The sequence below is a fragment of the Clostridium algoriphilum genome (assembly GCF_020443705.1).
GTDB lineage: Bacteria > Bacillota > Clostridia > Clostridiales > Clostridiaceae > Clostridium_AD > Clostridium_AD algoriphilum.
Map to the genome: position 1 here is coordinate 288,358 of NZ_JAIZZK010000001.1, position 57,671 is coordinate 346,028.

Below are 57,671 nucleotides of genomic sequence, written 5' to 3' on the forward strand. Positions count from 1 at the left end.
ATTAAAACTAAAGAAAATTCAGTTATAAGATTAGAAGTTTTAGCCGTCGGTTGTGGTGAGCCTGCATTAGCACTTTGTTTAGATAAACAAAGAGATGATGATTTTTTAGTAGAAGTTGATGGTATCTCTTTTGTCACAGAGGAAAAATTTAAAATTCATTTCGAAAATACTGAAATATTGTATAATCTTGAAGCATTTAATGGAGGGTTTTATGTCCATAGGTTACATATTTAATATCTAATTTACGAAAATAAAAGTAAGACCATACTTTTGGTCTTACTTTTATACTTATCGACTTAGTTTAATATATATTTAATCTACATCCCTACAGTTCCATTCACTAAAGAAATGTTTCAAATACTCCTGCATAAACTCGTGTCTCTCTTTTGCAATAGAGTAACCTGATTCAGTATTCATTAAATCTTTTAGCAATAAAAGTTTTTCATAAAAATGATTAACAGTTGTACCTATATTTTTTTTTATATTGATTAAAATCCATGTACTTTTGTGGTTTAATATTAGGATTATATAGTGCTCTCTCCTTATAGCCACCATAAGCGAAAGCTCTAGCTATCCCTATGGCTCCTATTGCATCTAATCTATCTGCATCTTGAACAACCTTACCTTCTATGGTCTCCTGCTTAGCATTCGTTGTACCACCTTTAAATGACATAGTCCCTATTATATTTGTAATTTTATTAATAGTGGAACTATCCACCCCGAGGCTCCCTAACCATTCTCTTGAAAGTTTAAGTCCAATTTCACTACTACCTCCGTTAAATTTCCAATCTGCAATATCATGCAGTAAGGCAGTTAATTCAACTATGAACATATTAGCATTTTCTTTTTCACCTATAAAAATAGAAGTTTTGTAAACTCTTAATATATGCCACCAATCATGACCTGTTCCTTCTCCATCTAGTTTGTCTTTTACATATTCCTTTGTTTTATTTATAATTTGATTATTATCCATAAAATGCCCTCCAATGTTAAAAATATTAATTAGAACTTAACTTCTCAAAAGTCTATGAATATAATATCACGTATTATATTAACTAGTTTATACAATTCAACCCTCATTCTTACCATTAAATACAAACGCTAAAAGTAATAGTATTATGTTAGTTATGGACATTAGCGCAAAATTCTTTATTGATAGAATGAAAGTTTTACTTTTAACGGGGTTTTGATAAAAAGAATTAATATTTTTACTTATTGGTATTATTGTTAAAATTACTAACAAAGTAACAAAAGGTGTAATTTTTAATATAACTAAAATTATAATATCTAGGTATGCAATATAATATAATGTTCTAAATAAATTAAAAGAAGTTTTTTTCCCTAAAAAGTAGGGTAAGGTATATCTATTATTTATTATATCCTCTTTAAGATCACATATGTTATTAGCAAGCATTATGTTTGCTATACAACTAATTGTAGGAATAGAAATTAAGAAAATATATAATACTTCCACTAGATTAATACTTATGTTTAAAATATTGTTATTATAGATTATAGAAATTATATTTTTATCAAATATATGAATGTAGCAAGATAAAAATAAAATTATAAAGCCCATAAATAATCCGGAAAATATTTCACCCAAAGGCATACGCGAAATTGGAATTGGTCCATATGTATAGAGAATACCTGCTAGGAATGAAATAATACCAATTAAAAGTACAACTAAATTAGTGTTTAAAGTTAATAAAACTCCAAAAAAAATTGCTATTAAAAGCAAAGTAAAAATTATAGCTATAGCTGTTGATTCCTTAATGCCGTATTTAACAATTCTATTTTTGCTTTTACAATTGTCATTATTTAGCGCTTTCTTGTAATCAATATAATTATTTATCGCTGTAGTTGCCATGTCAAATGCTAATAATGATATGCCCATAATAATAAAATTCTTTACAATAAAGGATTTGTATCTATATAAGGAAAAGAGAGTTCCAAGTATAAAGGGTATTATGCTGGCCAATTTAGTTTGTATTTCAACGAATTTAAAAAAACTAGTTAAAGACATTTGAACCCTCCTAATAATTATATTTCTGTTATTTTATTTTGACTTTGAATATAATTCATGGTAACATAATTGTAAACTTATAAATAAATAAAGTTTACAATTATATATATATTACATGCATTAGGTTATAAAACAGTGAAATGCAATTTTCTATATACTAGGGAGGTGTTAATTTTGAAATTATCTACACGGGATCTAATAATTACAGCATTATTTACAGCACTAACAGCAGTAGGTGGAATTATTTCTATACCACTCGGACCAGTACCTATAACGCTGCAATCCTTATTTGTCATTTTGTCTGGACTTATCTTAGGAGCCAAACTTGGTGCTTTATCTCAAATTACATATGTTATTTTAGGCTTAATAGGATTACCTGTCCTTGCTGGTGGAAGTGGAGGATTGGGCTCAGTAGTAAGCCCTACTTTTGGATTTTTAATGGGTTATATTGTTGCAGCTTATGTTATTGGAAAACTCACAGAAAAAAACAAGTCACTTTCTAAAATAATATATTCTGTTATTTTAGGAAGTTTAGGAATCTACGTTATTGGGGTGCCGTACTTTTATTTTATTTTTACAAATTATTTAGGTAAGAGTATAAATTTTTATGCAGCGCTTAAATTTGCGTGTTTACCATTTATACCAGGCGATGTTATAAAAGCAATAATAGCTATAATTTTAGCTAAAAAATTAATTCCTAGGCTATCAAAATATTTAAATTAATAGTAATATACATTAGCTCCTATATACTATTCCCAGGTTGTCCATATCTCTGGTACATATCCAACTGTGGCCTGTTTTCCGTTACGTACTATAGGAGTCTTGAAAAGTTGTGGATTATTTAATAAAATCTCCTCTTTTGTCTCTTCTCCTCTAATCTGATCTAAATTTAATTTTTTATAATCTTTTGCTTTTGTATTAATTAAGTTGTTTAATCCTACAGAATTTTTTACACTATGTAGTTCACCTTTACTTAGACCTTTAATAGTTAAATCTATGAACTGATATTTTATGTTTCTTTCCTTAAAATATCGTTCAGTTTTTTTTGTATCAAAACATTTTTTTGTTCCAAAGAATTGAATATTCATCTGATCAAGCGCTCCTTAAAATGAATTAGTATATCCTTAATGTTACCATCAATTAACGAATTGGTCACTATTTATTAGAAAACTAAAATATTATTATGGCAATTATTACTGTAGCGACAATACCACAGGTGACAGGAATGATATTTTTTCTAGCTACGTCGAATGGTTCAACCTTACAAATTCCCGCAGCGGCAACTACGCTCCAAGGAATTATAGTTCCTCCACCAATCCATATGGTGATAATTTGACCAAATGCTGCAATTTTTACTTTGTCTATGTTAATAGCAGTTGAAAATGTGTTAGCTAATGTGCCAACTAGTGGAAGACCAGCAAAACCTGAACCGCTGAGGCCAAGAAGAGTGCTAACTGCTGTTTGTATACCTATAACAGAGTATTTATTTAATGGTATATTATTAGAAGCATATACACCTATATCACTTAAAATACCTCTAACTCCGTTACCTAATATATCAGTTGCTGTAACATCGCTTCCTAAGAAAAAGAAAGCACCTATAATTATAATTGGTGCAAATATACTTATACCAAAAGTAAAACCATTTTTAATATATATAGTAACATCTCCTAATGCTGTTTTTATATCAGTATGTATTATAGATGAAATTATCATTATTATTGCTGCTGTCCCACCTATTAAAGCTGTAGATTCTGAGCCTATAAATCTCAATTTCTTAATGAATATAATATCTATTATAAATACTAAAGGGGTAGCTATAGCCATTATCTTTGTTCCTATTAACTGCTTTTGCGTGGATTTTTGTTTTCCATTTATGTTTGAATCAACATTGATTTCGATTGTTTTATCTTTTTTCATAAGTATAAATGCTGTAGTTATAGTTACAATACTCATTACGCCCCAAAATGGAAGGCATGCTTTAACAATTCCTAACGCATTAGGCAAGTTAGCAGTCTTAGCAGTTATAGATGGTGCGGCTTGAAGAACAAAATCGCTTGATAAGGCAATTCCATTACCAAATAAACATAAATCTACCGCAGCCCATACAGGAGGTAATCCAGATTGTATTGCTGCGGGCACCATTAAAGCACCTATAAAAACAACAGCAGGCGTTGGCCAAACAAACCATGAAGTTAAAGTAACAGTTATACCAAGAACAAAAAAAGACATGGTTTTATTTATCATTAATTTTTTTATAGGTTTTATAATTAGTTGATCTGCACCTATGTCATTTAATGCACTAGACATTGCATTTACTAATGCAATTACTACAACTATTTCAATAAATTCTTTTCCGGATACCACTACTGCCTTATAAATAATTTGCACAGACTTTAAAATATCACCTGTAAAAATGTAACCTATTACTCCAATGCCTAAAATACATGGAAGAATTACATCTTTTTTAAATGCAATTATTACAATAATTATTAGAATAATGATGATATATGCATAATGAATTACACCTAAATTTACCATGTATTTTTACTCCTCCCATGTATTAATCTTAGTACATATAACTATTTTTGTATTAAATGAATTATATATTTTCTAAACTATAGCCTTATAACAAGTTATTTAAATAATACATTGAATTGAGTATATGCAATATTCAAAGGAAATAATCAACTTTTACTCTTTTAAAAAATCACTAAAATGGAATTCATTATACAACAAAGAGACAAAAAAATATAAACCAGCCTATTGACTGGTTAATTTTTTTTATATTTCATGACTTTAACTAGCATTTATGATAGAATTATGACTAATAAAAAATATTAGAACAAATTATGTCATGTAAATTAAGAAGATATGTAAGGAGGCAAAGATGCTACAAATTTGGGGTAAATTAATTAAAGACAATAGAATAATTAGCGATGAAGTATCAATGTCCGAAATGAAAGATAGTTACCAGGAAAACTTAAAAATGTGTATAACAGAGTTATGTTATAAATTTGATATTGCAACACCCTACTGGTTAAAATCTAATATTAATGAGTATAATAAAAGACGTAAAACTAATTTTGATGAAAACAATTTTATAGAAGAAATTTATTTTGATAAATTTATGATAGAAGAATTAAAAGAAGAACTAAAATCGAACAAAAAATAGTGCATATAAGCACTATTTTTTGTTTGATTTCAAGGGAAATTTTTACTATCAATTTTCATCATAGAAGTCTAGAAAGGAATAATTTTTTTCGTTTTTTTGCCAACCTAATATTAAATCCATATTTACATTATGGGCTGCTCTAAAAATAGATTTGTCAACACCATTAAAAGTTTTCTTTAACTCTTTAACTAAATCTTTAATTTCCTGTCGCTTGTTTCCTATCTTTTTAGCAGCAACCATACATGCACAATTTAAAGGCCATATACCACTATTTTGAATAAAATTTTCTATATGTTCTTCTTCTATATAATAAAGTGGACGAATTAATTCCATTTCTTCGAAATTCTTTGATTTTAATTTTGGTAGCATAGTCTTAAAATTTCCTGAATAAAGTACATTTAACATAGTTGTTTCAATTACATCATTAAAATGATGTCCTAGAGCTAGCTTATTGCATCCTAACGCTTGTGCCTTAGCATATAAGGCTCCTCGACGCATCTTTGCACACATATAACAAGGATAATCTTTAGCTATGCTATCTATTATATCAAATACACTTGATTCAAATATTTTAACGGGTATATTTAAATATTTACAATTATCAATCAAAAGTTGCTTGATATTTTCATGATAACCAGGATCCATAGCAATAAATTCTAATTCAAAATTAACGTTGCCATGACGTTGTAACTCTTGAAATAATTTAGCCATGATTATACTATCCTTACCTCCTGAGATAGCTACAGCAATTTTGTCCCCTGCTTCAACTAAATTATAGTCCTTTATTGCTTTAACAAATTTTGACCATATAGGTTTTCTATAGTCTGTTATAAGGCTACGTTCTATTTCAGTTAGTAATTTTCTTTCATTAAATGGAGCTAAGATTTCACAACCTTCTCCCGCAATATTACCCATAAAATCACCCCTCTTTTACATTAAAGTATTATATCATATTCAAAAGCTTTGTCTTTCAAAAGTAATATATACTATATAATATGCTATTTAAAAGGTTGAATTATATCATTTGGAAAAATGGAGCCATTAAAGGCCGCGAATTCTTCAAAGTTTCCGCTTTCTTTATCATTGATTTGTTTTAAGTTATTAAGATTTATCTCATCGTCACCTATTATCTTTAACACCATAAGAGATGTGACACCAAAGCTAATACCATTATTAATGATGTTTGGAGTACGAGTAAGTTTAGTAGTTGTTTTAATATTAAGTTTAAATTCTTTTAAATCACGTTCTTTTGGAATATCTAAAAAAGTATCTATAGGCTTTTCAAAAAATCCATTAGTTTTGTGATTTTTATTATTCTCACGATAATCAATTATATAGTTAACTCTTATAATGAAGTTGATACTTGAAAATTCAGACCCTAAAGATAGGCGACTCCTGAATTCCGAATGTTGAACAATAATACCCGGTTCAAATTTTATTTTTTCAAACATATAAGAAGAGTTAATATTTTTAGGTAAATTTATATTTATTTTAGTAAAATTAATATTTTCTTTGTATAATGCAAATACTTTTTTTGCCATTATAGTTATTGACTGATTGCTACCTTGTAGATTAGTTATTGCAACTGGCGGTGCATATGTATAGGGAAGGCTCAGTGAAATAACATCATAAGGTTGGCTATTGAGTGTATCCATAAGAATAGAGCCAATTAAAGTATTTGATTCTAAATCAATTATATCAATGCTACCATAACTTTCATTACTTCGGTTAGAAACTAAAAGTTTAGTATTGTCATCAGTTATAAAAAGTCTTGTAGGTTCTGGTTTTGAGGTAAGAATAAAATTATATACTTTGTAATTTTCAGTATTAATTAACTCTATTCTGTTTAATCCTTGGTTTGCTGCATATAAAGTATTGCCTTTTAATACCATTCCAGCTATTAATGATCCTTTGGATAGATTTAAATTGGTAAAAATTTTTAAATCAATATCTATTTTTAATATATTATGTTGCATTGAAATATAAGCCGTTTTATCATCTTTAGATATTAAAAGATAAGCTGGATTAATGCCTAAATTTTCAAATGAATTTATAAGCTTATAACTATCTGTACTATAAATTTTTAATTCCTTCTGTAAAGTATCTAATACATATAATTTAGAACCCTCTTTATTAAGTCTTAAATCAATAATTGCCGAGAATCCTTTAATACTACCTAATAACTTTTCTAGATTAATATCATAGATATTGACTTCAGAAGTATTTGAAACATATATTTTTTTGTTTATGGTATCAATTTGAAAATTACCATTGTTAGGTAAGGATTTTTTTTCGATTTCACCACTAATGCAATTGACAAGTGAAATAGTATTACTCATATCACAAGCAACAGCAATGGTATTGTTATCTTTTAAGGCTAACTTAAATGGCCTTTTTCCAATAGGAATTTCTTTTAATATAGTATTACAAAGACTATCAATTATAGTTAAGGTTCCTTTTTTAACATTAGAAACATAATAAAAACTTTTTTTTATAAGTTCATCTATTTTAATCACACCCTTTACCCTTCTTAATAGAAAATATGATTTAACAATAGATAATATGCTTAAAAACAATAAAGGATTTGGAAATTCCAAATCCTAAAAACTTATGTGGATATTAACTAAACCTTTTCGTAGTTATCAAATTTCCCATTCTTAACAATTTTATACATACCTTTTGGTTTTATACTAATCTTTAGAATTTCATTATTAACAATATCCATATAGACTTCTTTAAATTTAATGGATAGACTGCAACCATATGATATTTTTATTGGGGTTGATACTAATTCAATACTGCAACATTTCTTTATAAGTCGTTGGTACAAAAGTGTTGCAGTATTATGACCTGGGTAAACAACTAAATATTCATTTTCGTCTACTTTCATAGCTATATACATCTCCCTTAAGGCTAATCAAGTTCATAAATCAATTTATATAATAGATAGATTAGTGGACTATTATATAATATGAAAATGTGCTATTAATGTGATATCTACCTTTCAGGCCTCTTTTTTAAAATTCTATCTACAATACCTATGTTTTTTTCGTATTTTAAATCTTGCCTCAATCCCTCTTTTTCGCTAGTTAGTTGCTGTAGTTTATTTTTTAATTGAATTACAACATTATTTTTGAATATTTTCTGTTCCTTTAATCCTTCGCATTCATTAATAAGTTGTTGTGAGGTATTCTTTAATTCATTTATTACTACATCCTTAGATATTTTTTCGCTTTCCATTACTTTTAATTTTTTTAAAGAAGTTTGTTGTATTTCAGCTATTATATTTAATTTCTCTTCGGCTTTTTTCTTTGCATTTGTAATTTTGAAGAAGTTATTATCTGACTCATCTATAATTCTTAGTTTTTGTTGATACTTCATTTGTAAATCTATTAATTCTTTTTCTAAATTTCTATTAGTCTTTTGTAATATTAAAAGTTCCGCTTGAATATCTATTTTGTTTATTTCAATATCATAATCTAATTCAGCTTTTGGTTCTACCCTATTGGTTTCTGGAAGGTAACCTCTATAGTCATCATTCTTGTAGTTAGGTAATAATAAATTTATTTCAGGAGGATTAGTCCCTAGTACATATTTACATTTTATATTATTATTTTTATCACTTAAAGATAAGTATTTATATGTTGAAATTTCATTATTTAATTCGGTATGATGTTTATTAGGTACACTCCATTGTTGTTTATATGAAGATGTGAACACATTTTTACCTTCAGCCCATATTGCCCAAAGGACTCCACTAATTTCAACTAGTAAAAAATTAGTTGGCTTATTGGAGCTTTCATGAATTTTATGGTTTTTCATTTTTCCATCAAGTTCAATCACAACATGTTCTATAAAATACAAAGATCCTTCTTTAGACAAATTCATTATATTTATTTTATCTAAATGTACTAATGTGCAAACATTAATGCTGTTACCGATAATACCATATAATCTTTTTGGAATACTCCATTTATTATTTTTGTATTCTGTGTAATTTATTACGACTTCATTTTCTTCACTCTTAATAAATATTAAGGATAAATTATCATTTTCTAAATACTGCAGCTGATAATGACAAAAGGCCTCTTTTATAAATGGCATAGTATCGATCGTATTAAATGAATTTCCTTCTTTATTTAAGCAAAAATGCATTAAAGAACATTGGGTTTCATTTGTATTATTTTTTCCAATAAAAAATATATGCATTAGTTTACCAATTGTAATTACATTTAATTCAGTCATTTTATACTCTTCATTTCCAAAACTATAAATTGTTTTTCCAAACCATTTATTCTCTTCCCAGACGCAATACTTAAGATTGCTGGTTTTAACACTATATATAATGTAAATTTTGTTATCACTATCAAAATCAACCGTAAAATCTAAAACTTCATTGTCAATTTTGTTTTCTTTAGTCCATTTATCTTCATCATACATAATACTGTACATTAGTTCACTATTATCATTTACATAGAACCTCCATATATGATCTTCGCCATCGTAGAATAAACATGGACTACATATTCTCATATTACTCATCTCCTTATAGAAATTATATTTTATTACAAAGTAATATATAACCTAATAGTTAATATTAGAAGCCATATATAAAGTACATGCATAATATAGTATTGGAAAATTTGAAATTAACACTAATGAACTATTTGTTTTAACAAACAAGTATACCACTCACAACTTATAGTCAAGTGCATACAGTAATATAGAGAACACAATTAGAAGTGTATCACTTGAGATAAAAGGAGGATAATATATGTCTATTACTCGTGATGAGTTTATTGCAAGACCTGGTATTGTTAACAAACAAGGACAACTTCCTGATCCATCTGAACTAGTTTGCGTTGAACTTCCAAAAGTTTTTGATCAGTGCCTAATTAAAAGATGTTTAGTTTATGCTTGTGGACCAGATACTTTAGATACAGACACTGATTTAAGGAGTGACACCCTTAAGGATCCAAAGATATTTACAGGATGCAGGGATTTTCAACTAAAGCTTATTTCAGTAGAAAAAATTCCACTAAAGAAAAATCGTAATTATAAGAAATTAATAATTTGTTTTGTAATTTCATTTTATGCAGATTATGTAGATTGTAATGGAGATACAAAATGTGAGTTTTATGAAATTAATCGTACAGAAGTTATATCGAAATTATATTGCCCAGATTCAATAGCACAAATCTCTGCTAGCTTTGCGTCTGGTGAATCAGAGGATCTTGATTCTGGAATTGTAAAACTTGAATTGGTAGCAGAATGTTTAGATGGATTTTTTTGTAAAGACGATTGTGGTGAAAGCTTTTTAGATATAACTTTAGGATTCCATCTTATTGTAAAATGTGAACTAGTTGTTCAATTATTAATTCCTGCATTCGGTTATTGCCCAGTCCCTTGTGAATGCGAAGAGGAGGATGAAGAAGATCCTTGTGAAAAATTTGATCGGGCTCCAGTTCCAAAATTCTTTCCAGATCAAAAGCTTAAACCTTTGTTTGATAATGACAGTGAAGATAATGACAGTGAAGATAATGAATGTGAGTTTGATTAGTAAGTGACTTATACAAAAACACGAAATAACCATTTATAGGGTTACCTCATAAATAGTAGTATACAAATTCTAATATGCCCTACTTATGTAAGTAGTTCTTATATAATACTTTCAGCTATAGTAGTAAATAATGACCGTCATTGCTGCAATTACTAAAGGAGATAAAAAAGGCTCTATAAAAAAAGGGCCTTTTTCTAATATAAATTGTATCGTTTCAAGATTAACTACATTAGGAATACAAAGCACAAATTTAAATAAGTTCTAATATTTAATATTAGAGTCCATATATATAATATTTGCATAATATAGTATTAGACAATATTTAAAATTAACATTTAGTAATTATTTATATTAATTAACAAAAATATCAATCACAACTTTTAGAGACCAGCATACTATAAAATAGAGAACACGATTAAAAGTGTATCACTTAACATAAAAGGAGGATAATATATGTCTATTACTCGTAATGAGTTTATTGCAAGACCTGGTGTTGTTAACAAACAGGGACACCTTCCTGATCCAGCAGAACTAGTTTGCGTCGAAATTCCAAAAGTTTTTGACCAGTGCCTAATTAAAAGATGCTTAGTTTATGGGTGCGGCCCAGATACGGTAGATACAGATGAAGAATTAAGAAGTGATCCCCTTAATGATCCAAGAATATTCACAGGATGCAGGAATTTTCAACTAAAGCTTATTTCGGTAGAGAAAATTCCACTAAAGAAAAATCCTAGTTATAAGAAAGTAATAGTTTGTTTTCAAATTTCATTTTATGCAGATTATATAGATTGTAATGGAGAGACAAAATGCGAGTTTTATGAAATTAATCGTACAGAGGTTATATCAAAATTGTATTGTCCAGATTCATTAGCACAAATATCTGCTACCTCTGTGGCAACTGGTAAATCCAGTGATCTTGATTCTGAAATTATAAAACTTGAATTGGTAGCAGAATGTTTAGATGGAAATTTATGCAAAAATGATTGTGATGAAAGTGTTTTAGATATAACTTTAGGATTCCATCTTATTGTAAAATGCGAATTAATTGTTCAATTATTAATTCCTGCATATGGTTATTGCCCAATCCCTTGTGAATGCGAAGAAGATATTGAAGTAGATCCTTGTGAAAAGTTTGATAGGTCTCCAGTTCCAAAATTCTTCCCAGATCAAAAACTTAAACCACTATTTGATGATGAATGTGAGGATGATGAATAAAAAACTCTAGAAAAATTTCTAATAATCAGAACATTTAGAGGCCAGACTCATACATTATAGTATAAGAATTCTAATATATCCGACTCATGTAAACAATACATTTGGAATTCTTATACTAAATATAACGAATTAAAATTTAGGAGGAATAAATATATGAATTCAATGTCAAAAGGTAATTGGCAAGATGAAAAAGATTGTGGCTGTAAAAAAGAAAAAGAGGATTGTCGTAAAAAAGAAAAAGAAGATGAAGTTTTATTAAAGTGCAAAACAGGATTCCCAGTAACAATTCCATTTTCTCTTACTACACCTACTAGCTTTACACTTAATACACTCACTTTAAAAATTGAACGTTTTTGTAATCCCTGCATTAAGTTTGAATTTGCAAGCAATATAGTTACTACAGATGCAGAAGTAACTCTTGAATTCCAAATATTGAAGCAATGTAGAAGGCAAACTACTCCAACCGCAATTGGACCTGTATGGATATTTTCTAGAACACCTATTGCTATTGATCCTGCTCTTCCTGTTGGAAATACTGGGGCTGATGCCTTTACTTTCATAGTTTGTGATTGCGATTGTGAAGATGACTCATGTTTCGACGAATGTTGCACCTATACTGTAGTTGTAACAGCTACTGAGACTGGTGCTGCTGGAACCACCGTTATTAACAATCCAACATTTTCAGCTTTAGTAGTAGAAAACAAATGTCATTGCAGCTAATACTATAATATCTAAAAAAGGCTCTATAAAGAGCCTTTTTTTTATAGAGACCTTTTTTCATGTATATTTTTTAAAGCTTTAATAAGTTTTTCAATATCTTCTAAGCTATTAAAATATCCTGGACTTATTCTAACTGTGCCTCTTCGATTTGTACCAATTATTTGATGTATTAAAGGTGCACAGTGAAAACCTGTCCTCACTGCAATTCCTTTTTTATTTAGCAGCTCCCCTACTTCAGACACATCTACATTGTCTATATTTAAAGAAACTACTGCTCCCCTGTTTTTATAATCACATCCCCCGTAAACTTTAATATATGATAATTTACTCAATTCTTTTATTAAATACTCTACTAACATAATTTCATGTTTTCTTATATTCTCTATTCCTACTTTTCTAATAAACCTTATGCCCGCGCATAATCCTGCTATTCCTGGAGTATTTAATGTTCCACTTTCAAATTTATCAGGTAAAAAATTAGGTTGTGTAATCGACAAGGACTCACTTCCAGTTCCACCTTGAATAAACGAATCCAGCTCTATCGTGTCTTTTATATATAAGCCTCCTGTTCCCTGAGGTCCATACAATCCTTTATGGCCTGGGAAAGCTAATAAGTCAATATTATCGCAGGCTACATCGATTGGTATAACTCCTGCACTCTGAGACGCGTCAACCATAAAGATTATTCCTGCTCCCTTAGCAATCTCCCCTATAGCTCTTATATCTTGAATCGTTCCTAATACATTGGAAGCATGGTTTATTATTATTGCTTTGGTATTTTTACGTATGGCCTTTTTTAGGTTATTAATATCCAAATATCCATTTTCATCTACACCAAGAAGAGTAAACGTTACTCCTTTTTTGCTTAGATAATTTAATGGTCTTAAAACCGAGTTATGCTCAATTACTGTGCTAATAACATGATCTCCTGGCTTTAATATTCCTTTTATACCTATGTTAAGGGATTGAGTGGCATTACATGTAAATACAATATTTAATAAATCAGGTATATTAAAAAACTCACTTAGTTCTTGTCTTGTATCCATAATTTTAGATGAAGCCTCAATTGCCATATCATGAGAACTTCTACCGGGATTTCCAGCATAGTTTTCCATGCATCTTAATACTTCAGAATAGACTTCAGGTGGTTTTGGAAAACTAGTTGCAGCATTATCAAGATATATCATATAATCCTCCTATTTAATATATAAAGTTTTATACTTTATACTTTATATATTATAAATACTTTGATATTCATAATAGTATGCTTATTAATGTGTTAATTTTTTTCTATAATATCTTAATATAGATTTTATGTTTAACTCTTAAAAATCATATTGTATGTAAAAGAATTACTAAAATGGAAAAAATGAGCTCCTAATATTAGGAGCTCATTTTTGTAACCATTAGAGATTACTTCGATATTATATAATACATGTAATATGTAATAAAGTTCTTATTAATAATTTTCTATTTATCAAATAGACCGCCAGTTTTTTTAGTGCTTCTTGCTGCCTTGCTTTTTTTCCCAATTACCTTATCAGGTCTTGAAAGCCCGCTTTGCTCAGAACTTTTCTTTTTCTTTTCCTCAATAATTTTTTTCATCATTTCAATAGTATTACTTGACATAAAATTTTTCCTCCTCTTGCAGCGAATTAAGAATGTTTGATAGTATGGAATTTATGTTTAAATCTTAATTTCTACACCCAAACTCAACTTGTTGTTTTCTCTACTAATCAGTTTATCTTAATTCTTATGAAAATTCAATATAATATTTAAAGATAGTAACATTTTTTCAAATGACGTATATTAATTATTCTTATATTTTCAATTATTCAGCATTTGTTAGCAATATTATCCAATTTAATTAGTACATCTTTATATCCGAGTTTTATAATTTGATTATTATATAAATCTTCATAAGTTACTGTGTCAACATCAAATTCCAAAGCTTTTAAATAATTACTTCCATAAAGTTTTTTAATAAATATCTCATAATCTTCTTTTATTAAATTATAATGTCTTTCATCATAATGATACCCCTTTGTATCATTATTTAATTTTTCTATTATCCCATATAACTGATAAATATAACTCATTTCTTTTAAACTGAAAATTTTTGATAAGGCTACAATAGCTTCTGCATAATTAAAGTTCATAGGTATAGGATATATACCTATGTTGTTTTTATCAGTATATTCTTTCATCATCCTCAAACTTTGAAATAGCGTGGTGCATATATCTAATCGTATTATAGTGGCAAACTCACTGAGCCTCAAAGCTTTAGTTCGCTCCTGATACTCTCGATTAGCTTTTTCAATTTTACTTTGCGTCTCAATTGTCATACCTGTGGAATTTTTATTTATAAACCAACTAAAAATGCCACCTAGAATAGCTCCAATTATGATAGAAGTAGATGATATAATTGGATTTAAAAGATTAGCAGGTATAAATGATAATGATTCTAGCATTCAATTCCTCCTTTTTAAAAAAGTATTTTCTACAATATAGTTTCCATACAATCATATTTTATTCGTATGCCTGGACATAACATTTTGTTGAATTAATAATTTATTTAGATAATTTATTTAGATAATATTTTTATGATAGACAAATTGACTAAATGAAATATATTTTGACAAGGTATTGGTAAGTAGAGTATTGTTTATATATAACTTATGCATAAAATTTTTATTTAATATTAAAAATAAATTTAAAGTAAGTTTATTGAAGGAGATTGCAACCTTATGAATGATAACAGAGGTCAAATAAGAAGTAATATACCTATAGGTATTACTGTGGACGTTGTATTAAAGAAAGATCAAAGAACAACTAAACTAACTAGGGGTGTAGTAAAAAGATTATTAACCAACTCAGCCGTACACCACAGGGGAATAAAAGTAATGCTAGAAGATGGTCAGGTAGGTAGGGTTCAAGCTATTATAACAAAATAATAACCCATATACTGAATAAATTCGAATTACTATAATGAAATTTATTTCATAGTAATTTGAATTTTTTAGTTTAATCGAAACTTTTTCTTGCAATTCTAATCAAAATGATATATACTTAAAAAGTTACCTAGTAAAATATCACGTTTATAAAACTACAAATCGATTCCTAATACACCGGAAAATTAGATCATTAAAACGCTTAACAAAAGAAAAGACATGAATTTTATAATCCAATTCTTAAATTCTTACCCTTTTCAATCTAAAACTTCTTAATGAATCCCTAATTAAAATTTTGTTGAATAACGTACTGATAACGCTTATAACATATCTTAATTTGTTATAGCATAATTTTAGACTAGTTTATAGGAGCTAAACAATTAATATTTGTTTTATGCCCCCTATGAATTTACAAGGAGGTGTCTAAATGAGAAAAGATGAATTATTTGAAATTACAGAAGATGTAATAAATGAATGTTTAGAATGTTTAGACTAACAACAAAAAAGCAAATCTATCACTAATGACGTCTAGTGAAGGTTTCTTTTTTTATGTATATTTTTATTAAATTTTAACTTTAATGTTAAATTTAGAGACTAATTTTTAATTTTTAACTTTTAATGTATATTTTAAAATAAATTGTAATATAAATAGAGGGAATTTCTTTTTAGTAGAGAATATATATTAGTAGAGAATATGCATTTAGAAAGGAGTGACTATAATGTTAACGATTTCTTTTATTAGTGGTGAAAGTGAACTATTAGATTTAAAACAATCTGAAAGTGACTTATTTAAAAGTTGGTTTTATAATTTTGAAAACTCGAGGCCTCATGAAGTTAATTCTATGGGTAAGAAATATCTGTTTAATAAAAAAGCAATAGCTTATATTTTGATAGAGCCTTAAGTTCTGGTAATATATCAAAACAATGACTATTTCTTAATATAATTAGAATAAAATAAGAAACCTGCATTTTTTAAGGATGCAGGTTTTTCTATACTCTCTTGATAGCATCTTGGCTGAAAAGCGCAGTTTCCATATATCATTGTAGTTGTGATTCATTAATAACTTTACCATTCATGGGTGGGGAAGGTTCAGTGATGTTTAATAACATAAATTCACTTATAGTCGATGCTTCCTTTATACATTCAGACCTTTCTTTTAATATAAATTGTTTTTGTTTATCACCAAACACTTCTGGAACAATTCCAACATCAGAGATATAATTGGCACACCACATGCCATTGCTTACTAAAGACACTAGTAACATTAATAAAAAAATAATGTTACAACATTTGTATCACATGTGGATAAAGCGCCCTGCACTTTTGTAAAATATTTTTCTGTTACGTATAAACTCTTCTTGAGAATTTTCTAAAGCAATGATGAGCGTGATATCTGAACAGTAGTTATAATTAAAAAGACGACCTATGGGTCGTCTTTTTAATTATTATTTACACAATATATAGGTGGAAATGGCAGGTATACTTACCTCATTAATACAAGTTTTAGCTCCTTTACCTACACCTTTTTTATTAACTTCACATTCATTTGCTAAAATTCTCCACTCATCACCATCTGGCAAACTTAAATTTATTGCTTCTTTGTTAGAATTATGAATTATAAGTAATTTACCATAATCATCTTTGAATGTCGAAGTTAACTCATAAGCCACGCAGTTATAAGGTGTTTCAAGGAATATCAAAGAATTCCTTACATCACTTGCGCTGTCTAAGGTCATAACCTTTTGGCTTTTTCTAAAAGCTATTAACCCCTTAATATATTCAAAAGTTTCTCTAAACTCAGCTTTTCTACTCCAACATATTTTATTCACGTCATCACCAGAATTATAACTATTATGAATTCCTTGTTTGGTACGGAGTATTTCTGTTCCACCTTGAATAAAAGGCACACCTTGACATGTGAGTACAATAGATAAAGCTAACCTAGTCATTTTTTCTCTTTCTGAGGGAGTATTATTAGGATTGCTTTTTTCAAATTTATCATACAAGCATAAATTATCATGAGCACTTACATAATTTATAACTTCTCCAGGGTCTTGTGTGAAATTATTTATTTCATTGTTAAAATTAATGCTGCCAACAATACCCTTCTTTATTTCTAGTTCAAATCCCTCTCCACCACTTACAAATCCTAAGGTGCTACCATCATTATCACCCTTTATTGCATTTCTTAAATCATCGTTAAAAACTGACACCTGAATCCCTCTTTGACTTCCTTTTAAAAGTTGCGAAGAATGTGGTAACGATGATGGTCCTCCTGTCCATGGTTCACCGTATATAATAATATTTGGATTAATAATTTTTGCTTGTTTTGTTAATTCTTTCATTGTATCAATATCATGAAGTGCCATTAAATCAAACCTGAATCCATCTATCTTGTATTCTTCTGCCCAAAATTTTATACTGTCAACCATAAATTTCCTCATCATTGGTTTTTCTGATGCTGTTTCATTTCCGCAACCTGATCCGTTCGTATAGTTACCATTATAATCTGTTCTATAATAATATTTAGGCACCAAAATGTTCATTGGTGAGTCAACTGTAGTAATTGTGTGATTATAAACAACATCCATAATTACACTAAGACCATTTTCATGCAATGTTTGTATTAAGGTTTTAAACTCGTGAATTCTAACAGTACCGTCTTGTGAATCAGTAGCATAAGAACCCTCAGGTACATTATATAAATAAGGATCATATCCCCAATTGTATCCACCCTTAATTTCATCAACACTAGCAAAATCAAATACAGGTAATAAATGAACATGAGTTATTCCTAATTCTTTAAGGTAATCTAATCCAGTAACGACACCTTCAGAAGTTTTCGTATTCTTTTCAGTAAAGGCTAAATATTTTCCTTTATTTTTAATTCCGGAGTCCTCTGATACTGAAAAATCTCTAACATGTATTTCGTATATTACTGCCTCAGTTCTGTTAATTGGTTTAGGCTTATTATGATTTTCCCAATTAACTGGGTTTATAGAATGAAAATCAACAATCATTCCTTTTTTACCATTAGCACTGGCCCCTTTTGAATAGATATCTGGTGTTTCTTTTATTTTACCATCATTTAATACTAAATAGTTATAATATTTATTTTTATAATCACCATAAAGTTTGAGCTCCCAAACCCCTTCTAAAGCTTTGTTCATTTCATATTTTTGTCCTAAATCATCATTAGGATTTTCATAAACTACTACTGTAATTTTATCTACTGTAGGTGCCCAAACCTTAAATATTGTATAAAGTGTAGTATAAACTGCACCTAAATCATCGCCATTGTATATGAGTTCTTGGTTATTTAATACATTTGCCATTGTTAAATCTCTCTCCTTAAAATCCACTATAGTGGCTTAATTAAAAACATAGTAAGGAAGTTTTTACTTCCACTTAAAGTTTTTTTTTCTAGGAACAAACGCTATTAATAAAAGTAAAGACTTCTTTTCAAATGTAGTTAGAATGACTATATATTGGCCAAGCGTTTATTTAAATATAAGATCTATTTCTATATAATATGTAAGCTTCTTTAAAAAAAGCCTCTCAACTTAAGAGCTAATCACCTTATGGATTTAAAAGGTATTCATGTAATTGTTATAATTGTATATATATCCCTTATCATTATATTATTAAACATAATATTAAGCAATACTAGCTTACATAAGTGATCCATTAAATAAAATAAATAATTAGTATGTTAGCTTATTCATATTATACTATAGTACATCAAAATAACTAATAATATGTGGTAAGCCACATAGCTTAACTAATAAATAAATATATTTATAAATATAGGAGATATTTACAAGTTTTAATCATATAATAAAGTAATATTCCTTTTAAAGAAGATGATAATATGAATGAAGACAAGAGTTACTATATTCAATTAAATAGTAATATTGAAAAAATGCTTAAAACATCAGAGTTTTTAGGTTCTGGTCATAATGGGATAGTTTACTTGCTCCCAAACAACAAAGTGATTAAGATTTTTAAAGATAAAAAAGTTTGTACGGGTGAATATAATATTTTTATAAAAACTAGAAAAAGTAAATACTTTCCTAAAGTTTACGAACATGGTGCATATTATATTGTGAGAGAGTTTGTAGGGGGGCAACGCTTAGATAAATATATTAAAAAGAATGGTATCAATAAAGTAATATCACTCAACATAATTAAGCTTATGGAAGAATTTAAAAAGCTTAAATTTAATAGATTAGATATTAGGTGTAAGGATTTATACTTAATGGATGACTTTTCAATTAATGTAATTGACCCTAAAAATAATTACTCAAAAAAAGTAATATACCCTAGACATTTAATGAAAGGTTTAAACAACTTAGGTGTAGTAGATCAATTTTTAGAAGTAGTTTGTGAAGAGAGCCCTAAGACTTTTGAGTTGTGGGATTTTAGGTTCAAACAGTACTTAGAAAAAAATATTAAATAAATATTATAACTAGTAATTTTAATAAAATATATCAAATTACATGAAAAATATTAAAAAATATAAGAGGCTCTAATTCCTTAAGGAATTAGAGCCTCTTATATTAATTTATTATAATACATTTAGTTCCTTTAACTCATCAAGAAATTCTTCGAAATTTAATGCTCTTGATGAGTTTAAAATAATCTTCGCATTTTTAATTAGTTTTTTATCATCAGTTACAAGAATATAATTTTTATTATTTTTACAAATATCTATTAGACTATAGTCATTTATAGAAATTTTATCTCCGTTAACTAAATATATATTTTTATTTTGCTCATACCTAATAATATCACTTGATATGCGTTCTTTACTAAAATTAGGGACATTATTATTAATGATGTGTCCTAATAACTTTAAGAATTTGCTTGAAAGCACAAAATCTTCATTAAATTTTGCATACTCTTTTACTGATAACTCTCCGGCTATATCCTCAGAGATTTTAAAATCAATACATTTTATATTTTCAATAGTATCTAGTAAGGTAGGATATTTATTCCAAACTTTTATAACTATATTAGTATCTAACAAATATTCTTTACAAATCATTGCCATATCCCCTTTTAGAAATAAATATATTAGATTTAAAATGGAAAGGTATCTGGATTGTTAGTTTTATTTATATTATATTCATTATTAATTAATTTGTTTACTATTATTAATAGTTTAATGTTTATACCTTGATAAAATTGCATACTGCCACTATAATTAATATATTAGTAATAATAAGGAAGGAGCGGCTGTTTTTCAGCTAGTAACTTAAATTATGGAAGTACATATATACTTAAAAGGTAATAAAGAAGCATTTATTTACAAAGGAGACAGAATTGATATTTTAGACTTTGTAATGAACAACGTTAAATATAAGCAGATTAGATATTTTAGAAAAGGTCTTAGCAAAAGTGAATTAGTTGAAGAAAAAAGTATAATTAAAATAGTAAAAATTGATTCGTAAAAAGCACCTACATTCACATTATGGATGTAGGTATTTTTTAGGATCATTATTGCCTTTTTTTGCTCTTTGATTTGTTTTTATTATCATTTTTAATTCCATGGTTTGACTTAGTTTTAGTAGTTATAGGTTTGATTTTGTCTTTAAAGTTTTTATGTACAGGCTTACCTTTAGGTTTACCTTGTATATATTCACCTTTGTCTTTTTGTTTTGTTACTTTCGTTTTTCCACTTGTGTTACTGAGGTGTTCTTTATTTTTATTTCCCCGTGGTTTTACTAAACATTTAGGTCCAAAACCAATAAGGTCTTCTCTTCCCGCTTGTGTTAAAGCTGATAATACTAAATCGTATTTCATAGGATCTTTATATTGAAGAAGTGCCCTTTGCATAGCTTTCTCATTTTTGGTTTTAGGTATATGAACTTCTTCAAGGGTAATTGGATCAAATCCAGTATAAAACATCGTTGTTGATAGTGTCCCTGGGGTTGGATAAAAATCCTGCACCTGTTCTGGTTGGTAATTAATATCTCTAAGGTACTCCGCCAGTTCTATTGATGAGACTAGTGTGCACCCGGGATGACTAGACATAAAATAAGGAATAACGTATTGCTTCTTACCTATTTTCTCAGTAGATTTATAGAACTTTTCTAAGAATTTATTATAAGTTTTTCCTGCTGGTTTACCCATATATTTTAAAACTTTATGAGAGACATGCTCAGGAGCAACTTTTAATTGACCACTAACATGATGTTCAATTAATTCATCTAAAAAAGTATCATTTTTATCTGCCATGATATAATCATAACGCAACCCTGAACGCACAAAAACTTTTTTAATATTAGGTAATTCTCTTAATTTTCTAAGTAACTTTAAATACTCCATATGATCAACATCTAAATTTTTACATGGGCTAGGATGCAAACACTGCCTATCCTTACAAGTGCCTACTTTTAACTGCTTTTCACATGCAGGTCTTCTAAAATTAGCGGTAGGACCTCCTACATCATGAATATACCCTTTAAAATCATCAAGCTTTGTAATTTGAATTGCTTCCTCCACTATCGAGTTTTCACTTCTGCTTTGTACAATTCTACCTTGATGAAAAGTTATAGCACAGAAAGCGCAACTTCCAAAACATCCTCTTGAACTAACCAAACTAAATTTAACTTCTTCTATTGCTGGTATCCCACCTAATGCTTCATAACTAGGGTGATAATTTTTCTGATATGGTAAGCTATAAACCTTATCTAATTCTTCTCTAGTAAGCGGCATTTCTGGCTTATTTTGAACAATGTACTTATTAGTATGCTTTTGAATAATACCAATTCCCCTAATGGGATCTTGTTCATCATATTGTATTTTAAAAGCTTCCGAATATTTATGTATATCTCTGCATACTTCTTTATAAGATGCTATTTCTATGTAGTCACATATATTATCTATATCCTCTGCTACATAACATGTTCCAAGTACCTGAGTAATAGATTTTATATCTATTCCTTCGTTTAACTGTTTTGCAATTTTAACAACTTGTTTTTCACCCATGCCATATATTAATAAGTCTGCGCCGCTATCAATTAACATAGATTTTCGTACCTTGTCACTCCAATAGTCATAATGTGCAAATCGCCTTAGACTTGCTTCTATGCCTCCGATTATGATAGGAACATTTTTATATGCTTCCCTTAATCTGTTGCAATAAACAATTGTTGCTCTGTCGGGCCTTAAGCCCATCTTCGCACCTGGAGAATACATATCTTTATCTCTTACTTTCTTACTTACGGTATAATGATTGACCATAGAGTCCATATTTCCCGAATTTACTAGGAATCCAAGTCTTGGTCTACCTAGTTTTTCAAAGTCTTCAATACCCTTCCAATTAGGTTGAGCTATTATTCCTACTTTGTATCCTTCGTTTTCTAGAACCCTTGAAATGATAGCAGTTCCAAAACTGTGATGATCTACGTATGCATCACCAGTAACTATAATAAAGTCTAATTCAGTCCAACCTCTATCTATAATGTCTTTTTTACTAATTGGTAAATATTTATTTTCCTTAATTAAGTCCACCTTCTTCTGATTTAATAATAAATTTGAATATATAATTCAAAATACAATTATAGCATTCTTTACGTTTAAATTCTTTGAAAATAATAAATTAAAGCATCATAAAAAATTCGTATAATATATTAACCTTATTAATAACAAATTCTATATGATTGCGTATACTATAATATAATGAATTTATTTTGTGAAATTCTTTCATTTGTTGTTAAGGTTATAGTATTTATAATAATAATAAAGGAGAGAGTGTATGGAAAGTTATATAAGTGATATGATAAATAAAAACATAGAATGGAGCGAAGAAGCAGTTACAAGCGACAGTAACAATATTCAACAAACTTTTGAAATGAATATCCATAATGGAAAAGGATTTTATCAAACTGGATTAAACAATTCTTTTTGGTCTAACTTAATTATTACAGCTAAGATTCTTAACCCACAAGATGGTTATTGGGGGATTATAATTAGGGATGGAGCAAGAAGGAACTTAGTTGTTTACGAGAATAAAGAGGTGTTACATGATAAAGAAATTTCATTTAATTATAAAACAGGAATAAAAGTAAATCTAATAATTGAAGCTATTTGGAACCAAAAGAAAAATACAACTTTAAGTGGAGAAATATCTATTAGATATTAACCTAGAATATTGTAATTGAATATTAGTATTTTTTATAATATACTAAGTAAGTTACAATAGAGGGGGATAAAATTTATGGCAAGTGAAGAAATACTTAAAGATAATATAGTAAAAAAGCAAAAGATAAAAGTAAATCACTTAAACTTATGGATCAACTTTAAAAACGATAGAGATTTTAAGTTATTTTTGATTGTAGGGCTTTTTACTGGCATTGCAAGTGGAATTAACTTAACTGTGTTTAATAACTTTTTAAGCGATACATATAAATTAACAGCTTCAGCTAGGGGCATTGTAGAGTTTCCTCGTGAACTTCCAGGAGTTTTAATAGTTATTGTTTTAGGGGTATTATCCTTTCTTGGGAATATAAAAATAGCAATAGTAGGTATGCTGTTTGCAGCTCTAGGTATGCTTGGTTTAGGTTTGTTTTCACCCACTTTTACAACTATGCTTATATGGATGATGTTACTTAGCCTTGGTACACATATTTTCATGCCTTTATCTGCAGGTATTGGTATGAATCTTTCACAAAAAGAAAATTATGGTGCAAGACTAGGAAGATATAGTGCATACAATTTAGTTGCCACCATTATTGGCTATGCAATAGTATGGTTAGGATTTAAATATTTTAAACTTACCTATCAAATAGCTTTTGTAATATCTTCAATTTTTTATATTTTCGCAACAGTATTTCTTGGCTTAATGAAATCAAAAAAACCTAAGACAAAAAAAGTCACATTTGTATTTCGCAAAAAATATACATTATATTATTGCCTTAGTGTGGTAAATGGTGCAAGAAAACAAATCTTTTTAACATTTGCACCATGGGTTCTTATTCAAGTGTATTATGTTGATGCACCTACCTTCGCTATACTAGGATTAATAATTGCTATATTAAGCATTTTTACTAGAACAATCGTTGGCAAAGCTATAGACATAAAGGGTGAAAAGTTTGTACTATCACTTGAAGCCATAATTCTTATAGTTATATGCATAGGGTATTCTTTTGCAGCTGATTTAGTCCCTGCAAGCATTGCAGTGATTATCATTGCCGCATGTTACGTTATAGATAACTCGTTAAGTGTTGTAGAAATGGCAAGATCTACTTATATAAAAAAGATTGCTATATCTGCAGAAGACGTTATCCCTACGTTGTCTGCAGGTACAAGTTTTGATCATGTAATTGCCATGTCTATTCCTTTTATAGGTGGCATATTATGGGTAACTTTGGGTTACAAATATGTATTCCTAGTAGCAGCGTTTATTGCTGTTATCAATCTGTTTTTGTCCCTAAAAATAAAAATCAACTAATAATAAATTAGTTGATTAGACTTGTTGATTAGACTTCTTGATTTACTTTCTCAAGCAAAAGAAAAAAGTCCTCTTCATTTTTTCTCTCTAAATAGGTATCTATAAGAGACTGAGTAGATAATTTACTAAAACCCTTGTACCCATTATCTAAGATGTCAGTTAAAACATTCATAAAATAATCTTTGCTTTTATCTATATCCTTAAGCATCTTATATGATATATCTTTTATTAATTCCGCCTTTATATTTTCTCTTAGCCTTTCAGTGTATTCTTTCATAACAATTTGTGTTTCTTCAGGGTATGCAGAAAAATCTCCTGACATTATATCTTGAATTTTCATGATTGTCACTCCTTAGTTATTTATGCTCTTTTAATGTTTTTAGTATCATGCATAAATGATTGCGACTTTATTATTCACTTTACATATTCATGTTTTGCTACCATAGCTGCACCTATTATACCTGCTTTATTACCTAGCTCGGCTAAAACAATTTTACCGATTGGTAATTCCTCATAATACTTATTCAACCTTACATGATCTAATATCTTATCCAAAAGATATTGTCCTGCCCCAGCAACACCGCCACCTAATGATATAATTTCTGGATCAATAAAATTAACTATATTAAGTATACCAATACCTAAATAATTTACTAATCTGTTCACTGCTAAATTTGCTATCTTATCTCCTTCCTTTGCACAATCAAATATAATCTTCGCGTTTATATTGTTTATATTTCCTTCTGCTTTATCAATTATTATAGTACTCTCGTTCATTTCCCCAATTAATTTTTTAGTATATCTTATTATGGCAGTTGATGAAGCAAATGTTTCTAAGCAACCATTTCTTCCACAATTGCAATCATAGAAATTTTCACCCACAACTGTATGTCCAAGTTCAGAACCTACGCCATTAAAACCACTATATACTTCACCATTTAAAATGATTCCTCCACCAATGCCAGTCCCTAAAGTAAGCATAACTCCACTTTTACAATTCTTCATTGAGCCATTCTCGTATTCAGCAAGTGCAGCCACAGTTGCATCATTATCTATATGAATTGGTGTATGAAGTTTGGCGTCTAACATCTCTCTTAAAGGTACATTCTTCCACCCAAGATTTACACAGAATATTACATTCCCATTTTTATCAGCGAGGCCTGGAATTCCTATACCTATTGCTTTTATATCTTTTAGTTGCATATTAACTTCTGTTATTATATTTAAAACTAGATCTATCATGTCGTTAATTATCTCTTGCGGCTGCCTCTCAGATTTTGTTTCACATGACATTTCATGTATTATGTTACAATTCTCATCAATAATACCAGCGGCAATGTTAGTGCCTCCTAAATCAATACCTATATACATTTAACTCTTCCCTTCGTAGCCTCTGCTACCATGTTTTTATAAATTAATATATGTTGATCCTAATTACCTAAATTATATATACTATTAAATTATACCATATATATGTACTTTTACTTCTAAAATAAGAAAGAACCAAAGTATTACTTTGGTTCTTTCTTAACAGGCTTATACTTAGAGTTAGTTTTCTCATCGGGATTTATATATTCATAGTCACCTACGTCATTTTTTCTAATTCCGAGTGAAGCCATTTGTTTATTGGTATTTTTAAGTTTATTACTCACGTAAACACCTCTCTCTATTAATAGATTTACCATAGAGAAAAATATTATGCATTATTTTACCTAAGTGATAGTATAACATATTAACTACATATGTAAATATGCCTTTTAAAGGTACCTTTAGACACCGTGCATCTATCATCTATATGAAAACCAACGGAAGTAATTTGCTGCTCCATATCATCAAATGTGATTATCACCATTCTATCTGCTATTCTACGTGAACTATTAATTATAGCCAACTGTTCACCTGGTGTAATTTGAGTGAATATTCCATAGGGTAGATCCACAATTGCTACATTAAATTTATTTTGTGAATTATTCATGTCACCAATAGTTATTACATCGTCATAACCAAAATACCGAAGGTTTGTTTTAGCATTTTCACCAATGAATGGGTTTATCTCATAACCTTTAATATTAATATCCATTGATATAGCCTCTATAAGTACAGTTCCAATGCCACAACATGGATCTATTACACTACAATCTAAATCATTGCCTACAGCTATATTAACCAATGCTCTGCAAACATTCACCTTTAGTGCATTGGAATAAGAAAAAGGTTTTTTATTGTGCAATAACCAGTCAGAAGTATTGCTCTCACATTCACCAAATATCCACTTATCTGCTACTTTTGCTATGCCAAAAATAGTTTCAGGGTTTTTCATTTTGGCTTCTCCAAGTATACTAAACCCTATTTCATATTCAATCTTTCGACTCTCATGAAACCCAATATTTTCATCAGTCACATTAATATATGCAACCTTATAATTTATGCTAGTTAGTTTGTCTATAACAATTAGATCTATAATTTGTTTAATTGTTTCTCCAATATACATTATAGAAATACATTTTTTTATAAAGGGACTCCTTGAGGGATCCACATAAGTATTAGAAAACAAATGTTTTTCATTAAGTGGTTTATTGAAAAGACATTTTATTTCCATTTTACACAGACTTTCTTCGTCAATTGAATAATTAGTTGTATATAAATAATTATTTTCTATTTGTGGTATCTGAAGCATTAAAACACTATCCTTTCAAATCTTCTCATCCTTATTAGTAAGTATATACATATTATAAGCATCCATAAATTTATGTATTTGAATTTCTGATTCTAACATTTATATGATATTAATAGCTTTTAAAAAACAATCAACTCTTTTTTCATATTCGTCCTTGTTTTCTAAATATGATTGAGCATGGCCTGCATTTGGAGCAATATATATATCTTTGTAACCATTCTTTACTGAGTACATTTTCAGGCACATAAAGGTAGGTACATAGTCATCATTCGCACCATGAATAAATAATATTGGAATATTTACCTTAGGTAATGTAGTTATAGGGGATACATCTTTGAATTTCCATCCAATTCTTATTTTTATTACTATTCCTGATAATTTTACTAAAGGAAGTTTTTTTATATTATAATCTTTTTCTAATCTATGCTGAAATAAATCTTGTGCATCAGAATAGCCACAATCCTCTATGCAAAACTTAATTCGGTTGTCTATAGCAATATTTTGAAGGGCTATGCCAGCTCCCATGGATTCACCATGCAACCCAACTATTATATTTTTACCTAATTTATTAAATAGCCAATCGGTACACTTTTTTAAATCAAACTTTTCGTAATATCCATAAGATGTATCGAGTCCACCACTTAGGCCGTGATTTCTATGATCATACATAAAAACTGAGAAGCCTCTGTTTATAAACATATTCATATACTTAACAGAACCATATAGACTCCATGTTATTCCATGACACAAAATTATAGCTTTTTTTGAATTATAATTAGGAAAAAATAGGCCATGAATTTTATAACCATATTGAGATTCTATATAAACATCTAATTTCTCCAAATCAATAAATTTTTTTATTTGTATTTCTCCATTTTCCACTCCACAATTGTAGGTGTAATTATATTTTGCAACCTTAGGATGTATAATAATATTAGAAAAATGCCAACACACAATGAAAACAGTTATAATAATTAATATTACTATTAAAATTATTATTTTAAACATCTTAACATCTCCCTAACTAAATATCAGATAAATAAAACAAAAGCAATATGTTTTAACTCTAAGCTTTCTTTCTGTATTTAAAAAACATTATTATACATACTATTCCACCTAATGTACAAATAACATAAATCCAAAAATTTAATGTTATAAATATGTTGTTTGACTGATAATAAATGACTACAGTACTTAAACCTGGAACTACTAAAGAACCTCCATTAAATTGTTTTATAGTTTTAACTCCGGCTTTCTGACCATCTACTACAATATTCCACGTACCTTTTTTTGATAATTTAACGGTTCTATCTTCTTTATTTGCATTATAAGCTACTACGATATGCGCCCAAGTATCCATATTTGCATTGTAATTCATTTCATAGGCAACCACATTTTTAGGTACTATTAAAAATTTCAAATTTTTCTTAACCATATCTGCTGATGTCATTCTAAAAGCAGGATGTGCTTTCCTAAGCTCTATTAATCCTTTAAAATAATCAACAGTTTCTTTGTTTTCAGATTTTCTTACCCAATCAATTTTGTTAACACTATCATTAGAATTATAGGAGTTGTTGTCTCCAGATTTAGTTCGTATAAACTCTTGTCCTGCTTGCAAAAACGGAATACCTTGCGAGGTAAGAATCATAGAATCAGCCATTTTGTGCATTTTTAATCTTGTTACATTATTATCCTCAGGATTCGTTAAAAGGAGCTTATCCCATAATGTATAATCATCGTGCGTTTCAACATAATTAATAAATTGTTCAGGATCTACATTTCCCCAAGTTTTTATAGTACTCGAGTAATCTATTCCTCCAACTATTCCTTTTTTTATATTTGTTTCTTCGTCAGACTTACCACTAACAAAACCTTTATCTTTTGTAACAAATACGCTACCTTTTATTGCATCTTTTATTACATTGTTAAATTGTGCTATGTCAGGCATTTTACTTGCATTTGTTTTTGTTGCTTTTATATCTTTAGGAAGTGTAGTTCCAAGATCTGAGCTCTCTCCTATAATAAGAATGGATGGGTCAATGCTGCTTAATTTTTTTCTGATTTCGTTCATTGTCTTTACATCAAGTGTACCCATATAATTAAATCTAAAACCATCCATATTGTATTCTTTTGCCCAATACTCAACTGAGTCTACAATAAATTTACGTGCCATTGCATTTTGTGAGACAATAGTGCTTCCTGATTCATTTATATTTGCACCCTCTTTACTTCCCTTAAAATAGTATCCAGGTACTATTTTATTAAAGTTAGAGTTATAGCTACTATACATTTGACTATACGCAACATCCATGATTACTCTCAATCCATTATCGTGAAAAGATTGTACTCCTTGTTTTAATTCTTTGACTCTTGCAATTGGGTTGTATGGATCGGTTGAATAACTGCCTTCAGGTGAATTATAGTTTTTAGGATTATATCCCCAATTGAATTGTGGTCTAGTTGAAGTCTCATCCACACTAGCGTAATCAAATATTGGCATAAGGTCCACATGCGTTACCCCTAATGACTTTATATAATCCATACCTGTTGGTTTTCCGTCTATTCCCTTTGTTCCTGTTTCGGTAAAAGCCAAAAATTTCCCTTTGTTTTTTATCCCACTATTTTTGTCTATAGAAAAATCTCTAACATGTAGTTCGTATATAATCGCATCATTTAAATTCTCGAATTTTGGCTTTTCACTAGGCTTCCAAGTTTCTGAAGTTGTTTGATCTAAGTCAATTACTGCACCTTTATCTCCGTTTGCGCTAACAGAACGAGCATAAGGGTCTACTGCCTCGTTCCAAGTTTCACCCACATTAACTTTATATGTATAAAATAATCCCTTTTGATCTCCTGGTAAATCATAAGTCCATGTTCCTTTTTCACTTTTTTTCATACTTAATTCAGTACCACTTTTATCGTCCCATTTTTTATAAATAACAACTTTTACTTCTCTAGCAGTTGGTGCCCATACCCTAAAGCTTGTATTACTTGTAGAATAAGTATTACCTAGATCATTTCCCTCATAATAGTAATTTTTTTCGAAATTAACACTATTAAAAATCTTTCCTAGTTCCACTTGCTTTTCAGCAAATCCTTTTTTTGATATAGTAAGGTTTTGACTTAGGTCCACATTTTCATTAAGTTCTATATTTGCAACAGATGTTTTACCATCCTTTGTTTCATTGTTTGCAACCTTTTTTATCTTTAATACCTTGCCATCTGCCTTAACTGTGATATCCGCTATACTTTCTGGTATGTACGGAACTAACAGGTTGGTTTCTATGCTTATATTATTAAGGTCATCTAATGTTGCAACGGCTAATCCGCCTTGCTTCTTTATATTAACTTGTGTTTCCATTTCGTTTTTGGTAGCAGTTGCCTCCGCAGCAGAATCATATACTTTAGAGTCGCCTTCTATTACCCATACTTCTGAAGCGCCATTATTAAATTTTTCAATAAATCTATTTTTTTCTATGTCCCTTTTGCCGTCAACAGTGCATACTGCAAATCCAGCTCTATTAAATCCAGCGTCTAATTCAATTTCACTGACATAGCCAAATGCATCATTCTTAGTAAAATTAAATGTATTTCCGGATTTTTTATCAGTCCATAACCATATATTTGATTTTAAATTGTTACTTGGATTTTTAGCATAATGAACTATAATCTTTATCTTGCCATTTTGAGCGAACGCATGTGTATTTGAAAATAGAAAAATTAAACTTATCATAATTAAAGTGGTTGCAAGAAAACTAATCAATATATTCCTTTTATTGCTCTCTATCTTAAAATTCATAAATTCTCCTCTAAAAAATAAAATTAATTAGGACTAATGATTAAAATATTGGAGAAATAAGCCGCTATTTATAAACCCTCACCTTAAATCCCTTTTTACAATCAACTAGTCCTTCATAAATTTCATTAATATATTTGTTAATGTTATCATCTATTTTAATATTGGAAAGTTAATTACACTTTTTATTTATATTTAAACATTTTTTACCTTATTACATTATATAATTTAAAACTTAGATATACAAGCAATTTGTTAATCTATTATGTAGTTATTATTATAATAAGACCACGGCATTTTACATAATTGCCACTAAAAAAACCATACACTTTTTTATAGTGCACAGTTATCATTAGATATCTTTATAACATCATAAACTATCCAAACCTTCTCTATAAAAGATATATTATATATCTTTTAATACTCTTATGTTAACATTTCTTTTAAATCATGCGATTACTTTACCTCTCCGATGATACTTTGTTAATAACGTCTACTCTAGAACTTCCTATCATATTAGATATTTTTGATGATATGATACCGTCTTTATAAATTCTATCTTCATTTGCATTAATCAATATGGTTAGTTTCACCTTTAACTTGTCATATGTGATAACATCATCTAAATAAAAATCTACTGTGTCTTTTAAACAAGCTGCTAATTTTTTTGGGTCCTTATAAACTTTTTTCATATAGTACTCCTTTAAAATTTGTTTTTAATGCTAGGTTATATCTTATTTACTCTATTTAATTATAAACTAACTATCAATACTGAATTCTTTTAATGCATTAGTCAATTTAACATTTTCGCTATAATCTACGGGACAATCTATAATAGCTGGAATGTTTTGAGCAAGTGCTTCTTGTAATGTTGGTATTAGGTCTTCTGCTTTTGTTATCCTATATCCTTTTGCTCCCATGGCCTGTGCGTACATAACAAAGTCTGGATTTGTAAATTGTACATTCATATCCTCACCGAACCTATCCTGTTGCTTCCATTTTATAAGTCCATAACACGCATCATTGAATATTAATGTCACAAAAGGTGTTTTTATTCTGAGAGCTGTTTCTATCTCCTGACTATTCATCATAAATCCACCATCACCAGTGACTGCAACAACTTTTCTTTCAGGATTTACAAGCTTAGCTGCCACTGCTCCAGGTACTGCAATCCCCATGGATGCAAATCCATTGGAAATTAAGCAGGTATTAGGCTTTACAGACCTATAATGACGTGCAACCCACATCTTATGAGCCCCTACATCAGAAATAACAATATCATCGTCTCCCATTACTTTCCTTAAATCATATAATATTTTTTGGGGTTTCATAGGAAAGCTGTAATCATCTGAATAAGATTCATAATTTTCTTCCATTTTTGTTTTAATATGCAAAGCAAAAACTGGTTCATCCACTCTATGTGCAAGCTTACTTATTTCATTAATAGAATAAGATATATCACCAATTACCTCAACTTCAGGTATGTAACATTTATTAACTTCAGCTTTTTCTTCAGCAATATGTATAATTTGAATATTCTCATTCTTATTCCATTTTTTTGGATCATATTCAACTAGATCATATCCTACAGCAATAACCAGATCTACCTTTTCAAATAAACGATTTACATAGTCACGTTGTGCAAGTCCTATACTCCATAAAGAAAATGGATTTTTATATGAAACTACTCCTTTTGCCATAAATGTATTAGCTACAGGGATTCTTAGCTTTTCCACCATATCTGTAATTGCTTGACTAGATTTTGAACGTATTACCCCATTACCAGCAAGAATAACTGGGTTTTTAGCACTGCTTATAGCTGCTGCCGCTCTTTCAATACTATTGTACGTAGCATAGCTTTTTTCATTATCTCCATGGCTTAATGGCCTTCCTAATGCAGCCATTGCAGCTATATTTTCTGGTAAATCTATATGGACAGCCCCTGGTTTTTCACTTACAGCCAGTTTAAAGGCTTTCCTTATGATTTCTGGAGCGGTATCCGGTCTTACAACCTGTTTATTCCATTTCGTAATTGGTGCAAACATAGAAATTAGATCTAAATGTTGATGAGATACAATATGCATTCTATCCGTTCCTGCTTGCCCAGTGAGAGCCACCAAAGGCGCACCGTCCATATTGGCATCAGCAACACCAGTCATTAAATTTGTTGCTCCTGGCCCAAGTGTTGAGAGGCATACTCCTGGCGTACCAGTTAAACGCCCATAAACATCAGCCATAAAAGCAGCTCCCTGCTCATGACGAGTTGTTATAAATTTAATTTTAGAATCTTTAAGTGCTTTTAAAAAAGTAAGATTTTCTTCTCCTGGTATTCCAAATATATACTTAACTCCTTCATTTTCAAGACATTTTACCATTAGTTCTGAAGTGTTCATATTTATACACTTATTATTTGGATTTGTTTTTTCCACTTTATCGTCATTCAGATTCATTATTTTATCCCCCTTTATTTACATTAGCCTTTATGGGATTTTCTACTTTTAATGTTTAAACTGAACAAAACCTTTAATTACATGTAATTAGTTAAGTCTCATCCTAAACTCGCTTAGAATTATATCACATTTTATTTGCTATTTTTTATGTTTACAGTAAAAACTTTATTTTATTGTAATTACAGAATTTTTCATTTCATTTTATTGTATAACGCTGCATAATTAACAGGATACTTTGTTAACTGCGTTGATTTGCATATACATATTGGTACACCTATGTATATTTTTGCCCTGTGACAAGTTAAGTTATGTTAATTATGTTAATTATGTTAATAAAATATGGTTCTTTGTTAATACGATATTGTACTTTGTTAATTAATATCATATAATTAGGCTTGTACGATTTTAATATAAATTAAATTTGTATTAATATTTTAATTATCACACATGATTTTATTCATCAAAGGAGGAACAATATGTTTAACTTTAAACCAAAAGACAATATGTTTTTTGAACTTTTTTCAAAAGGAGCTGAAATATTTAATAATTCCGCAAAAGAACTGAAATTGTTAATGAATGAACTTGATAATCCTAAGGAAAGATTGGATAAATTAGTAAGCCTTGAGCATGAGGGAGATTTAGTAACTCATGAATTAATTGAATACACAAAGAAAATGTTTATAACTCCGTTAGATAGAGAGGATATATTTAATATAACAAAGGGAATAGACAATATTACTGATAGTATTGAATCAACTGCCCATTTATTTTACATGTATAATGTTACTTCTGCTACAACAGAAGCTATTGAACTAGTTGACAAACTTATGGAGGTTACATCAGAACTTGTAAATGTAATCTTAGAATTAAAAAGTCTTCGAAAAAGCACTTTATTAGTAAATAAAATTATTGACATAAATACATTAGAAAATGAAGCTGATTTAATTTATAGAAAAGCTATGAGAAAACTTTTTGATAATCCAGAAGATTTGTTATTCGTAATGAAATGGAAAGATTTGTATCACTGTTTAGAAGACAGCATTGATGCATGTGAAACACTTGCAAATGAAATCAGAGGAGTTGGTATGAAATATGCTTAGTTCATCAATTATAGTTGTTGTAATAATATTAGCACTTGTTTTTGATTTCATAAATGGATTTCATGATACAGCTAATTCTATTGCTACATCTATTGGTACTAAAGTACTTACACCTATGCAAGCATTAGGAATGGCTGCGGTACTGAATTTTGTTGGTGCTATGTTACATACAGAAGTTGCAAAAACTATAGGAACAGGAATCATTAAAACCGGTGTAGCGACTCCTCAAATCGTTGCTATAGCACTAATAGGTGCCATTATATGGAACTTACTAACTTGGTATTTCGCTATACCTAGTTCTTCTTCGCATGCACTTATTGGTGGACTTTTAGGTGCGTCCATAACTTCACATAAACTTGATTTATCTGTTGTTAATTGGGGTGGCTTTTTTAACAAAATAATAATTCCACTTATTTCATCACCAATACTAGGGCTGGTTTTTGGCTTTATATTTATGTTTATACTTACTTGGTTGTTCCACAAAGCAACACATAAAAAGGTTAATGGGTTATTTAAAAAGTTGCAAATTTGTTCTGCAGCTTTAATGGCATATAGTCATGGTTCAAACGATGCTCAAAAATCTATGGGTGTTATAACTATGGCACTTATAGCAGGAGGACTTCTAAATGCAAATAACTTTGCCATACCACTTTGGGTTAAAATTGCTTGTGCTTTAGCAATGTCATTAGGTACAATGACTGGTGGATGGAAAATAATAAAAACAATGGGTGTTAATATGATAAAATTAGAACCAATTGATGGGTTTGCCGCTGAGACCGCAGCTGCACTTACTATTCAAGCGGCTACTGCATTAGGCGCTCCAGTAAGTACAACCCATGTAATAACAAGTGCAATAATGGGTGTGGGGTCCTGTAAAAGGCTTTCTGCTGTTAGATGGAGTCTTGCTAGAACTATATTAGTCGCATGGGTTTTAACTATTCCATGTAGTGCAATTATTGCTTCACTGATTGCTCTTGTGTTTTACAACTAATAACTATTACCCATGATGTTTACTCCTTATCTACTATAATTAATTAATTTACTTTCTTAAAATTTAGTTTGATTAGTCTATACTAAAAATCCCCAATAATATTTTATTGAGGATTTTCCTATTATAATGCCTTAATTAGCTGTAAAACCTTATGAAAGCATAAATTAAGTTATTGCTATATAATTAGGTTTTATTCAGCCATTTCTAATGCTATTTTCATCATATTAGTAAAGGCTTCCTGTCTTTCTACAGACGTAGTTAGTTCATGAGTTATTAAATTATCTGAGACTGTCAATAGACAAGCTGCTTTTTTATTCAATACATTTGCATTATGAAATAGAGCAAATGATTCCATTTCCACAGAGGTACAACCATGCTCTTTGTAAATTTGTTTGTATTCATCAGCATTTTCCCGATAAAATACGTCAGCTGAGTGGACTCTATTTTTATGAACTTTAATATCTAGATTCTTTGCAATTTTTTCTAGTTTATTATTTAATATAGGCGATGCTGCAATTATATCAGAATCATATCCACTTTGAACTTTCGCATAAGTAGATTCACTCCAAGCTTCGGTGCATAATATTACATCATATAAGTTTAAATCAGTTGTGTAGGCACCACAAGAACCAATTCGTATAATATTTTCTACGTTATAAAAATTATATAGTTCATATGAATAAATGCCAATACTTGGCATGCCCATTCCACTAGCCATTACCGAAATTTTACGTCCTTTATAAGTACCTGTGTATCCATAAATATTTCGTACATTATTAAATTTGTAGACATTTTCTAAAAAAGTCTCCGCGATAAATTGGGCACGCAATGGATCCCCTGGCATTAATACAGTTTTTTCAATTATTCCTTGTTTATTTACTTCAATATGTGCGGTTGGTATCATATCAAAACCTCCTTATAGTTGTATTTAGCTAATAGTAATAATAAATTAAACTAATAACTATTACTATTACTATTACTATTACTATTACTATTACTATTTAATTATATATTAATGATTATACCAAAATAACATTAAAAAAGAATAACATATGTCTTATTTAAATTTTTTTTGTAAATATTTTAAAATATATATCAAATACTCTAGATTTTATTATTAGCATCTGATATATATTTTTACTATTTCTGGGTTATTATTAAATTTTATATTTTATACAAGTTTACATTTTTGAGTACTTTACATAATCTTAGTTATGTAAAGTTATAATCACTTATTAATCTTTGGTGCAATTTTATCTAATGATTAAGATTCTAACGTATATATATGTTAGAACTTGTATACTATAACAAAAGTATCAATTAAATATTAAAAATATATCATATATGATATAATTACATAAGATTTATAAATTGAATACTTAAACCCTAATTGTAATAGATCGGAGATATAACGCTAATGAGTAATGAAGAAAATATTACAGATTTTATACCGGGAGTACATTCACCTTCACCCGAATCAAAAAATAATATTTATTTTTTATTTTATAAAAATAATTTATTAGTTAAAGATGAAAACGATAAAGCAGTAATCCCAACTATTTTAGATCAAGAAGCTTTAGGACCAATTAACATCCAATATTTTGGTTCTATAAATAATATAAATTGTTTTTATGGTGAAATAAAGGAATCTTATAAGATACCAAACAATATGAAACTAAGTACTTTAAAAGCTTTGACTCACAAGTTATCAGAAGATATGTTTTGGATTGGAGGAAGAGCTGTTCAATTAGTAAACTTTAATAAAGATCATATGTATTGTGGTCGATGTGGTTCATTAACTAAAAATGTTGATGGTGAAATTTCTAAAAAATGTCCTAATTGTGGACTTACAAATTACCCTAGAATTTGCCCAGCTATTATAGTAGCTGTTGTGAAGGAAAATAAAATACTCCTTGCTCATAATAATCAATTTTCTAAGGAATTATATAGTGTAGTTTCTGGTTTTGTAGAGGTTGGAGAAACTTTTGAGGAATGCGTTAGAAGAGAAGTTTACGAGGAAACAGGACTCAAAGTAAAAAACATTAAGTATTTTGGGAATCAACCTTGGCCTTTTCCTAATTCTATAATGATAGGATATACTGCAGAATATGAAAGTGGTGAAATACATGTAGATGGGGTTGAAATTGGGCATGCTGACTGGTTTTGTTCTGCTGAATTGCCTTTAATCCCTGATAGCATTAGTATAGCTAGAAAATTAATTAACTGGTTTACTAAAAATCATTAATTAAGCAAAAGCATATAAAACTACACATTAAAATAAATAGAAGTTAGAATCATTAATTCACAATGAATTAGATTCTAACTTCTATTCTTTCTGTAATATATTTAACAATATTTTACTCCTTAAACTATATTTCCGTGTTTAATTTTTATAAATTGAATTGTTGCAAATTTAAACTTAATTTATTACGGGTAAAGCTATCTTCAGTATTCCTAAGTAATTTATTATGGCTTCATAGCCGATTGCTTTGGCAATCATCATTGAATTCTTAGTTTACTTATAGTCTTTATATATTATTTATGAACACATCCCACTCATCCATGTTATATTAACTCATTGGGGTATCAAATTTGTTTAAAGGTTTTACTAAATATATATAAGTTGCGCTTCTTATATATTTATATTATCATACTAATAATAACTTGTCAATAGTTATTATTAATCAATAAAGGAAATTTTATAATTTTATTCCATAATTGTGTGTTATAATTTATTATAAAATAACAGTGAAAAGAGGTTTATTTATGAATAAAAAAGAATTGGCAAACATAAGAAAAGAGTTTAAATTAGATAGTAGCATGATGAAAATTCAGGAAATTTATAGTGTTTATCTAAAGAAAGATAATGTCAAGATTGATTATGAGCCAGTTATTCATTCAGAATTTGATTACTTTGATAGAATGGATATGGATAAAAAAGAGTTGTTTCTAGGCAATTTCAAAAAAGTGCTTACTGGTGCTCTTGATACAAAAATTTTCGAGTTAGATTTTCAAAATATTGAAGAAGAAGATAACACTCAAGATATATTATCTAGTGCTCTAAACGCAGATAATAAAAATGATATTGAAAACTACATTAATAAGTTAATTGAAAAAATTACAGCTAATTATAAATATGAAACCGATATAGTAGTTACCTTTATTAAAGCTGAATATTGGCTAGGGACGAGCCATAAAAATATGGATCCAGCTGAAAGCATCAACGATGCGATGCAATCCTTTAACTTTATCTTATCAAGCGTAAATAAAATTGATGTTCCAAAGAGAACCTTAAAATTCGACTATACTGATAATGAATTCAAGGCAAATTCAGCCTTAGATTCAGTTATTAATCTTAATGCTCCCTTAGAGGGCTTCATGTTTCCTAGTCTTAGTAGTGGTTATTCAGATTACAATAAAATTTTATATTATGCATCAAAACCCAAAGAATTAAACACCTCATTTATTGAAAATGTACTTAATTGTGGTTTTAAATTTACCGCTGAGGACGAAAAAAATTGCTTTAGCGATATATTAAGATCTGTAATTGGAGATAAGATAAAACCTGAACTTATGCAAGATATTTATGCTAATATACATGAAATTTCTGAGCAAGCTGAAGAAGGTGAAACTCCTATTCTTGGAGTTACAGATGTTAAAAATATTCTAAATAGTTGTGGTGCAGAAATTATATGCGATATAGAAACTGCTTTTGAAGAAACTTGTGGTAGCAAATATGATTTTAAAATTAATAACATTGTACCTGAATTTAATTCTAAATCAATCAAAATCACTAGTGAAATTGCAAATATTACTTTAACCCCTAAGGACCTAAATTCGGTTAAGCAAGTAAGAAATAAGGATGGTAGAAGATGTCTACTTATTGAAATTGAGGATGATATTGTTATAGAGGGGTTCATGTTAGAAACTGAGGAATTTTAGTAGTTAATCAAGATATAAGATAATTTCTTAACAATATTCCATATTAAAGTAAGAACAATAGTCCATCTTAAATGGTACTATTGTTCTTACTTTATCCTATATTTATTTTTAGGCCTACCAACCTTGCCATATTCCATATCAACCACAAGTTTTTCCTCCTTTTCTAAATAATCTAAATATCTTCTGGCAGTTATTCTGGAAACTCCAATGTTTCTTGCAATTTGTTCTGAGGTAAAGGCATTATCTTTCATATCAGCTATACCCACTAAAACTTTTTCATAGGTATATTGATTAAACCCTTTTATGTCGCCAATAGTCTCATTATATTCTATAACATGTTTTTTCCCCTTTATAGTGTATTTATCAATGATTTCTTGCTCCATACTATCAGTATTCTTAAAACTATCTTTTCTGCTTTTAAATTGAAGCATTGCTTCTTTAAACCTAGTAAACATGAATGGTTTTACCAAATAATCTACTGCACCATATCGGAAGGCTTCTTCAACAGTTTCTGTATTTCTATCAGCCGTAATTAATATAGCATCACATTTTATATTTTCTACACGTATCCACTTTAATAAATCTATACCTTTACCTTGTGGAAAAAAGACATCTAATAATATTAAATCAGGTTTTATACTTAATATAACTCCTTTTGCCTTTTCAATTGAATTAACACTACCATACAGCGCAAAACCTTCTATTTTATTCAAGAATTTCTCGTTGATTTCTCTCACCATTGGGTCATCTTCAACAATTATAGCTTTAATCATTTTTTCTACCCCTTTTCATTGGTATACATATATTCCATATAGTACCATTTTCCTGTAGAATACTTATATCTCCATCAGCATAATCTATTATTTGTTTTACTATATTAAGTCCAAAGCCTCTATTACCTTGTTTAGTTGTAAATCCTCTTGTGAAAATCTTTTCCCTTATATTGTCTTTAATTCCAGGGCCATTATCTTGAATTTTGATTCTAAGTGACTCATTATTGGAATTTAGTCTTATATATATTTTACCGTTCTCAAATTTGACTAACTCTTCAATTGAATTTTCAATTAAATTTCCAAGTACAGAGCAAATTTCGTCTACTGTTATGTTTTCAGGAATTTTATCTAAATAAGAGTTTGTATCAAAATCTACAGAAATTTTTGCTTCTGTTGCCTTATTATATTTGGCAAGTAGCAACCCTGCTATATGCGCATTTTTAATTCTCTTACTTAAAATATCAGAAACTTTTCCTCGAAGCTTTGATATATGAGAAATATATTTAATAGCTTCATCATATTCTTCTAATTCAATAAGTCCTGATATAGTGTGAAGTTTATTCAGAAACTCATGATTTTGCGACCTTAATGCACATGTCATTTTTTTACTCCCAGTTAGTTCTTCTGCCATATTTTTAACCTCTGTTAAGTCCTGAAAGCTAGATACAACTCCTATAATTTCATCTTTATAATTCTTTAATAAGGTATGGCTACACATAAGTATTTTACCATAATGTATTTTTATTTCTTGATTATATACTGCCTTCTGAGCTCTCAATACTCGAGTCATTTCACGTGTAAAGTTTGAGTTTAACTCAGCAACATTTTTACCTTTATCCTGATCTTCTAATTCTAATATTATCTTTGCTATCTTATTAAATAAAATTATTTTCCCATCTTTATCAATAGCTATAATTCCATTTTTTAAATTCTGCAATACTATATCTCTCTGACCTAATAAAAGTGCTATCTCTTTAGGCTCTAAACCAAATATACTTTTCTTTATTATATTTGCTAAAATAGCTGCACCTAATATTCCAATTAAAAGACCTACAACTAAAGCAATTTTCAAATATAACAAACGAGTACTTAACTCAGCGTATACAGTATCTGTTAATAGGCCAACTAAAACCGCTCCTACTTGTTTATCATGATAATATATAGGCACAAAAGCTCTTATTGCAGTAATTAACACATTCTTATCCTTAGCTACATAAGATTCACCTTTTGTAATAACTCGTTTTTCTCCACCATCAGCATATCTTTTACCAAGCGATTTTCCATATGGATATGAATATTTTATTCCCTTCATATCCATTACAATAATATATTTAAATCTAGTCTTTCCACTGAAACTTTCTATTGTTTTCTGAACTGTTTTATAATCTTTTGAAGTAGCTAATGTTTTTTCAATTGTATCAATAGAGGCAATAGTCACAGCTAAATCCATAGCGTTATTTCCCATTTGAGTTTCAACAGAAGTTTGCACTTGATAATAAGTAACAATTCCTATACCACCAATCACAATAAATATTATAACACTTATAAAGATTGTTAATTTATACTGTAATTTCACTGAACCTCACCTCATGCTGTATTTACTTTATTTTTGCTTTATCTAATCCATTTCCAATAGCTTTGATAAGTCCTTTACTTGTATATGTAGCCCCTGACACAACCTCAACCTTCGATGTATTAGCTTTTATCACTCTCTTTGGAATTTCCTTATATACTATTTCACCTATAACTGGTGTTTCTTGTTGCTCCATAATCTTAATTTGTTTTATATTATATTTATCCGTTAATATTTGTACTTTTATAGGTCCAATATGTCCCTGCGCGGTTCCTTCATATGTTCCTTCTTTGTAAATTATGGGTTTTGTACCACAACCAACTAGTGCTAATACTATTGTTAAAGTTAGTATTAATAATTTCTTCAAATAAGTATCCTCCCTTGTATCACATTGACCTTTCCTGGAGTAAATAGTTATTGTTACAATTATATCATAGTTATACTTTTTTTTATGATCATTATTTCCATGGACAAAGTAATTCTTCTAAAATGTCAATCATAATAAATAAAAATAAGCCAATAATACTTAAAATTAAAATACCTGAATACATTTGAATATAGTTAATTCTCATCCAAGAATCCATAATGAAATAACCCATTCCATATTCAGTTCCAAAATTTTCAGTAAAGAATAGAACTGAAATTGCTGTACCTATGCCAATCCTAAGTGATGTCAATATTGCTTTAATGCTTCCTGGAAGTACAATTTCTTTTATAATCTGTTTTTTTGTAGCTCCCAATGAATACATAGTATAAAAAACATCATCAGGAATATTTTTCACTTCATCTTTTATATTAACCACCACAGGAAAAAATGTAATTAAAAAAATCATAACTATTTTTGTTATATCCCCTAACCCAAAAATAAGCATTACTATAGGAAGTAATGCAATCTTAGGTATTGGATAATTAAAATATATAATTGGCGAAAGAATTAAATCAACTTTTTTAAAAAATCCCATTAAAATCCCCACAGGTATACCAATTATTAGAGTAAATAATAGTCCTACTATTATCCTAATAGAACTGTAAATAACATGTATTGCTATATCTTTATGAAAAGTTCTAACTATATTTATTATTATAGCATATGGTGGTGGAAATAAAGGTTTATTAATTATTATTGCAACTGATTGCCACAAGCCAAAAATAAGAACAAAAGCAACAATAAAATTAATTGGTTTATATTCTTTAAGTCTCATTATGAATCTCCTTTAGAATTTTTCTAAGCTTAGTACTCAAGTGTATATACTCTAAATCCAGTTCTGTATTAATTCGACCAAACAAAGGGTTGCGTGTAATATTAACTATTCTGCCAGGTGATGAAGAAATCACAGCTATATCCTTTGCTAAATAGATTGCTTCCTTAATATCATGAGTTACAATGATTGTAGTTACCTTATGTTCTTCCCAAACTTCTAGAAATAACTTTTGAACGTTGTCCCTAGTCATAGCGTCTAAGGCAGAAAATGATTCATCCATTAAGAGTATATTCGGTTTTAATAATAAAGCTCTTGCCATTGAGACTCTTTGCATTTGACCTCCGCTTAGCTGACTTGGATATCTCTTAACAAAATCATTTAGTTTTAATTCATTTAATATTTTATTATAAAAATGTAAATCTATATTGCTCTTGCCATCTTTAATTTTTGTTGAAAGAAATATGTTTTCTTCAACAGTCTTCCATTTAATTAATCCATAATTTTGAGGTATTAACCCTATTCTATGTACTTTAGGATTTACTATAGTTCCATCAATTAAAACTTGACCTTCATAGTTTACAATAATTCCTGCGAGTACTTTTAATAAGGTTGATTTTCCTCCCCCTGATGGACCAATTACAGCACATATTTCTCCTTTTTTTACTGTTAAATTAACATTTTCAAGTACTTTTACATGCTTGTCTAGGTTTTTATAATAAAACACTAACAACTTGATTAATGTTATAAGAAGCAATTTTCATTTTCTTTTGATTTGATGGCGATACAATATAATGTTCTACAACTAATAAAATAACACTTATAAAAATGCCAATTAAATATATCAGACCTCTATGCATTATAAAATATAAACTAAATAAAAGTAAAACCATTATAGAATGAAAAAGACTTGATATGCATAATGCACCTATTAAACCAAATTTAGCAGGGATAGAAAACAAACCCATTTTCCTGTCGAAATCGATATCTTGTGTTGCATAAATTATATCAAAACCTGCTACCCATAAGGTAACTACAGCGCCTAAAATAATTGGTGTAAGTGCTAGTTTTCCTGTTACCGCTATCCATGCTCCTACAGGTGCTCCCCCACATGTAACCCCTAATACAATATGACATATCCATGTGAATCTTTTAGTATATGAATATATTATAAAAAGAAAAAGTGCCACCGGTGATAACATAAAACATAGTGTATTTAACTTATATGCAGCCAAAACAAATATTAAAAAACACAATATCACTATTGCCCAAACCTCATAATCTTTTACTATTCCTTTTGGCAAATGCCTATTTGCAGTTCTTGGATTTTTTTTATCAATATCTTTATCTACAATTCGATTTAGGGCATTAGCACCATTACGAGCACCAATTAGAGCAATTAATATCCAAAATATTGTAGAACTTGACGGTAAACCATTTGCTGCCCAAATCATTGCTATTAAAGCAAATGGAAGAGAAAATAGTGTATGCGAAAACATAACTAACTCCCCATAGCTTTTAAGTTTCTTTAATACCATATTTCTCCCACCTCTTGTCTACCATTTCTTTTATTTCTTTTGACATCTCTATATCATCAGGCCAAGGTCTTGTATGACCTTCTGATGGCCACTTTTTTGTAGCATCTATGCCGAGTCTTGAACCATAGTAAGGAGTATTAGATGCATGATCCAGTGCATCTAAAGGACCATCAGAAATTACTAGATCTCCTTTTGGGTCTATATTGTTAAATACTTTCCATGCAACTGTTGATATATCCTGAGGATCTATATTTTCATCTACTACAATAATTATTTTTGTATACATCATTTGACCAAGGCCCCATAAAGCGTTCATAACTTTATTCGCATGCTTTGGGTAAGCTTTTTTAATAGAAACAATTACACAATTATGGAATACACCTTCTAATGGGAAATTCATATCTACTATTTCGGGACATTGAATTTTTATTAAAGGCAAAAATATTCGCTCTGAGGCTTTTCCCAGGTAACAATCTTCCATAGGTGGTTTTCCAACAATCGTTGTAGGATAAACTGGCTCTCTTTTTCTTGTAATTTTTTCAATATGAAACACAGGGTACATATCTTCAAGAGAATAGTACCCTGTATGGTCTCCGAAAGGACCTTCTAGTCGCTTTTCATCTAAATCCACGTATCCTTCGAGGATAAATTCAGCATTAGCAGGTACATATATGTCATTTGTTATACATTTAACTATTTCTAATGGTGATTTTCTAAGAAATCCTGCAAAAATCATTTCGTCTATCATTTTTGGTAGTGGTGCTGTTGCCGCATATATAGTTGCTGGATCACATCCTATTGCCACTGACACTGGCATCTTCATTCCTAGTTTTCTATACTTCTCATATATTTCTTTACCATCTTTATGGAGATGCCAATGCATACCAGTTGTATTGGTATCATATACTTGAAGCCTATACATTCCAACATTTTGCTGGTTAGTCTCTGGATCTAATGTTATAACTAAAGGGAGAGTTATGTATCGTCCCCCATCTTTAGGCCAGCACTTTAATATTGGGAGTTTGCTTAAATCTGGTTCCTCTATTACTTCTTGACATGCTGCATTTTTTACCTTTTTCGGGAATACTCTTGCGAGCCTTGCAAGCTTCGGAATTGATTTCACCTTATTTATTAACGTTATATAATTTGTAATATCCATAAAATCACTAATAGTTTCAGCAATTTCATCTAGGGTTTCTACTTCTAGTCCAAGGTTAATTCGCTCATATGTACCTAAAGAATTTATTAATAATGGATAGTCAGAATTTTTAACATTCTTAAAAAGTAATGCATTACCATTTTTTTTTGAAACTCTATCAGCTATTTCCGTAATTTCAAGATCACTGTCTACTTCTATTTCTATTTCATCTAATAGTTTTTTATCTCTTAAATGATTTATAAAATCTTGGAGATCCTTATAAGCCATAAAATCATTCCTTTCAAGAATTAATTAGAAGTTACGATTTAATAATTTTTGTGTTATCTCCTTTATTATTACCTTGCTTTCACACTCTGGTAACTTTTCTATATAATCAAAAGCTTTTTTTGTATACTTATTCGCTAAGTCTTGAGCTTTCTCTATCCCTTTATACTTATTAACTAATATAACTATACTAGCTACATCATCATTATTTAATAATAATTTATCTAAAATTGTGGATATCCTGCCCTCTGCATCATCTGCCATAGCATATATGAGTGGTAGTGTATAATATCCTTTTATTAAATCACTTTGTGCACTTTTTCCAAGTTTGTTAGTATCTCCACTGTAATCCAACAAATCGTCTATGATTTGAAAAGCCATTCCAATATAGTAACCGACTCGTCCAAGCAATTTCGAAATTTTTTCACTACACTTAGATTCCTTACTACCTGCATAAAAGCTAATTGCAAATAAAGCTGCTGTTTTACCAGATATTATTTTAATATATTTTTTAAGGCTTGTGTTTCTAGCATATCTAATATTATATTGTCTTATTTCCCCCATACATATCTTGGAGATAGCTTTTGAGATATCTCTTAAGATTTCTGTGGAATAACCAACGCCAGACAACATAATAAAACATTGACAAAATAAAAAATCACCAATATATACTGCATATTCCTTGCTATATTTATGTTGTATAGTTTCTATTCCACGCCTAAGTTTAGATTCATCTACAACATCATCATGAATTAATGTAGCCATATGCATCATTTCGATTGCCGCTGCAAGATTATGCATTTTGTCCGAATTATACTCTCCGAATTTTGCTGCTAATAATAAAAAAGCAGGTCTTAACATCTTTCCTCCTGCGTCAACCAATGGGGAGATAGCTTCATCAAATTCTTTTTCACTAGATTTTACATTTACCTTAATAATTTTTTTTATATTATCTAATTCTTTTGCAATATCAGGGTAATATTCCCAAAATATACTCATTTTATCACCTATGTCCAATTATTTTTATAAGATTATCATTTTATATTCTATTAGTAATAATACCATATTATTATTACTCCAGTACAAAACTAAATGTCCTTTTAATTATTTTAAAAGGACACCTGATTTAAAATAATTCAATTTTACGTGCTATACTTATAGTAGAACATATTACTTAATCAACATATAAATAAGATCTTTTTACAAAGCCTATCCTTTTCCAGTATTTTTTTAGAACTGGTAATACATAATAATCTAATCCAAATGTACTTCCTGATCCACCTATAAGCGCAATTCCTGCAGCCAAGTACCATAACATTTCAGTTGGAGCCATTCCAGAAGTCCAAATCATCATACCCATAGCAATTGACATAAGTGATGCTAAAGCAGTGAATAATCCAACTATTAATAATAATCCTACGCATATTTCTGCGAGTACCATGCATGTTTGGAAAACTGTAGCTAAAGTGGTATACCCACCGTCACCCGTATAAAAGAAAGTGTCCATAGACCATTTAACTATTTCCCCAATAAACCCTGGCACTGGTAATGCATCTACTGCAGTCTTTGCTCCTGCAGCGGCTGCTGTTGCTGCAGTTGCTCCATCAACTACTGGAGCTGGTATTAAGAATATTTTTGTAGGGTCAGCAATTATACTAGGTAACTTTGCAAGTCCTTCTGATAACCATTTATAACCAACGAACATTCTTAGTACTACTAGCCAAAAATTCGGAGATGACTTCGAAAAATATCCACCTACAAGACTTCTATTGTCTTTAACATGGAAAAACTCATGTAATAAGTATGACCAGCATTTATTAAATCCTGCAACCTGAATAAAATAAACTATATTTATAAAATGTTTAACAAATAACGCTAAGAATCCGGATAAGGCATAGAATTTTTTGCCTGTACCAATATTTGCAACACCATATTTACCACCTATACATACCATTGCACCATGAAATGTAGGTTTATAAGCTTTCTTTTCGTTACCTTTTATATCGCTATAAACATTATGTGCAACTAATTCAGCAGATTCTTCTGCGTTTTCTACCATCTGAGGTAGAGGCCTTTCCTCACCTTCTGGAATAAAGAAAATATTATCACCAACAACATAAACATTTTTGTAATCTAATGATTGTAACTTATCGTTAGTTGCTATTCTTAATCTACCTTTTTGTTCTATTTCCATTTTGGAGATAATATCTGAGCCTTCAACACCTGCTGTCCAAATTACTGTATAGGTATTAACTGTTCCATTATTTCTTATAGTTGCACAATCCTTGGTAACTTCAGTTATACCTGCCTTAGTGAGTACTTTAACACCTAATTTACCAAGCCTTTTTTTAGTTTTTTCAATTAACTTGTCCGGGAAATTAGGTAATATTTTAGGTAAGTCATCTGCTAATATTAAAGTTACTTCTTCTTGGCCTATATAGAATTCTTTACATAATCTTTCCTTCCACTCTCCTAATTCACCCATCATTTCAACACCTGTAAATCCACCACCAACAACAATAAAAGTTAGCAGTTTTTGTCTTTCCTCTTTGTTCGTTTCTTTCACAGCTTTTCTGAACATATTAAGAATATGTTCTTTTAAGTTAACAGCATCCTCATAAGACCATAATTTATGGCAATATTCCTCAGCACCTTTTATACCAAAGTAAGTTGGCTTAGATCCTGCACCAATAACTAGATAATCGTATTCATAGGTACTATTCTCTGATTTTAATATATTATTTTTAAAATCCAAATCAATAATTTCGTCAAGTACAACTTCAACTTTTCTTTTTGCAAAAATTTTTTTCAGATCGATTCTAATTGAGTCCTCAGAAACCCTTCCTGCTGCAACCTCATGAAGTTCTGTAAGTAAAGTATGGTATGGTTTTTTGTCTATAAGAATAATTTCTACGTTTTCATCTTTTTTAAATTTTTTAGCAAGTTTCTTTGCAGTTAATACTCCGCCATACCCTCCACCAAGTATAGCTATTTTTTTCTTTTCACTCATACTACATCCCCCTAAGTTTAAGAATTATATATAGATATGACTTTTAATAAACACTATAGTACAAACAGAATATTAAAACATTGTCTTATAATAAATTCTATAAGTTATTTACATTCTCAGTTAACTCTATGTTATTTTCACTTGTATAGTTAAAATTTTATCACAATAACTTTAGCTGTGCAAATATGAAATTGATTTGGTCATTAATAATGTATTTTGTTAATTTAGTTCATAGATATGGCGTATTTATTGGGTTAATTGCTATTTACACGAAGTTTACAAAGTGTTATAATCACTGCGTTATTTACACTTCATTACAGTACTCTCTGAAATTTAATATTATATTTCACTATGTTTAAATTATGTTATATCATTTATAAAAAGAAGATAAAAGAAAGATCAAATTTTATTGGGGGACATTTATGAAAAAATATTTATCTATAATTGTATTATTAGTTATTAGCATTAGTGTTGTCGCTTGTTCTAATAAAGCAAATCAAGTTACAAGCTCAAAATCATTAAAATCACTTACCATTGGTGTTATGCCAGATTTAGACTCTCTTCCATTAATTATAGCGGCTCACAATGGGTATTTTAAAGAAGAAGGCATCCAGGTCAAAATAGAACATTTTAAAAGTGCATCAGATAGGGATACAGCACTTCAAACTGGTAAAATCGATGGGGCAATATCTGATATGCTTTCAGTCGTATTTTTTAACGATAATAATTTTGATGTTAAAATCACATCAAAAACAGATGGCAGCTTCAAAATAGTTGCAGGAAAAAATTCAAATATAACTAATGTTAAACAATCCTCTGGGAAATCAATAGGTATTTCTAAGAACACTATTATAGAATATTTAACAGATAGAATAATTGAAAGTGAAAATTTAGATATTAATTTAGTTCAAAAGGTTTCAATACCCAAAATACCTACTAGACTTGAAATGTTAACTAATGGCAAGTTAGATATGGCAACATTACCAGAACCCCTTGCTAGTACAGCGCTCTTGAATGGTGGCAAAGTTTTAAGCAGTTCTGATAAAATTGGTATAAACCCTGGTGTAATGATATTCACAAAAAATTCAATAACATCAAACCCAAAAGAGATAAAGGCATTTTATAGTGCTTATAATAAAGCTATTGTATATTTAAAAGAAACAAAGCCTGAAAGCTATATTGATTATGTAATCAAGGAGGCTGGTTTTCCGAGTACTGTAAAAAGCAACCTGACTATTCCAAATTATTCATTAGCTTCTATGCCTACTGAAAAGGAACTAAAAGAAGTTACAAATTGGCTCAAAACAAAAAAACTATCTACTAATAATTATACGTTGCAAGATTTATCTAATAACTCATTTATTAAATAATATTTATAACAGCAAAATATAACCCCTATTCTATAAAGTTGTGCACTTACAATAAATAATTTTACAATTAAAATTCTAAAGGAAAGGTGGTTATAATATGAGTAGATATTTTAATTTGCTAAAATCTATACAGGAAAGAATGAATTTATATCATTAAATGGTAGCTTACATGGTAGAACATATTTAACTATGAGTGCTACATCCATGCCTATGTGGAGAGCAGATCCTAACCTTTCCGACTGTGTTACCTTTGTACCTAATGCTTATAACAAAGACAAAACACTTGAAGTCGCAGCTACAGAGTCTTTAAAAGCTATAGAAGATGTAATAAAAACTAAAGGAGCAGATAAAATTGCAACGGCTTTTACTAAAGCGTCGGCCTCTACCTTAGGTGGAAATCCAATATATTCAAGTACTGCTATAGCGGTACTTGAATATATTGAAAAAAATAATTTATGCTTAAATGCAAAATAATTGGGAATTAAATTAAAAAACGACTTTCTCAAACTTAAGGGAAATTATCCAATAATCTACGATGTTAGGGGTATCGGTCTTATGTTAGGGATTGAGCTTTTAAAAGAAAATGGTGAACCTGCATGGAATGAAGCCGATTTTATATTGGAAATATTGAAGGATGAGGGAATTCTAGTAGGTAAAAATGGATTAGATAGAAATGTTCTAGCTTTCCAACCGCCTCTTATTATAACAGATAATGACGTAGACTTAGTGCTTGATAAATTTAATTTAGCTTTAAGTAAATTAAATAGATTTTGTATGAAATAGAAAAATATAAAAACCAAGTCTTAAATATATAAGACTTGGTTTTTAATGATTATGTACTTCTATAAGAACAAATATACTTATAAATATTACATATCCTTAGGGTCTATATCATTAATCATTTTTATTTTCCCAATAACATACCATGTAGTTTCTTGTTTTTCTACATTATAAACTTTCCCAATTATTTTAGCCTTAGACATAACTCCAGAAAGTGAACCTATAAATGAAGGTGTATTCAATTGAAGTTTCTTAATTATTTTACCGTTATTTATGTCTCTAACAATTGGTTCCTTCGGAATTGAATCGTGTATCTCCTTACTAGTTTTTCCTGCATTCTTACTAGTCGCCCCTAATTCTTCTAATGTTTTGTATATCTTTTCCATCATGTGTTTTCTTTTTTCAATACTTATACTTGGAGTTTCAACTTGTATATGTTCTAGTGATTTTTTCATAATAAACGTCCCTTCCTTTAACTAGCAGTAATTTAGTAAATATGTTTCTCTCTATTATATCATGATTCTAGATACATTTCGGAAAAATTGATGAAATAAAAATAGTGATACTATTTCATTTCAATTAAATTATTCCAATATTTCTTAGGCATATTTTGCATTTGTAGTTTTTCATTACTTCTTTCTTTTATTGATACACTTTTGTGGAAGACTTTCCATAGATTTTGATAGAACAACTCTTCCGCTTCATGACTTTCTAATTTTTCAAATTTGAGATCTCTAAGTATCCATTCATTGTTTTCATATACTATACCGATTTTCCTCTTAACATCATGGATGATCCAATTCTCATTCGTAAGTCTTTCTTTAAAATGATTTCCAATGAGCTCTACAATATTATAAGTAGGTTCTATTGGTGCATATAATATGCCCTTGAATTCTTGAAATCTAACTAATCCTAGGAATCTGTGAGCTTCAGTTCCGACCTTATTAGAATATCTTTGTATTTCATTAACAATTTCATTTGTTAAATAATCATTAATCTTACTCCCTAACCTAAATCCCATTTGTATATATTCAAGTAATTTTAATTCTATTCCTTGCGTCTCAGATAAAAATGATTTATACACATGAATTAAAGTGACTTTAGATATTTTTTCAACTATTGCCTTTGATACTTTATTGGATTCCACTGTATCAGTTATTATGAAATCGTCCTCAAATAACATATCTAAATTATAACTATCTTCCCTTTCTATGCTTTTAGGTATTTTATTATAATAACAATTGTATATAACAGATAAAAAGCCATCAAAAGAACCATCATAAATAAATCTAAGCAAATAAATCACTCCTTAAACTAAACAAGCTTATTTGTTGTGGCTTATTAAAGCTTTCATAGTCTAACAAATAATTCTTAAGTGTTGCTCTTTCCATACTTCTATCTCCATAAAATTTACCGCTACAAGTTATAAAGAACCTAGCTCTTTTAAGCACTACTCCTAGTTTTTTCAAGTTATCATAAGAAAGATTACAAAGTCTTCTTGCTCTTACAATCCTAAGAGCTGATTTTACTCCTAGTCCAGGTACTCTAAGTAGCATCTCATAACTGGCGTTATTTACCTCTACTGGGAACTTATCTAAATTGTTCAATGCCCAAAAGGCTTTAGGATCTAAATCTATATCGAAATTAGGGTTTATTTCACTTAATAATTCATTTGCTTTAAAGCCATAGTGCCTTAAAAGCCAATCTGCTTGATACATTCTATGTTCTTTTAAGAGTGGCGGTGTAGTTTGAATTGCAGGTAAATTTACGTGCTTCATCACTGGCACATAAGCAGAATAATATACTCTTTTAAGTCCAAAAGTATTATATAGTCCTTCTGTAAGGCTAATTACACTCAAATCACTTTCATCAGTTGCACCTACCATTATCTGAGTACTTTGACCTCCAGGTGTAAATTTAGGAACTTTAAAGCCTTTTTTCTTATGTTCGATTGACTCTATTATACTATGTTTAATAAGACCCATAGGTTTTAGTATATCTGCCTTATTCTTTTGTGGAGCTAAAAGCTTTAAGCTTTTCTCTGATGGTAGTTCAATATTTACACTCATCCTATCAGCATAGAGTCCTGCCTCATAAATAAATTTTGGATCCGCGCCTGGAATAGCCTTTACATGAATATATCCATTAAATTTGTGAACTAACCGTAAGTCTTTTATTATCTTAACTAAATTTTCCATAGTATAATCTGGACTTCTTTCTACCCCTGAACTAAGGAATAGTCCTTCAATATAGTTTCTTCTATAAAAATTTATTGTTAAATCTACTACTTCTTTAGGAGTGAAGCTTGTCCGTTCCAATTCATTACTAGCTCTATTTATGCAATACTTACAATCGTAAATACATTTATTAGTGTACAAAATCTTAAGTAGTGAAATACATCTACCATCTTGTGACCATGAGTGACAAATGCCCGACGATGCTGCATTACCAATTCCATCCTTAGTATTCTTTCTATTAGAACCACTTGAAGAACAAGAGGCATCATATTTTGCTGAATTTGATAATATTTCAAGCTTTTTCATTACGTCCATTATATCACCTCGCAAACGTTTGTTCTTATTTTATCATGTTATATCATAAATTAAAAGAGTTATTTAATAGAATTTAATGCTACTATAAATGTAATATTTTTATTAAATACAATCCATCATCTAAAATACTTTGTTCACAACTAAACTTAACACCAGCATCAATTAATTCGAAGCATACGTCTCTTGTACTGTTTATATCAAAAAGACACGAACCCCTCTCATTTAAGGCTTTAGCAGCATCTTCGTGTATTCCTTCTCTCAATAAATTATTTATAACTTCTCGGTTTAACATTATACCACCTCCTATGTCAATATATAATCACTAGTGTCTTTAATATGTTATTACTCTACATATAATATACTACACTTTTAGTATTTATTTAACCTATTGCAACGTAATATCTACACCTACTTATTCTTAATTTGTAACTTTTCCTCGTATACTCTTGTTTTAATTTTAGAATGATATATCAAAAGCCTGCAACCAATTGGTCACAGGCTTTTAATTATTTAATATTATATTTACCTTTGAGCTATAGAAATTATATTCTATAACTCAAAACCACTATATAATAAAAAATATTGTTATAGTATAATACAAATTAAACTACCATTACCCTCATTTATAATTCGCTGTAGAGTCTTTTGAATTTTTACTTGAACATCATCAGGCATTTTAAACAGCTTATTCTGAAGTCCTTCTTTAACTAATACTTCTAAAGATTTACCAAACATATTACTCTGCCAAATTTGTGATTTATCATTTTCAAATTGATCTAGTATAGATTTATAGAAATCTTCACTTTGCTTTTCTGTACCCATAATTGGTGAAATTTCTGTCTGTATATCTGCTTTAATAAAATGAAGGGACGGTGCTGAAGCTTTTAGCTTTACTCCGTATCTACCACCATGTTGTACAATTTCAGGTTCTTCTAATGTCATTTCCGAAAGCTGTGGTGCTACGAGTCCATACCCTTTTTCCTTAACATCTTTTAAAGCCTCTGCAATTTTATCATATTCTACTTTAGCTCTAGAGAATTCTCCCATTAACATTAACAAATCATTTTCACCTTTTATCTCGCAATCACAAGTCTCTCCTAATATCTTATAAAATAATTCATGTTTAGGAACTAGACTAACTCTAGCAGTGCCTTCTCCCATATTCATTTCGTCAAGTTTAGCAGAATCTAAAAAGTCAACTTCACTAAAGCTTAATAAAGATTTATTGATGTCTCTAACTTTAAAAATACCTTTACACATATCTTTTAAGAATTTCATAAAACTAATTTTTACCCAATGCTTAGAACTTAAATTCTCAATCCATTCTGGCATATCTATGTTAATTTCTTTAACAGGGAATTCACGAAGAATTCTTTGAAAAATATTAGCTATATCCGCCTCTTTCATATTTATAACATCCATAATTTGAACTGGAACATCATATTTTTCTTCTAATTCTCTTGCTAAAACTGCTGTTTCAGGAGCAGCTGCATTTTTCGAATTTAACACCATTATAAAAGGTTTATTTATCGATTTAAGTTCCTCAACTACCCTTCCTTCGGCTTCTAAGTATTCATCTCTATCAATACCAGTGATTGAACCATCGGTAGTAATTAAAAGCCCTATAGTTGAATGCTCATTTATTACCTTTTTCGTTCCAATTTCTGCTGCTTCCTCAAATGGAATCTCATAGTCATACCAAGGGGTATTCACCATTTTAGGTGCCTCACCTTCAGCATATCCTAGTGCTCCTTTAACAATATATCCAACACAATCAACCATTCTAACTTTGAATTTAGTGCCGCCTTCAAATTCAATCTCAACTGCTTCGTTAGGTACAAATTTAGGTTCCGTTGTATGGATTGATTTTCCTGAACCGCTTTGTGGCAGTTCATCTTTTGCTCTTTCTTTTTTATGAGGATTCTCGATGTTCGGAATTACCATAAGCTCCATAAACCTCTTTATAAATGTTGATTTCCCAGTCCTTACAGGACCTACAACTCCTACATAAATATCCCCTTGTGTTCTCTCTGCTATATCTTTATATATATCAAAATTATCCAAGATATACCCTCCTAATACTTATTATTATCAATATAAATATACTTAAGATATCAATGAATTATTACTACAGATTGAAAATATATAAAAAAAACCAACTTTTTATTAATTTCTAATAAAAAATTGGTTTTATAGGGTTATTATTCTGTTAACTAAGCTACATTATAAGACTTTAAACTTTGTTTATTGTTATCTTATGAAAAGTTGTTAAAACTCATTTTTTTTATCTCTTGACATTAGTTCGTATACTCCATACTTAGGATCTTTACCTTCAAATAGTACTCTGTATAATACATCTGTAATAGGCATAGAAATCTGCTCTCTTTCTTTGAGTTCATAAAATGCTCTTACAGCTTTAATACCCTCAACCACCATTCCGATGTCATTGCATGCCTTTTCCATAGAAACGCCTTTTCCAATTAGTATTCCTGCTCTTCTGTTTCTACTGTGCATACTAGTGCAAGTTACTATAAGATCCCCCATACCGGTTAGACCATAGAAGGTTTCAATCTTACCTCCTAGCCTAGTGCCTATTTTTATGATTTCGCTCATACCTCGTGTCATTAGTGCAGCCTTCGCATTATCCCCGTAGCCTATACCATCAGACACACCTGCAGCTAAAGCAATAATGTTTTTAACTGCTCCTCCGATTTCTACTCCAATAATGTCTTCATTAGTGTAAACTCTAAATTTGCTTGTCATAAAAACATCTTGAACAATATTTGCATACTCCATATTTTTAGATGTGACTACTACTGTTGTAGGTATATCTAACGCTACCTCTTCTGCATGACTTGGACCTGATAGTATTACTATAGGATTATTCGGAATCTCTTCTTCTATAATCTCAGAAATTCTTTTTGATGAACCCTCTTCAATTCCCTTTGCAATACTAACAATGATTTGATCTCGATTTAAATATGGTGCAATCATCTTACTTAAACCTCTTATTGCATGAGATGGTACAGCCAATACAATTAACTTACTATCGCTTATGCACTTCTCTAAATCAATAAATGCTGTTACTCCTGCTGGTATGATAATGTTAGGTAAATATTTAATATTTTCTCTCTTAATGTTTATATCATCGCTAACACTAAGTTTTCTGTCCCATATATTGACATCTATTCCTTTTTTGGCTAGCATTATAGATAATGCAGTACCAAAACTCCCACCACCTAAAAAAGCAACTTGTGACATTTTATTCCTTCCTTTCCCTAAATATTAGTTTTATACCTGTTCCCTTAAATTCAAAACTATTTCTCAATTGGTTTTCTAAATATCTTTGATAAGAAAAATGTAGTAAATTTGGACTATTTACAAAGAATACA

The 57,671-nt window shown here is 29.4% G+C and carries 59 protein-coding genes (2 of these 59 only partly in view); 19 read left to right on the forward strand and 40 right to left on the reverse strand.

The genetic code is table 11. The annotated features are described in order from the left end of the window. On the forward strand, positions 1 to 234 hold the 3' portion of the coding sequence (locus LGK95_RS01435) for a hypothetical protein (RefSeq protein WP_226121400.1). It extends 48 nt beyond the left edge of the window; the window shows 234 of its 282 coding nt (coding positions 49–282); the start codon falls outside the window, past its left edge; it ends in the stop codon at positions 232 to 234. A gap of 220 nt (positions 235 to 454) precedes the next feature. On the opposite strand, the gene LGK95_RS01440 is transcribed toward LGK95_RS01435, so the two are convergent. After that, complete coding sequence (locus LGK95_RS01440; RefSeq protein WP_226121402.1) at positions 455 to 973, reverse strand: HD domain-containing protein; 519 nt, start codon at positions 971 to 973, stop codon at positions 455 to 457. A gap of 96 nt (positions 974 to 1,069) precedes the next feature. Next, entirely contained in the window at positions 1,070 to 2,026 is a 957-nt protein-coding gene (menA, locus tag LGK95_RS01445; RefSeq protein WP_226121404.1) for a 1,4-dihydroxy-2-naphthoate polyprenyltransferase, read from the reverse strand. A gap of 174 nt (positions 2,027 to 2,200) precedes the next feature. Between menA and LGK95_RS01450 the strand changes: the two genes are divergently transcribed. After that, complete coding sequence (locus LGK95_RS01450) at positions 2,201 to 2,749, forward strand: biotin transporter BioY (RefSeq protein ID WP_226121406.1); 549 nt, start codon at positions 2,201 to 2,203, stop codon at positions 2,747 to 2,749. 26 nt (positions 2,750 to 2,775) lie between these two features. Here LGK95_RS01450 and LGK95_RS01455 read toward each other — a convergent pair whose 3' ends face one another. Beyond that, complete coding sequence (locus LGK95_RS01455) at positions 2,776 to 3,114, reverse strand: arsenate reductase family protein (RefSeq protein WP_226121408.1); 339 nt, start codon at positions 3,112 to 3,114, stop codon at positions 2,776 to 2,778. Positions 3,115 to 3,196: 82 nt separating this feature from the next. Then, entirely contained in the window at positions 3,197 to 4,567 is a 1,371-nt protein-coding gene (locus LGK95_RS01460) for a TRAP transporter permease (RefSeq protein ID WP_226121410.1), read from the reverse strand. Between the two features lie 349 nt (positions 4,568 to 4,916). Here LGK95_RS01460 and LGK95_RS01465 point away from each other — a divergent pair, with 349 nt between their 5' ends. Next, the gene (locus LGK95_RS01465) at positions 4,917 to 5,201 is read left to right on the forward strand and encodes a hypothetical protein (RefSeq protein ID WP_226121412.1); all 285 of its coding nucleotides are present in this window, start codon (positions 4,917 to 4,919) and stop codon (positions 5,199 to 5,201) included. Positions 5,202 to 5,249: 48 nt separating this feature from the next. Here the strand turns inward: LGK95_RS01465 and LGK95_RS01470 are convergent, their stop codons facing one another. The 4 genes from LGK95_RS01470 to LGK95_RS01485 all read right to left on the reverse strand — a co-directional run bounded on the left by LGK95_RS01470 (position 5,250) and on the right by LGK95_RS01485 (position 9,734). Next, positions 5,250 to 6,116 (reverse strand): tRNA 2-thiocytidine biosynthesis TtcA family protein, encoded by an 867-nt coding sequence (locus LGK95_RS01470; protein ID WP_226121414.1) that lies wholly within the window; start codon positions 6,114 to 6,116, stop codon positions 5,250 to 5,252. Between the two features lie 83 nt (positions 6,117 to 6,199). Beyond that, positions 6,200 to 7,717, reverse strand: a complete 1,518-nt coding sequence (locus LGK95_RS01475; RefSeq protein ID WP_226121416.1) for a YncE family protein — start codon at positions 7,715 to 7,717, stop codon at positions 6,200 to 6,202. 107 nt (positions 7,718 to 7,824) lie between these two features. Then, positions 7,825 to 8,091, reverse strand: a complete 267-nt coding sequence (locus LGK95_RS01480) for a putative Se/S carrier-like protein (RefSeq protein ID WP_226121417.1) — start codon at positions 8,089 to 8,091, stop codon at positions 7,825 to 7,827. Positions 8,092 to 8,198: 107 nt separating this feature from the next. Then, positions 8,199 to 9,734: a hypothetical protein gene (locus LGK95_RS01485; protein WP_226121419.1), complete on the reverse strand. Its 1,536-nt coding sequence runs from the start codon at positions 9,732 to 9,734 to the stop codon at positions 8,199 to 8,201. Between the two features lie 241 nt (positions 9,735 to 9,975). On the opposite strand from LGK95_RS01485, the gene LGK95_RS01490 reads away from it, so the two are divergent. The 3 genes from LGK95_RS01490 to LGK95_RS01500 all read left to right on the forward strand — a co-directional run bounded on the left by LGK95_RS01490 (position 9,976) and on the right by LGK95_RS01500 (position 12,696). Next, positions 9,976 to 10,761 (forward strand): hypothetical protein, encoded by a 786-nt coding sequence (locus LGK95_RS01490; RefSeq protein ID WP_226121421.1) that lies wholly within the window; start codon positions 9,976 to 9,978, stop codon positions 10,759 to 10,761. A 453-nt stretch (positions 10,762 to 11,214) separates the two neighbouring features. Beyond that, the gene (locus tag LGK95_RS01495; RefSeq protein WP_226121423.1) at positions 11,215 to 11,976 is read left to right on the forward strand and encodes a hypothetical protein; all 762 of its coding nucleotides are present in this window, start codon (positions 11,215 to 11,217) and stop codon (positions 11,974 to 11,976) included. Between the two features lie 153 nt (positions 11,977 to 12,129). Then, entirely contained in the window at positions 12,130 to 12,696 is a 567-nt protein-coding gene (locus tag LGK95_RS01500; RefSeq protein WP_226121424.1) for a DUF4489 domain-containing protein, read from the forward strand. 41 nt (positions 12,697 to 12,737) lie between these two features. Here the strand turns inward: LGK95_RS01500 and LGK95_RS01505 are convergent, their stop codons facing one another. The 3 genes from LGK95_RS01505 to LGK95_RS01515 form a co-directional block, all read right to left on the reverse strand. Continuing rightward, positions 12,738 to 13,883 carry an aminotransferase class V-fold PLP-dependent enzyme gene (locus LGK95_RS01505; RefSeq protein WP_226121426.1) on the reverse strand — a complete coding sequence of 382 codons (1,146 nt, stop codon included), beginning with the start codon at positions 13,881 to 13,883 and terminating at the stop codon, positions 12,738 to 12,740. 283 nt (positions 13,884 to 14,166) lie between these two features. Beyond that, on the reverse strand, positions 14,167 to 14,325 hold the full coding sequence (locus LGK95_RS01510) for a hypothetical protein (protein ID WP_226121428.1): 159 nt from the start codon (positions 14,323 to 14,325) through the stop codon (positions 14,167 to 14,169). 206 nt (positions 14,326 to 14,531) lie between these two features. Next, positions 14,532 to 15,167, reverse strand: a complete 636-nt coding sequence (locus tag LGK95_RS01515) for a hypothetical protein (protein ID WP_226121430.1) — start codon at positions 15,165 to 15,167, stop codon at positions 14,532 to 14,534. Positions 15,168 to 15,443: 276 nt separating this feature from the next. Here LGK95_RS01515 and LGK95_RS01520 point away from each other — a divergent pair, with 276 nt between their 5' ends. Next, positions 15,444 to 15,650 carry a YwbE family protein gene (locus LGK95_RS01520; RefSeq protein WP_226121432.1) on the forward strand — a complete coding sequence of 69 codons (207 nt, stop codon included), beginning with the start codon at positions 15,444 to 15,446 and terminating at the stop codon, positions 15,648 to 15,650. 716 nt (positions 15,651 to 16,366) lie between these two features. After that, entirely contained in the window at positions 16,367 to 16,549 is a 183-nt protein-coding gene (locus LGK95_RS01525; RefSeq protein WP_226121434.1) for a hypothetical protein, read from the forward strand. Positions 16,550 to 16,685: 136 nt separating this feature from the next. Here LGK95_RS01525 and LGK95_RS01530 read toward each other — a convergent pair whose 3' ends face one another. Further along, entirely contained in the window at positions 16,686 to 16,913 is a 228-nt protein-coding gene (locus LGK95_RS01530; RefSeq protein ID WP_226121436.1) for a hypothetical protein, read from the reverse strand. 180 nt (positions 16,914 to 17,093) lie between these two features. After that, positions 17,094 to 18,983 (reverse strand): type I pullulanase, encoded by a 1,890-nt coding sequence (gene pulA, locus LGK95_RS01535; protein WP_226121438.1) that lies wholly within the window; start codon positions 18,981 to 18,983, stop codon positions 17,094 to 17,096. Positions 18,984 to 19,519: 536 nt separating this feature from the next. Here pulA (LGK95_RS01535) and LGK95_RS01540 point away from each other — a divergent pair. After that, the gene (locus LGK95_RS01540; RefSeq protein WP_226121440.1) at positions 19,520 to 20,107 is read left to right on the forward strand and encodes a protein kinase; all 588 of its coding nucleotides are present in this window, start codon (positions 19,520 to 19,522) and stop codon (positions 20,105 to 20,107) included. A gap of 108 nt (positions 20,108 to 20,215) precedes the next feature. Here the strand turns inward: LGK95_RS01540 and LGK95_RS01545 are convergent, their stop codons facing one another. Then, a complete protein-coding gene (locus LGK95_RS01545) occupies positions 20,216 to 20,695 on the reverse strand; it encodes a PIN domain-containing protein (protein WP_226121442.1) in 480 nt (159 codons plus the stop codon). A 217-nt stretch (positions 20,696 to 20,912) separates the two neighbouring features. Between LGK95_RS01545 and LGK95_RS01550 the strand changes: the two genes are divergently transcribed. Then, the gene (locus LGK95_RS01550; protein ID WP_226121444.1) at positions 20,913 to 21,101 is read left to right on the forward strand and encodes a hypothetical protein; all 189 of its coding nucleotides are present in this window, start codon (positions 20,913 to 20,915) and stop codon (positions 21,099 to 21,101) included. 46 nt (positions 21,102 to 21,147) lie between these two features. Here the strand turns inward: LGK95_RS01550 and LGK95_RS01555 are convergent, their stop codons facing one another. Then, a complete protein-coding gene (locus LGK95_RS01555) occupies positions 21,148 to 23,157 on the reverse strand; it encodes a YgiQ family radical SAM protein (protein ID WP_226121768.1) in 2,010 nt (669 codons plus the stop codon). Positions 23,158 to 23,410: 253 nt separating this feature from the next. Between LGK95_RS01555 and LGK95_RS01560 the strand changes: the two genes are divergently transcribed. Continuing rightward, positions 23,411 to 23,797: a hypothetical protein gene (locus LGK95_RS01560; RefSeq protein WP_226121446.1), complete on the forward strand. Its 387-nt coding sequence runs from the start codon at positions 23,411 to 23,413 to the stop codon at positions 23,795 to 23,797. A gap of 75 nt (positions 23,798 to 23,872) precedes the next feature. Continuing rightward, complete coding sequence (locus LGK95_RS01565) at positions 23,873 to 25,105, forward strand: MFS transporter (protein ID WP_226121448.1); 1,233 nt, start codon at positions 23,873 to 23,875, stop codon at positions 25,103 to 25,105. Positions 25,106 to 25,133: 28 nt separating this feature from the next. Here the strand turns inward: LGK95_RS01565 and LGK95_RS01570 are convergent, their stop codons facing one another. The 8 genes from LGK95_RS01570 to LGK95_RS01605 all read right to left on the reverse strand — a co-directional run bounded on the left by LGK95_RS01570 (position 25,134) and on the right by LGK95_RS01605 (position 34,028). Beyond that, on the reverse strand, positions 25,134 to 25,445 hold the full coding sequence (locus LGK95_RS01570; RefSeq protein ID WP_226121450.1) for a hypothetical protein: 312 nt from the start codon (positions 25,443 to 25,445) through the stop codon (positions 25,134 to 25,136). Positions 25,446 to 25,519: 74 nt separating this feature from the next. After that, positions 25,520 to 26,476, reverse strand: coding sequence for an ROK family protein (locus tag LGK95_RS01575; RefSeq protein ID WP_226121452.1), 957 nt, complete (start codon positions 26,474 to 26,476; stop codon positions 25,520 to 25,522). A 140-nt stretch (positions 26,477 to 26,616) separates the two neighbouring features. Further along, entirely contained in the window at positions 26,617 to 26,757 is a 141-nt protein-coding gene (locus tag LGK95_RS01580) for a hypothetical protein (RefSeq protein WP_226121454.1), read from the reverse strand. 80 nt (positions 26,758 to 26,837) lie between these two features. Then, positions 26,838 to 27,782 carry a TRM11 family SAM-dependent methyltransferase gene (locus LGK95_RS01585; RefSeq protein ID WP_226121456.1) on the reverse strand — a complete coding sequence of 315 codons (945 nt, stop codon included), beginning with the start codon at positions 27,780 to 27,782 and terminating at the stop codon, positions 26,838 to 26,840. A 99-nt stretch (positions 27,783 to 27,881) separates the two neighbouring features. After that, positions 27,882 to 28,790, reverse strand: a complete 909-nt coding sequence (locus LGK95_RS01590) for an alpha/beta hydrolase (protein WP_226121458.1) — start codon at positions 28,788 to 28,790, stop codon at positions 27,882 to 27,884. A gap of 58 nt (positions 28,791 to 28,848) precedes the next feature. Beyond that, a complete protein-coding gene (pulA, locus tag LGK95_RS01595) occupies positions 28,849 to 31,581 on the reverse strand; it encodes a type I pullulanase (RefSeq protein WP_226121460.1) in 2,733 nt (910 codons plus the stop codon). Positions 31,582 to 32,039: 458 nt separating this feature from the next. After that, entirely contained in the window at positions 32,040 to 32,270 is a 231-nt protein-coding gene (locus LGK95_RS01600) for a TIGR04540 family protein (protein ID WP_226121462.1), read from the reverse strand. A gap of 66 nt (positions 32,271 to 32,336) precedes the next feature. Continuing rightward, a complete protein-coding gene (locus tag LGK95_RS01605; protein WP_226121464.1) occupies positions 32,337 to 34,028 on the reverse strand; it encodes an acetolactate synthase large subunit in 1,692 nt (563 codons plus the stop codon). Between the two features lie 476 nt (positions 34,029 to 34,504). On the opposite strand from LGK95_RS01605, the gene LGK95_RS01610 reads away from it, so the two are divergent. Together LGK95_RS01610 and LGK95_RS01615 are read left to right on the forward strand one after the other, a co-directional pair. Beyond that, the gene (locus LGK95_RS01610) at positions 34,505 to 35,128 is read left to right on the forward strand and encodes a DUF47 domain-containing protein (RefSeq protein WP_226121466.1); all 624 of its coding nucleotides are present in this window, start codon (positions 34,505 to 34,507) and stop codon (positions 35,126 to 35,128) included. Continuing rightward, complete coding sequence (locus LGK95_RS01615) at positions 35,121 to 36,119, forward strand: inorganic phosphate transporter (protein WP_226121468.1); 999 nt, start codon at positions 35,121 to 35,123, stop codon at positions 36,117 to 36,119. Before LGK95_RS01610 ends, LGK95_RS01615 begins: the two co-directional genes overlap by 8 nt. 190 nt (positions 36,120 to 36,309) lie before the next feature. On the opposite strand, the gene deoD is transcribed toward LGK95_RS01615, so the two are convergent. Further along, entirely contained in the window at positions 36,310 to 37,023 is a 714-nt protein-coding gene (gene deoD, locus LGK95_RS01620) for a purine-nucleoside phosphorylase (RefSeq protein ID WP_226121470.1), read from the reverse strand. A 513-nt stretch (positions 37,024 to 37,536) separates the two neighbouring features. Between deoD and nudC the strand changes: the two genes are divergently transcribed. Continuing rightward, positions 37,537 to 38,364 carry an NAD(+) diphosphatase gene (gene nudC, locus LGK95_RS01625; RefSeq protein WP_226121472.1) on the forward strand — a complete coding sequence of 276 codons (828 nt, stop codon included), beginning with the start codon at positions 37,537 to 37,539 and terminating at the stop codon, positions 38,362 to 38,364. Positions 38,365 to 38,885: 521 nt separating this feature from the next. Continuing rightward, entirely contained in the window at positions 38,886 to 40,061 is a 1,176-nt protein-coding gene (locus tag LGK95_RS01630) for a DUF4317 family protein (protein ID WP_226121474.1), read from the forward strand. Between the two features lie 86 nt (positions 40,062 to 40,147). Here the strand turns inward: LGK95_RS01630 and LGK95_RS01635 are convergent, their stop codons facing one another. The 9 genes from LGK95_RS01635 to LGK95_RS01675 all read right to left on the reverse strand — a co-directional run bounded on the left by LGK95_RS01635 (position 40,148) and on the right by LGK95_RS01675 (position 49,577). Next, complete coding sequence (locus tag LGK95_RS01635; RefSeq protein ID WP_226121476.1) at positions 40,148 to 40,834, reverse strand: response regulator; 687 nt, start codon at positions 40,832 to 40,834, stop codon at positions 40,148 to 40,150. Then, the gene (locus tag LGK95_RS01640; protein ID WP_226121478.1) at positions 40,827 to 42,410 is read right to left on the reverse strand and encodes an ATP-binding protein; all 1,584 of its coding nucleotides are present in this window, start codon (positions 42,408 to 42,410) and stop codon (positions 40,827 to 40,829) included. Before LGK95_RS01640 ends, LGK95_RS01635 begins: the two co-directional genes overlap by 8 nt. Before the next feature lie 22 nt (positions 42,411 to 42,432). Further along, positions 42,433 to 42,774, reverse strand: coding sequence for an FMN-binding protein (locus tag LGK95_RS01645; protein ID WP_226121480.1), 342 nt, complete (start codon positions 42,772 to 42,774; stop codon positions 42,433 to 42,435). 91 nt (positions 42,775 to 42,865) lie between these two features. Beyond that, on the reverse strand, positions 42,866 to 43,609 hold the full coding sequence (locus LGK95_RS01650) for an ABC transporter permease (protein ID WP_226121482.1): 744 nt from the start codon (positions 43,607 to 43,609) through the stop codon (positions 42,866 to 42,868). Then, complete coding sequence (locus LGK95_RS01655) at positions 43,599 to 44,333, reverse strand: ATP-binding cassette domain-containing protein (RefSeq protein WP_226121485.1); 735 nt, start codon at positions 44,331 to 44,333, stop codon at positions 43,599 to 43,601. The genes LGK95_RS01650 and LGK95_RS01655 overlap by 11 nt, the downstream gene beginning before the upstream one ends. Beyond that, positions 44,320 to 45,144 (reverse strand): UbiA-like polyprenyltransferase, encoded by an 825-nt coding sequence (locus LGK95_RS01660; protein ID WP_226121487.1) that lies wholly within the window; start codon positions 45,142 to 45,144, stop codon positions 44,320 to 44,322. Before LGK95_RS01660 ends, LGK95_RS01655 begins: the two co-directional genes overlap by 14 nt. After that, the gene (locus LGK95_RS01665; protein WP_226121489.1) at positions 45,125 to 46,570 is read right to left on the reverse strand and encodes a menaquinone biosynthesis decarboxylase; all 1,446 of its coding nucleotides are present in this window, start codon (positions 46,568 to 46,570) and stop codon (positions 45,125 to 45,127) included. Before LGK95_RS01665 ends, LGK95_RS01660 begins: the two co-directional genes overlap by 20 nt. Before the next feature lie 24 nt (positions 46,571 to 46,594). Next, positions 46,595 to 47,566 carry a polyprenyl synthetase family protein gene (locus LGK95_RS01670; protein WP_226121492.1) on the reverse strand — a complete coding sequence of 324 codons (972 nt, stop codon included), beginning with the start codon at positions 47,564 to 47,566 and terminating at the stop codon, positions 46,595 to 46,597. 175 nt (positions 47,567 to 47,741) lie between these two features. Further along, positions 47,742 to 49,577 (reverse strand): FAD-dependent oxidoreductase, encoded by a 1,836-nt coding sequence (locus LGK95_RS01675; RefSeq protein WP_226121494.1) that lies wholly within the window; start codon positions 49,575 to 49,577, stop codon positions 47,742 to 47,744. Between the two features lie 422 nt (positions 49,578 to 49,999). On the opposite strand from LGK95_RS01675, the gene LGK95_RS01680 reads away from it, so the two are divergent. The 3 genes from LGK95_RS01680 to LGK95_RS01690 all read left to right on the forward strand — a co-directional run bounded on the left by LGK95_RS01680 (position 50,000) and on the right by LGK95_RS01690 (position 51,730). Further along, on the forward strand, positions 50,000 to 50,947 hold the full coding sequence (locus LGK95_RS01680; RefSeq protein WP_226121496.1) for an ABC transporter substrate-binding protein: 948 nt from the start codon (positions 50,000 to 50,002) through the stop codon (positions 50,945 to 50,947). A 189-nt stretch (positions 50,948 to 51,136) separates the two neighbouring features. Next, positions 51,137 to 51,421: a hypothetical protein gene (locus LGK95_RS01685; protein WP_226121497.1), complete on the forward strand. Its 285-nt coding sequence runs from the start codon at positions 51,137 to 51,139 to the stop codon at positions 51,419 to 51,421. Then, positions 51,422 to 51,730 carry an aminotransferase class III-fold pyridoxal phosphate-dependent enzyme gene (locus LGK95_RS01690; protein ID WP_226121498.1) on the forward strand — a complete coding sequence of 103 codons (309 nt, stop codon included), beginning with the start codon at positions 51,422 to 51,424 and terminating at the stop codon, positions 51,728 to 51,730. An 86-nt stretch (positions 51,731 to 51,816) separates the two neighbouring features. On the opposite strand, the gene LGK95_RS01695 is transcribed toward LGK95_RS01690, so the two are convergent. The 7 genes from LGK95_RS01695 to der all read right to left on the reverse strand — a co-directional run. Then, positions 51,817 to 52,182 carry a hypothetical protein gene (locus LGK95_RS01695; RefSeq protein WP_226121501.1) on the reverse strand — a complete coding sequence of 122 codons (366 nt, stop codon included), beginning with the start codon at positions 52,180 to 52,182 and terminating at the stop codon, positions 51,817 to 51,819. A 110-nt stretch (positions 52,183 to 52,292) separates the two neighbouring features. Then, complete coding sequence (locus LGK95_RS01700) at positions 52,293 to 53,024, reverse strand: TIGR03915 family putative DNA repair protein (protein ID WP_226121503.1); 732 nt, start codon at positions 53,022 to 53,024, stop codon at positions 52,293 to 52,295. Then, on the reverse strand, positions 53,017 to 54,279 hold the full coding sequence (locus tag LGK95_RS01705) for a putative DNA modification/repair radical SAM protein (protein WP_226121505.1): 1,263 nt from the start codon (positions 54,277 to 54,279) through the stop codon (positions 53,017 to 53,019). The genes LGK95_RS01700 and LGK95_RS01705 overlap by 8 nt, the downstream gene beginning before the upstream one ends. An 82-nt stretch (positions 54,280 to 54,361) precedes the next feature. Next, positions 54,362 to 54,571 carry a hypothetical protein gene (locus LGK95_RS01710; RefSeq protein ID WP_226121507.1) on the reverse strand — a complete coding sequence of 70 codons (210 nt, stop codon included), beginning with the start codon at positions 54,569 to 54,571 and terminating at the stop codon, positions 54,362 to 54,364. Positions 54,572 to 54,864: 293 nt separating this feature from the next. Then, positions 54,865 to 56,343, reverse strand: coding sequence for a stage IV sporulation protein A (spoIVA, locus tag LGK95_RS01715; protein WP_226121509.1), 1,479 nt, complete (start codon positions 56,341 to 56,343; stop codon positions 54,865 to 54,867). Positions 56,344 to 56,547: 204 nt separating this feature from the next. Beyond that, a complete protein-coding gene (locus tag LGK95_RS01720; protein ID WP_226121511.1) occupies positions 56,548 to 57,540 on the reverse strand; it encodes an NAD(P)H-dependent glycerol-3-phosphate dehydrogenase in 993 nt (330 codons plus the stop codon). A gap of 1 nt (position 57,541) precedes the next feature. After that, a protein-coding gene (gene der, locus LGK95_RS01725) for a ribosome biogenesis GTPase Der (RefSeq protein ID WP_226121513.1) crosses the window boundary here: on the reverse strand, positions 57,542 to 57,671 show its 3' end. 1,187 nt of this gene lie beyond the right edge of the window; 130 of the gene's 1,317 nt are visible here — the last part of the coding sequence; its start codon lies beyond the right edge, outside the window — the gene reads right to left on this strand; it ends in the stop codon at positions 57,542 to 57,544.

What these genes read in the sequence shown, in the direction of transcription:
- deoD (WP_226121470.1), bottom strand. Translation starts at nt 37,023, where the DNA reads ATGATACCAACCGCACATATTGAAGTAAATAAACAAGGAATAATTGAA.
- LGK95_RS01490 (WP_226121421.1), top strand. Translation starts at nt 9,976, where the DNA reads ATGTCTATTACTCGTGATGAGTTTATTGCAAGACCTGGTATTGTTAAC.
- LGK95_RS01515 (WP_226121430.1), bottom strand. Translation starts at nt 15,167, where the DNA reads ATGCTAGAATCATTATCATTTATACCTGCTAATCTTTTAAATCCAATT.
- LGK95_RS01670 (WP_226121492.1), bottom strand. Translation starts at nt 47,566, where the DNA reads ATGAGTATATTTTGGGAATATTACCCTGATATTGCAAAAGAATTAGAT.
- LGK95_RS01570 (WP_226121450.1), bottom strand. Translation starts at nt 25,445, where the DNA reads ATGAAAATTCAAGATATAATGTCAGGAGATTTTTCTGCATACCCTGAA.
- LGK95_RS01520 (WP_226121432.1), top strand. Translation starts at nt 15,444, where the DNA reads ATGAATGATAACAGAGGTCAAATAAGAAGTAATATACCTATAGGTATT.
- LGK95_RS01675 (WP_226121494.1), bottom strand. Translation starts at nt 49,577, where the DNA reads ATGAGTGAAAAGAAAAAAATAGCTATACTTGGTGGAGGGTATGGCGGA.
- LGK95_RS01455 (WP_226121408.1), bottom strand. Translation starts at nt 3,114, where the DNA reads ATGAATATTCAATTCTTTGGAACAAAAAAATGTTTTGATACAAAAAAA.
- LGK95_RS01560 (WP_226121446.1), top strand. Translation starts at nt 23,411, where the DNA reads ATGGAAAGTTATATAAGTGATATGATAAATAAAAACATAGAATGGAGC.
- LGK95_RS01605 (WP_226121464.1), bottom strand. Translation starts at nt 34,028, where the DNA reads ATGAATCTGAATGACGATAAAGTGGAAAAAACAAATCCAAATAATAAG.
- LGK95_RS01660 (WP_226121487.1), bottom strand. Translation starts at nt 45,144, where the DNA reads ATGGTATTAAAGAAACTTAAAAGCTATGGGGAGTTAGTTATGTTTTCG.
- LGK95_RS01470 (WP_226121414.1), bottom strand. Translation starts at nt 6,116, where the DNA reads ATGGGTAATATTGCGGGAGAAGGTTGTGAAATCTTAGCTCCATTTAAT.
- LGK95_RS01610 (WP_226121466.1), top strand. Translation starts at nt 34,505, where the DNA reads ATGTTTAACTTTAAACCAAAAGACAATATGTTTTTTGAACTTTTTTCA.
- LGK95_RS01505 (WP_226121426.1), bottom strand. Translation starts at nt 13,883, where the DNA reads ATGATATATCTTGATAATGCTGCAACTAGTTTTCCAAAACCACCTGAA.
- pulA (WP_226121438.1), bottom strand. Translation starts at nt 18,983, where the DNA reads ATGGCAAATGTATTAAATAACCAAGAACTCATATACAATGGCGATGAT.
- LGK95_RS01465 (WP_226121412.1), top strand. Translation starts at nt 4,917, where the DNA reads ATGCTACAAATTTGGGGTAAATTAATTAAAGACAATAGAATAATTAGC.
- pulA (WP_226121460.1), bottom strand. Translation starts at nt 31,581, where the DNA reads ATGAATTTTAAGATAGAGAGCAATAAAAGGAATATATTGATTAGTTTT.
- LGK95_RS01575 (WP_226121452.1), bottom strand. Translation starts at nt 26,476, where the DNA reads ATGTATATAGGTATTGATTTAGGAGGCACTAACATTGCCGCTGGTATT.
- LGK95_RS01665 (WP_226121489.1), bottom strand. Translation starts at nt 46,570, where the DNA reads ATGGCTTATAAGGATCTCCAAGATTTTATAAATCATTTAAGAGATAAA.
- LGK95_RS01600 (WP_226121462.1), bottom strand. Translation starts at nt 32,270, where the DNA reads ATGAAAAAAGTTTATAAGGACCCAAAAAAATTAGCAGCTTGTTTAAAA.
- LGK95_RS01500 (WP_226121424.1), top strand. Translation starts at nt 12,130, where the DNA reads ATGAATTCAATGTCAAAAGGTAATTGGCAAGATGAAAAAGATTGTGGC.
- LGK95_RS01525 (WP_226121434.1), top strand. Translation starts at nt 16,367, where the DNA reads ATGTTAACGATTTCTTTTATTAGTGGTGAAAGTGAACTATTAGATTTA.
- LGK95_RS01705 (WP_226121505.1), bottom strand. Translation starts at nt 54,279, where the DNA reads ATGGACGTAATGAAAAAGCTTGAAATATTATCAAATTCAGCAAAATAT.
- LGK95_RS01440 (WP_226121402.1), bottom strand. Translation starts at nt 973, where the DNA reads ATGGATAATAATCAAATTATAAATAAAACAAAGGAATATGTAAAAGAC.
- LGK95_RS01540 (WP_226121440.1), top strand. Translation starts at nt 19,520, where the DNA reads ATGAATGAAGACAAGAGTTACTATATTCAATTAAATAGTAATATTGAA.
- LGK95_RS01685 (WP_226121497.1), top strand. Translation starts at nt 51,137, where the DNA reads ATGAGTGCTACATCCATGCCTATGTGGAGAGCAGATCCTAACCTTTCC.
- LGK95_RS01460 (WP_226121410.1), bottom strand. Translation starts at nt 4,567, where the DNA reads ATGGTAAATTTAGGTGTAATTCATTATGCATATATCATCATTATTCTA.
- LGK95_RS01545 (WP_226121442.1), bottom strand. Translation starts at nt 20,695, where the DNA reads ATGATTTGTAAAGAATATTTGTTAGATACTAATATAGTTATAAAAGTT.
- LGK95_RS01650 (WP_226121482.1), bottom strand. Translation starts at nt 43,609, where the DNA reads ATGAGACTTAAAGAATATAAACCAATTAATTTTATTGTTGCTTTTGTT.
- nudC (WP_226121472.1), top strand. Translation starts at nt 37,537, where the DNA reads ATGAGTAATGAAGAAAATATTACAGATTTTATACCGGGAGTACATTCA.
- LGK95_RS01630 (WP_226121474.1), top strand. Translation starts at nt 38,886, where the DNA reads ATGAATAAAAAAGAATTGGCAAACATAAGAAAAGAGTTTAAATTAGAT.
- menA (WP_226121404.1), bottom strand. Translation starts at nt 2,026, where the DNA reads ATGTCTTTAACTAGTTTTTTTAAATTCGTTGAAATACAAACTAAATTG.
- LGK95_RS01530 (WP_226121436.1), bottom strand. Translation starts at nt 16,913, where the DNA reads ATGTTACTAGTGTCTTTAGTAAGCAATGGCATGTGGTGTGCCAATTAT.
- LGK95_RS01615 (WP_226121468.1), top strand. Translation starts at nt 35,121, where the DNA reads ATGCTTAGTTCATCAATTATAGTTGTTGTAATAATATTAGCACTTGTT.
- LGK95_RS01710 (WP_226121507.1), bottom strand. Translation starts at nt 54,571, where the DNA reads ATGTTAAACCGAGAAGTTATAAATAATTTATTGAGAGAAGGAATACAC.
- LGK95_RS01635 (WP_226121476.1), bottom strand. Translation starts at nt 40,834, where the DNA reads ATGATTAAAGCTATAATTGTTGAAGATGACCCAATGGTGAGAGAAATC.
- LGK95_RS01550 (WP_226121444.1), top strand. Translation starts at nt 20,913, where the DNA reads ATGGAAGTACATATATACTTAAAAGGTAATAAAGAAGCATTTATTTAC.
- LGK95_RS01590 (WP_226121458.1), bottom strand. Translation starts at nt 28,790, where the DNA reads ATGTTTAAAATAATAATTTTAATAGTAATATTAATTATTATAACTGTT.
- LGK95_RS01510 (WP_226121428.1), bottom strand. Translation starts at nt 14,325, where the DNA reads ATGTCAAGTAATACTATTGAAATGATGAAAAAAATTATTGAGGAAAAG.
- LGK95_RS01720 (WP_226121511.1), bottom strand. Translation starts at nt 57,540, where the DNA reads ATGTCACAAGTTGCTTTTTTAGGTGGTGGGAGTTTTGGTACTGCATTA.
- LGK95_RS01695 (WP_226121501.1), bottom strand. Translation starts at nt 52,182, where the DNA reads ATGAAAAAATCACTAGAACATATACAAGTTGAAACTCCAAGTATAAGT.
- LGK95_RS01585 (WP_226121456.1), bottom strand. Translation starts at nt 27,782, where the DNA reads ATGCTTCAGATACCACAAATAGAAAATAATTATTTATATACAACTAAT.
- LGK95_RS01480 (WP_226121417.1), bottom strand. Translation starts at nt 8,091, where the DNA reads ATGAAAGTAGACGAAAATGAATATTTAGTTGTTTACCCAGGTCATAAT.
- LGK95_RS01680 (WP_226121496.1), top strand. Translation starts at nt 50,000, where the DNA reads ATGAAAAAATATTTATCTATAATTGTATTATTAGTTATTAGCATTAGT.
- LGK95_RS01495 (WP_226121423.1), top strand. Translation starts at nt 11,215, where the DNA reads ATGTCTATTACTCGTAATGAGTTTATTGCAAGACCTGGTGTTGTTAAC.
- LGK95_RS01565 (WP_226121448.1), top strand. Translation starts at nt 23,873, where the DNA reads ATGGCAAGTGAAGAAATACTTAAAGATAATATAGTAAAAAAGCAAAAG.
- LGK95_RS01485 (WP_226121419.1), bottom strand. Translation starts at nt 9,734, where the DNA reads ATGAGAATATGTAGTCCATGTTTATTCTACGATGGCGAAGATCATATA.